The organism is Brevundimonas sp. GW821-FHT12E07, from assembly GCF_058807035.1.
The window spans coordinates 52,189-105,839 of the sequence record NZ_JBXAQH010000005.1; the positions used below are offsets into that span (position 1 = coordinate 52,189).

Genomic DNA, 53,651 nt, shown 5'->3' on the forward strand with positions numbered 1-53,651 from the left:
GCGGCTTTCGGTTGAGGCGAACAGGCCGGTGGGGCCCTCCACAGCGTCGACCACATCGGCCATGCCGATGCCGATCAGGCGATAGGGCTGGCCCAGCTCGGGCCTGAGCAGGTCGCGGCCGATGGCGAACAGGGCGCGGGCGGTCTGGATCGGCTCGGGCGCGGTGATCCGGCGGGTGATGATCTTGAAGTCGGTGCGGCGCAGTTTCAGCACCACGACCCGGCTGGCGACCCCGTCGCGGCGTGCCTTTGACGCCAGCTTCTCGCACAGGGGCCAGAGCTCGGCCTCCAGATCCTCGGCGGTGGTCAGGTCGGTGTTGAAGGTGGTCTCGGCGCTCATTCCCTTGCGGTCGTGCTCGGGGCGCACCGGACGGTTATCGCGGGCGTGGGACAGGTCGTGCAGCCTCAGACCCGCCTCGCCATAGCGTTTGACCAGATCCTTCACATCGGCGGCGGCCAGATCGCCGATGGTGTTGAAGCCGTCGCTCCTGAGGGTCTTGCCGAAGACCGGGCCGACGTGGGGCAGGGCGGTGACCGGGCGGGGCGCGAGAATGGCCTGGGCGTCGCGCTTCGACACGACCGAGAAGCCGCGTGGCTTGTCCATCTCGGACGCCATCTTGGCGAGGAAGCGGTTGGGAGCCAGGCCGATGGAGACGGTGAGCCCCGTCTCGTCTTCGATCCGCTTCATCAGCCGGATCAGCTGCAGCGCCGGCGGGCCGCCGTTCAGCCGCTCGGTGCCGGCCAGATCGATCCAGGCCTCGTCCAGCGACAGGGTCTGAACCAGGGGCGTCAGCTCGCCGACGAAGCCGAAGATGCGCTGCGATTCAAAGACGTACTTCGAGAAGTCCGGCTTGATCACCGTGGCGTCGGGACAGGTCTTGAGCGCCTTGAACATCGGCATGGCCGAATGGACGCCGTACATCCGCGCGACATAGCAGCAGGTCGAGACCACGCCCCGTACGCCGCCGCCCACGATGACCGGCTTGTCCCTGAGTTCGGGCCGGTCGCGCTTCTCTACCGAGGCGTAGAAGGCGTCGCAATCGAGGTGGGCGATGGTCAGCTGATCGAGTTCCGGATCGCAGACCATCCGCCGCGAACCGCAGTCCGGACAGCGCCCGTCGCCCGGCGCCTCGGCCCCGTTCCACAGACAGTCGCGGCAGATCGCCGTGATGGCCAAAGCTGATTTCTCCGGGGCCGGTTCCGGCTTCACGTCAACTTAAGACCCGGGCGCCCATATTGCACGGGAAGAAGGCGACCCAGCCTCCACGCCGCAGCGCGACCGGAGGCGAACCAGACCAGGTGATGATGTCCAAGAAAGTCCTCATCGTCGAGGATAACGAGCTGAACATGAAGCTGTTTCATGATCTGCTCGACTCGCAAGGGTACCAGACCCTGCAGACCCGCGAAGGGCTGCAGGCGATGGCTCTGGCGCGTCAGCACATGCCCGATCTGATTCTGATGGACATCCAGCTGCCCGAGATTTCGGGTCTCGAAGTCACCAAGTGGCTGAAGGACGACGAGGAGCTAGCCCATATCCCCGTCATCGCCGTCACCGCCTTCGCCATGAAGGGCGACGAGGAGCGGATCCGTCAGGGCGGCTGCGAGGCCTATATCTCCAAGCCGATCTCGGTGATGCACTTCCTGGAGACGGTGCGGAAGCATCTGGGCGCGCCCGTACCGGCAGCCACCCGATGACCGCGCGCATCCTGGTCGTCGATGACGTCGAGCCGAACGTCCGCCTGCTCGAAGCCAAGCTGACGCTCGAATACTATGACGTCCTGAGCTGCCACGACGGGCTGACGGCCCTAAAGCTGGCCTCGGCCGAGAAGCCCGACATCATCCTGCTGGACGTCATGATGCCCGGCATGGACGGGTTCGAGACCTGCAAGCGGCTGAAGGCCGATCCCGAGACGCGCCATATCCCGGTGGTGCTGGTCACCGCCCTGGACGGCCGCGAGGACCGTATCCGCGGGCTGGACGCCGGCGCCGACGACTTCCTGACCAAGCCGCTGGACGATCTGGTGCTGTTCGCCCGGGTCCGGTCGCTGGTCCGGCTGAAGCTGATCATGGACGAGCTGCGCGAGCGCGAGGAGAGCGGCCGCCGGCTGGGCGTCTCCACCGACGGCGCCGGACGTCTGCGCGGCTCCGGCGGTCGAGTCCTGATCGTCGACGACAACGAGCGCCAGTCGGCCCGGATCGTCGAGGAACTATCGCGCGAACACCGGCCGGTGGTCGAGACCGACGCGGGCGCCGCCCTGATCGCCTCCAAGGGCCTGATCGACCTGATGATCGTCAACACGGCCGCCGACAGCTTCGACGGCCTGCGCCTGATCGCCCAGGTGCGTTCGGCCGAGCCGACCCGCCACCTGCCCATCCTGGCCATCGTCGACGCCGCCGAGCGGCCACGTCTGGTCAAGGCGCTGGAGCTGGGCGTCAACGACATCCTGTCGCGGCCCATCGATTCCGAAGAGCTGGCGGCCCGGGCGCGGACCCAGATCCGCCGCAAGCGCTACACCGACTTCCTGCGCGAGAAGCTGGACTACAGCCTCGAGATGGCGGTCACCGACGCCCTGACCGGTCTGCACAACCGCCGCTACATGGCCGGCCAGCTGCAGGCCTTCGTCCAGCGCGCCAACCACGGCGGCGATCCGGTCGCGGTGCTGGTGCTGGACATCGACCACTTCAAATCGGTCAACGACGGCTTCGGTCATGACGCGGGGGACGAGGTCCTGACCGAGTTCGCCGTCCGGCTGGCGACCAATGTCCGCGCCGTTGACCTGCCCTGCCGTCTGGGCGGGGAAGAGTTTGTGGTGGTCATGCCCGACACCACCCTGGCCGACGCCCACCGCATCGCCGACCGCATCCGCCGCGACATCGGCCTGGCCCCGTTCCGGGTGATGGGCGGCAAGGAACACCTGACCGTGACCGTCTCGATCGGCGTCTCGGCCAGCCTCGGCTCGGACGATACCCCCGAGGCCCTGCTCAAGCGGGCCGACGAGGGCGTCTATGAGGCCAAGGCCTCGGGCCGCAACCAGGTCATCGCCAGAGCCGCCTAGGCCGCCTGACCGGCCTCAGGGCTTGCTGACCACAACCTTCAGGAAGGTGGCGGGGATCACCACCTCGCCCGGCCCGCCCTGGTTCTGGGCCGCGACCAGGGCCGTCAACTCGGCATGCAGCGCCTCGGCGCGCCCGTCCTTCGTCGCCGCCTCATAGGCGTTCATGGTCGGGCCGTAGAAATAGCGGAAGATGTCGACATAGTCCGGGACCGAGCAGGTGCGGCTGAAGACATAGGTCTGGGGCTCGCAAGAGACCCGGTCGGCGGGGACGCCCGCGGCGCCGAAGCGTTCGACGACATTGGCGGGCACGCCCCAGGTCATGGGGCTGACGAAGCCCTCAGGCGGCGGCGGGCTGTAGGCCGAGCTGATCTTGAGCACCTGGGCGACCAGGGTCGGGTCGCCGGGGATCCAGTTGCCCATGACGATCCGGCCGCCGGGCTTTGTTACCCGCACCATCTCCGAGGCCACATCGAAGGGGCGGGGCGCGAACATGGCGCCGAAGACGCTGACCACCAGATCAAAGCTCTCGTCCTTGAGATCGGTCAGGGCCGAGGCGTCGCCCTCCTGAAAGCGCAGGTTGGACAGGCCCGCCGCCGCCGCCCGGGCATTGCCCGCCGCGACCAGATTGCTGGCGATGTCGACGCCCAGGACGTCCGCGCCCAGCCGGGCCGAGGGCAGGGCGGTCGTGCCGTCGCCGCAGCCCAGATCCAGCACCTTCATGCCGGGCCCGACGTTCAATCCGTCAACGAAGGCCGCGCCGCTGTCGCGCATAGCTTCCGCCAGCTTGGTGAAATCACCCTTTTCCCACAACGCCTTGTTCGGATTCACTGACCTGCCTCCCCGTTGTATGTGCGGGCAGGGTACCAGCTTTGCGATTATCCGGCGACGGAGCGCCAGAATCAGAAACGCCCGGCTGGAGGACCAGCCGGGCGTTTCGAACTCAGGCGGTGGGCCAGATCTTACTTGATCTTGCCTTCCTTGAACTCGACGTGCTTGCGCGCGATCGGGTCGTATTTGTTGACGACCATCTTCTCGGTCATGGTGCGGGCATTCTTCTTGGTGACGTAGAAGAAGCCGGTGTCGGCGGTCGAGTTCAGGCGGATTTTGATAGAAGCCGGCTTGGCCATCGGAATTACCTCTGCGACGGCGAAAGCCGCTAAAATAAGAGGCGCGGAACATACTCAGGCGCGCCCGGAAGTCAACGTGGATTCAGACGGGGCGCCACGGTTCGATGGGTTTGACCGTCGCGCAGGCCGGAAGACCGTCCTTGTCGCGGCCCGGAAGGGTCACCGCAAGGGTCTTTCCGGCCCGGGCCTGATCCAGCAAGGGGCCCAGCTGGTGGACGTCGATCTTGGCGCGGCGGCTGATCGTCGTATGGCCACCAGCCTGCCCTCCTATGGCGATATAGACGAAGCGGCGCTCCGCCCCCTCGCGCCGGACGAAGGGGCCGGTCAGGCGATTGTCGTCGGACAGCTTGACCGGCACGTCGAAGGACAAGGGGGCGTCCGTGGCCACGACCGGGCCGACCGGGACCGATTTCTGGTCCTGCAGGCTGTAGGTCATGCCGGGGACCGGATCGGCGATGGTCAGGCGCAGGGTGATTCCGGTCATGCTCAGCTTCCGTCGCGCAGGCGGGTGAGGATGGCCTCGGCCTCATCCACCCGGTTCATGACCTCGATCGCATCGCGGGCGACGCAGCCGCGGTCCCAGGCCAGGGTCTCGTCCGGCCGGCCCGCGCGCGACCATTTCAGCCGGCCGTAGGGAAGGTCGTAGATTGTGCGCTCGCAGGTGAAGGCCCGCCCCTCATAGGGCTGGAAGATCGCGCGGATGCGGTCGAAGTCCTCGGACTTGATGGCGAAGGTCCGGACGTTGTTGTCGCGGTCGCGCCAGCGGCCCTGACCGTCGCGGGAGAAGGTCCACTCCTCCATGACATTTCCCCAGGACAGCCAGGTCAGGGTCATGGCGTCGAGCTGCGGCGCGGCGGCCTGACTCCGGACGGGCGCGACGACGAGAAGAAGGCCGGCGAGGAGGGCGATCAGGACACGCATGCGGAACTCCGTGTGGTGCGAGAGAGCCTCAGTCAGGCGGTTTGGGCAAGCCGTCGAAACGTGACGACCCCTCCGTCAGTCCCGGGTGATCAGGTGGGCGCCGCGCACGAAGCGGACGAAGGGCGGAGCGCGGCCCGGGTCGGCGCGGCGCTCGGCCGCCTCGCCCAGAACCATGCGGGTGATGGCGGGCAGTTCCAGCGTGCGGGCCTCGGCGAGCGGCATCCAGGCGATCTCGTCCAACTCGCCCGATCCGGCGGTGGGTTCGGGCGTCAGCAGGGCGGAGGCCTCTGCCATGAAGAAGCGGGCGTCGAAGCGGCGCGTACGGCCCGGCGGGGTGATGGCGCGCGCGACATAGGTCAGGACGGACAGGTCGGGCAGGGCGCCGACGGCCCGGAACTCGCGCCAGCCGCCGGCGACGGTGGCGACCGGGGCCGGGCGGGCCAGCATCATCCCCGTCTCCTCGAAGGTCTCGCGGATGGCGGCAAGGGCCAGGGCCCGGGCGCGACGGGCGGGGACCTCGGCCTCCAGCCGCGCCGCCTCGACCAGATCGCCTGTGGCGGCGGCGGTGAAGTCGCCTCGCTCCACCCGGCCGCCGGGGAAGACCCATTTGGAGGCCATGAAGACATGCCCGGGCGCGCGTCGGCCCATCAGCACCTCAGGGCCAGCCGCACTGCCGCGGAACAGGATCAGGGTCGCCGCATCCTTGGGCCGCATCCGCCCGCCGACGCGCGGCGCGTCCTTCAGATCCTGCCGGGCGTCAAAGGGTTCTGGCTCGCTCACCCGGCCGTCATAGGACCGGCGGGCGGGCGTGAACAGGGTCAGTGAACCGCCCGCCCGATGCGGACGAGGGTCCCGTTGGGATCGCTGACCGCGAACTCATAGGTCCCCCAGGGCTTCAGGTGCGGCGTACCCGGCTCGATGATCAGGTCGCGGACCCGGTCGGCGACGGCGTCGACGTCCTCGACATAGAGGTAGAGGCCCAGCGGGTTGTCCTCGACCGTCGCCGGCCAGCCGGTGACCCGGTTCAGATGCAGCCGCCAGCCGCGCCCGTCGGCCAGCAGCCGGTAATGGCCGTGGTCGCTGATCACCTCCAGCCCCAGCCGGCGATAGAAGGCGGTGCTGGCCTCCAGATCGCTGGCGGGGACGATGGCGGCGATATGGTGGGTGTCGGTCAATGGAGTCGGCTCCGGATCAGCTGGACGGCGACGATCAGCGACCAGACGGCGAAGACCGTCAAGGCGATCACGGCGGGCAGCAGGCTGAAGTCGCCATGGCCGTGCATCAGCCACCAGCCGGAGAGGAGGGCGACCCCGATTCCAACCGCGCCCGCGACCTTCGTCATCAGGCCCATTCGCAGCATCCGTACGGCCCAGAGGGCGCAGGCGAGACCGATCAGGATCATGCCGAAGAAGGCCAGCACCTGATTGAGGGCGCCGAAGGGTGATGCCTGAAGCCGGGCCAGGTCGTGGTTGGCCGCATGGGCCATGATGCGGGGCAGGGCGAAGCCGTTGACCAGGGTCGCGCCGATCAGGGCGACCATGCCGCCGTTGAAGGCCAGGGCGCCCGCCCGCACCGACAGATACTGCTCGCCCAGCCGCCGCGGCAGCACCGTGGCGCCCGCCATCAGGACCAGGATGCAGGCGATCATCCCGCCGTGAACCAGCCCGTTGCTCCAGTCGCGCATCAGATGGCCGTCGTCCGGTCCGTGTAGGGAAGTCGGGTGGTGCATCATCAGGAACAGGGCCGCCAGGGTCCCGCCCAGCATCAGCCCCCCGCCGAGGCGGTCCTCCGGTCCCGTGTTCGTGGTGTTGCTATCGTCCGTCATCCGCCCCTCCTGAAATGGTCGCGCGAGGGTGGCGAGGCCGGCAAGGGAGGGCGAGGGACGATCCGGCGTGGAGTCCGCTTCCGGACTTTCGCGGTCATTTGTCCGGAAGGGGACGGCTGAACAGCGGGCGCCGGATGCCCTATCGTGCGGCCATGACCTATGACACGCAGGAGACGGATCGACGGATACGCCGCACGCGGGCGGCGATTTCGGAGGCCTTCATCCGGCTGATGTTCTCGCGGCGCTACGATGCGATCCGGACGGCGGACGTCATCGCCGAGGCCGGGGTCGGGCGCTCGACCTTCTATGAGCATTTCCGCAACAAGGACGAGGTGCTGGTCGCGATGATCGACCCCCTGTTCATCCCCCTGGCGGACGCCGCCGTCGGGCGCGGCGACATCTACCGGCTGCAGGCCATACTGGCCCATCTGTGGGAGCAGAGGTCGCTGGGCCGGATGCTGTTCGCCTCGGGCCTGCTGGACAAGCTGCAGCGCAAGCTGGCGGCGATGATCGCGGCGAGGCTGGAAGAAACCGGCGAGGGGCCGCCCGCCCTGATCGCGGCGGGGCGGGCGGCGGGCCAGCTGGCCATGCTCAAACAGTGGATGACGGGCGAGGTCTCCTGCCCGACCGCCGATCTGGCGCAGCTGCTGGCGAAACGGACCGGCTAGGTCAGGCCGCTCCCTCGGCCGCCACGACGCGCCTTTGCGGCCGGGCGAGGATCAGGGCGAAGACCAGACCCGCGGCGGCGGCGACCGCTCCGGCGAGAGAGACCGCCGGAAGACCGAGCCCGCCCGCGATCACCGCCCCGCCCAGGGCCGCGCCGATGGCGTTGCCGAGGTTGAAGGCGCCGATATTGACCGCCGAGGCCAGGTTGGGCGCATCGGCGGCTGCGGTCATGACCCGGACCTGCAGCGGCGGGACGAGGGCGAAGCTGGCCACGCCCCACAGGAAGATCACCACCGCGCTGGGCGCCGCGAAGGGCATGACGAAGGCGAAGGCGACCAGCAGGACGGCGAGGGCGGCCAGGGTGACGATCAGGGTGCGATCCACCGACCGGTCCGCGAACCGCCCGCCCAGCCAGTTCCCGAGCGTCAGGCCCAGGCCGTAGGTCACCAGCATGGCGGTGACGAAGCCCAGCGAGGCGTGGGTCTGCTCCTTCAGGATCGGGGCGATATAGGTGAAGACGGTGAACATGGCGCTGGAGCCGATCACGGTCAAAGCCAGGGCCGAGAGGACCGATCCCTTGGTCAGGACGCGCAGTTCGTCGGCGACATTGCCGCCCTGGGGCGCCGGCAGGGCAGGCAGGGTCAGGCGCAGGGCGGCCATGACCACGGCGCCGATTGCCGCGATGCCCCAGAAGGATGCGCGCCAGCCGAGGACGTCTCCGGCCCAGGTCGCCAGCGGCACCCCGACGACATTGGCGATGGTCAGGCCCATGAACATGGCCGCGACCGCGCCCGCGCGGCGGTTGGGCGCGACGAGGCCGGCGGCCACGACGGAGCCGACGCCGAAGAAGGCGCCGTGGTTCAGGGAGGTGACGATCCGGGCGATCAGCAGCATCGTATAGTCGGTCGAGACCGCCGACAGCAGATTGCCGAGGGTGAAGATGCTGACGAGGCCGATCAGCAGGGTCCGTCTGGGAACCCGGCCGGTGGTCAGGGTCATCAGCGGCGCGCCGAGCATGACGCCCAGGGCATAGGCGCTGATCAGCAGGCCCGCCGTGGGGATGGAGACGCCGAGGTCGGTGGCGATCACGGGCAGCAGGCCCATGGGGGCGAACTCGGTCACACCGATGCCGAAGGCACCGGCGGCGAGGGCGAGGAGGGGGAGGTTCAGTTTCATGGTGGTCTCGGCTCAGACGAGCGGCGGGTTGAGGCGGGCGAAGCCGGCCTGCTGGCGATAGGGGGTGTGGGGATAGGCGGGCAGGACGTCGCTGGCGGCGTCGAGGACGGCGACCTGTTCCGGCGTCAGGGTCCAGCCGACCGCACCGAGGTTCTGGCGCAACTGCTCCTCGTTGCGGGCGCCGATGATGACCGAAGACACGGTCGGCCGCTGCAGCAGCCAGTTCAGGGCGATCTGGGGCACGGTCTTGCCGGTCTCGGCGGCGACGGCCTCGAGCGCATCGACGACGCGGTACAGGTGCTCGTCCTCGACCGGCGGGGCGAAGACGGCGGTGTCGTGCAGGCGGCTTCCGGCGGGGATGGGGGCGTCGCGGCGGATCTTGCCGGTCAGCCGGCCCCAGCCGAGCGGGCTCCAGACCAGGGCGCCGATGTTCTGATCCGCCGCCAGCGGCATCAGATCGGCCTCGTAGGCCCGGCCGATCAGGGAATAATAGACCTGATGGGCGACGAAGCGGGGCCGGGCGTCGCGGTCGGCGACCGCTTGCGCCTTCATCAGGGCCCAGCCCGGATAGTTGGAAACGCCGGTGTAACGGACCTTGCCGGAGCTCACGAGCATATCGAGCGTGGCCAGCAGTTCCTCCGCCGGGGTCGAGGCGTCGAAGGCGTGGAGTTGCAAGAGGTCGATATGGTCCGTGCCGAGCCGCTTGAGCGCGTCCTCGACCGAGCGGATCAGCCGGCTGCGGGACACGCCCCAGTCGCCGGGGCCGTCGCCGGTGGGAAGGCCGGTCTTGGTCGAGATCAGGACCTCGTCGCGGCGGCCCTTGATGGCCTCGCCCAGCACCCGCTCCGAGGCGCCGTCCGAATAGACGTCGGCGGTGTCGAACAGATTGACCCCCGCTTCCAGACAGATGTCGATCAGGCGACGGGCCTCGTCGACGTCGCTGGTCCCCCAAGCGCCGAACAGAGGGCCGGAGCCGCCGAACGTCCCCGTGCCGAAGCTGAGAACCGGGACCCGCAGGCCCGAGGCGCCGAGTTGACGATATTCCATGACTGACCGCTCCAATGTGTCCGGGTGCACAAATGGACGCAGGCCCCGCGCGGGTTTAGTGGGGTCTGAGGCCAAGGATATTTGCTTTGAACGCACAGGTGCAGGCAGGGACGGATCGGGCGCGGGAGATGGAGGTCTTCGCCGCCGTGGTCGACGCGGGCAGTCTGTCGGCGGCGGGGCGTCGGCTGGGCCTGACGCCTTCGGCGATTGGACGGACTGTCGACCGGATCGAGGCGCGGCTGGGCGTGCGGCTGATGCTGCGCACCACGCGGCAGCTGACCCTGTCGGCCGAGGGGCAGTCCTATCTGGCGGCGGCGCGGCGCATTCTGGCCGATATCGAGGACGCCGAGCAGTCGGTCGCCGATCAGGGCGCGCCGAGGGGGCGTCTGAGGGTCAGCGTCGCCCTGGCCCACGGACGGCTGGTCATCGTGCCGTTGCTGCGGGAGTTCACCGCGCTTCATCCGCATATCCTGGTCGACATCGGCCTGACGGACGGGCTCGTCGATGTGGCGGCGGGTCAGGCGGATGTGGCGATCCGCTTCGGCCTGCTGGCCGACAGCGGCCTGACGGCGAGGAAGCTGGGCGAGACCGGGCGGGTGGTGGTGGCCTCGCCCGACTATCTGGCGCGGCGGGGCGTGCCGAAGGTTCCGGAGGACCTGCTGACCCACGACTGTCTGAACTTCAACTTCCGCCGGGTCGAGCCGGTCTGGCCCTTCCGCCGCGACGGCCGGGACTTCGCCCTGACCGTGCATGGGCCGGTCGAGGCCAACAACGGCGAGACCCTGACCCAGTTGGCGCGGGACGGGGTCGGGATCACCCGGGTGGGCGCGTTCAGCGCCGTGGACGACATCCGCGAAGGGCGGCTGGTCCCCCTGCTGGAGGCCTTCAACCCCGGCGACCGCGAGCCGATCCATGCGGTCTTCGTCGGCGGCGCCAATATGCCGGCGCGGGTCCGGGTCTTCGTCGACTTCCTGACGGAGCGGCTGGCCTAGGAGGCCTTCACCCGTTCGCAGTGTCCGGCGAAGCCCGCGACGAAGGCGGCGAGGCGGCGGGCGACGGCCTCATCGATGAGTTCGCCGTTCTCGTTGAAGGCCGAGCTGGCGCGCTGGACCATCAGCCGCTCTCCGGCCCAGTGGTCGGCGCCGAGGGTGCGCAGCACGGGCAGCCAGGCGGCCTGGCTCATGATGGTGCCGAAGCCGCCGGGCGAGGCGCCGAGCACCGCCACGGGGCGACCACCGAAGATGCGGCTGATGTCCGACGACGGGCGGCTGAGCCAGTCGATGGCGTTCTTGAACACGCCGGGAATGCCGTTGTTGTACTCGGGCGTGAACAGCATCAGGCCGTCGGCGCCGACGATCAGCTCTTTCAGTGCCTCGACGGCGGCCGGGATGCCCTCGTCGCGCTCCAGATCGCCGTTGTAGAGGGGGATGCCCTCGATCGAGCCGGCGACCAGCTCGACATCCGGCGGCGTCATCCCTTGCGCCGCACGCAGCAGGGCCGTGTTGAAGGAGCCGGCGCGCAGGCTGCCGGAGACGCCGATCAGTCGCACGGTCATTTGCGTTTGCCCTTTCTCACGCCCTTCAGCCCACCGGAGGGCCTGCCTCCACGCGGGGGCTTGGGACCGCCCGGACGGCCGGAGCCGCGCTTCGGAGGTCCATTCCCGCCCGGACCGCGGTCGCGGGCGCGAACGCCGTAGCGGGGGCGCGGCGCGTTGGGATCGCGCGGCTCCGGGTCCGACAGCATCTCGAACAGCAGGCCGCCGGTGACCGGTGTGGCCTCCTTCAGTTTCACCTGCACGGCGCGGCCCAGGGTGTAGCGTTGGCCCGAGCGTTCGCCGACCAGGGCGTGGGCGCGGTCGTCGTGGGTGAAATACTCGTCGCCGAGCGAGGAGACGGGGACGAGGCCATCGGCGCCGGTCTCCTCCAGCCGCACGAACAGGCCGAAGCGGGTCACGCCGGTGATCCGGCCGTCGAAGGTGGCTCCGACCCGGTCTTCCAGGAAGGCGGCGACATAGCGGTCCATGGCGTCGCGCTCGGCGGACATGGAGCGGCGTTCGGTCTGGGTCACCTGTTCGGCGATGGCCTGCAACTCGGCGATCTCGCGGTCCGTCAGCCCGTCCGTGCCGAGCTTCAGCGCCCGGATCAGGCCCCGGTGCACGATCAGGTCGGAATAGCGGCGGATCGGCGAGGTGAAGTGGGCATAGCGGTCGAGGTGCAGGCCGAAGTGGCCCACATTGTCCGGCGAATAGACGGCCTGCATCTGGCTGCGCAGCACCACCTCATTGACGACGTCGGCGTGGGGGCCGTCGCGGGTCTGGTCCAGCAGCTTGTTGAACCGCTTGGTCGTCGCCGGCTCGCCCTTGTTCCAGGGCATGGCGATGGTGGTCAGGAAGTCGGCCAGGTTGAAGATCTTCTCCTGACTGGGCGCCTCGTGGACGCGGTAGATCAGGGGGACCTTCTTCTGCTCCAGCGTTTCCGCCGCACAGACGTTGGCCTGGATCATCATCTCCTCGATCAGCCGGTGGGCCTCCAGCGACTTGCGCGGGACGATGGCGGCGATGCCCCCGTCCTTGCCCATCAGGATGCGGCGCTCGGCGCTCTCGATCTGCAGCGGGCTGCGCTTCAGCCGGCCCTTCAGCATGGTGTGGTAGGCGTTCCACAGCGGATAGAGGATCGTCTCCATGATCGGACCCGTCGTGTCGTCCGTCCCGCCGCCGTTCTCGACCCCGTCGATGGCGGCTTGCGCCTGCTCGTAGCTGAGCTTGGCGTGGCTGCGCATCAGGCCGCGATGGAATTTGTGCCCCGTCTTCTTGCCTTCCTTGTCGAAGACCATGCGCACGGCCAGGGTCGCGCGGTTCTCGCCCTCCTTCAGGCTGCACAGGCCGTTCGAGAGCCGCTCGGGCAGCATCGGCTCGACGCGGTCGGGGAAGTAGGTGGAGTTGCCCTTGGCCCGCGCCTCGCGGTCCAGCGCCGTGCCGGGACGGACATAGGCGGCGACGTCGGCGATGGCGACCCAGACGATCCACCCGCCGGGGTTCTTCTCGTCCTCGTCGCGCTGGGCGAAAACGGCGTCGTCATGGTCGCGCGCATCGGCCGGGTCGATGGTGACGAAGGGAATGTCGCGCAGGTCGTCGCGGCCCTTGAGCGTCGGCAGGTCCTGGTTGTCGGCCTCCTTCTCGACCGCGTCGGAGAAGCCGGTCGGGACGCCGTGGGCGTGGATGGCGATCAGGGAGGCGGCGCGGGGATCATCCTCCTTGCCGATGACCTCAAGGATCTTGCCGCGTTTGGGGCCGTAGCGCTGTTCCGACTTCTCGATCGAGGCCAGGACCAGGTCGCCGTCGCGCAGGTCTTCGGACAGGGCCGGCGGGATAATCAGGGTGTCCTTGGAGCGCCGGTCGACGGGCTCGACGCGGGTCTCGCGGTTGGACTTGCGGATCACGCCCAGCACCCGGTTGGTTCCGGCGTCCAGCTTCTTGACCAGCCGGGCTTCCCAGCCGTCATTCCCGCGCTCGAACTTGACCAGCAGCCGGTCGCCCATGCCGGGGGCGGGGCCCGTCTTGCCCGACTTGTCGGGGATCAGGACCGCGCGCGGGGCGTCGGCGGCGGCCTCGACCAGCCGGACATAGAGTTCGCCGTCGATATCCTTCTCGACCACATCGACGACGCCGACGGGGGGCAGGGCGCCGGCTTCCGAGAAGCCCTTCTTGCCGCGTTTGCCGAGCTTGCCCTCGGCCTCCAGCTCCCGCAGCATTTCGCGCAGGGCGCGGCGTTCCGCGCCCTTCAGGCCGAAGGCGCGGGCCAGATCGGATTTGTCGGCTTCACCCGCCTCGCGCAGGAAGCGCAGCAGGGTTTCCTTGTCGGGAAGGCCGCCGGTCGAGGGACCGGACGGACGGCGGGGAGGTTTGACCATGAGTCGAGGTTAGCGCGGATCGCCCGCGCGCACCACGCAGGCGTTAGGAGCGGAAGGCCGCTTCCAGCATGCCCAGTTGGCTGAGGACCGGGTTGGCCTCGGCCTCGGCGGGGGCGTCCAGATACATGCGGCGGTCCAGATACAGGACCCGGTCGTGCAGCTTCTCGGCCCGGACGACATATTCGATCAGGGCGATGGGCAGTTCGGCGTGGCTGGGCTCGCTCTCCAGCGGGCGGGCGGTGAGGCGATAGCGGGGATCGCAGGCGGCCTCGGGCTCCATGTCGCCCTCGCGGACGGCGCGCTGGACCAGCAGCCAGGAGGCGACCTGCATCAGCCGGGTGGTCAGCTTCATGCTCTCGGCGGCATAGGCCAGGGCCGCGGCGCGCGACAGGAGCTTGGATTCCCGACGGCCGTCGCCGTCCAGATAGGAGGCGGTGTCCTCGACCAGCTCCATGCCTTCGCGGAAGGTGCGCTCGAACAGCTCCGAGCGGGCGAAATCATGGATCTCCGCCGCACGGCTGCGCGCGCGGGTCGGGTCGCCGGACTGTTGGTCGTCGCTGGCCATCAACTCAATCATACTCATGGAATACGTACGCGTCCGTCCCGTTCTCGCCCCTGACAGGCGTGGTGACGATACGGTGTGCAACCGCCATGCCACGAACGGCGACGCTGTAAAACCATTCCGGGACGAAACGCATCAGCTTCTGAAGTTGAACAGGGCGTCGGCGGCGTTCTTCTTGGCCTTTTTGCCGTCGATGGCGGCCTTGGCCCGGTCGATCTCGGCCTGCAGGGCCTCGATCCGCTCGTTCAGCTCCTCCACCGAATAGAGGTCCAGGTCTTCGCGGGCCAGGGCGGTCAGGGTCGCGCCGCGTCCTGAACGGGGCTCCAGATCTTCGAACGTCATCGTCGCCTCCATGGTCAGGGCCGGTACGGACGACTATCTGAGCGCCTGGATATCCACGAATGCAAGGTTTGCCCGCATGCGGACGATCGAGATCACCGGCGGCGCCGGTCCGGCCGAGGCCCTGACGCCGGTCCATCGGCCCGATCCGCAGGCCGGTCCGGGCCAGATCCGCATCCGCGTGAAGGCCGCCGGGGTGAACCGTCCCGATCTGTTGCAGCGTCTCGGCTATTACCCCGCCCCGCCCGGCGCACCGGACGTCCTGGGGCTGGAGGTCGCGGGCGAGGTGGATCAGGTGGGGGAGGGGGCTGCCCGCTGGAAAGCCGGCGATCGGGTCTGCGCCCTGCTGGGCGGGGGCGGATATGCCGAATATGCGGTGGTCGACGCCCGGCACGCCCTTCCGATCCCGGAAGGGCTGGATTTCGTTCAGGCCGCGGCCCTGCCGGAGACGGTTTTCACGGTCTTCACCAATGTCTTCGAGGGCGGGGCGTTGAAGGCCGGCGAGACCCTGCTGATCCACGGCGCGACCAGCGGTATCGGGGTGACGGCCATCCAGATGGCGAAGGCGGCGGGGGCCCGGGTCATCGCCACTTCGCGCGGGCCGGAAAAAACGGGGGCGGCCAAGGCGCTGGGCGCCGACATCAGCCTGGACGCGAAGACCGACGATCTGGCGACGGCCCTGGCCGAAGCCGGTGGGGTCGATGTGGTGCTGGACATGGTGGGGGCCGACTACGCCGCCCTGAACCTGAAGGCGTTGAAGCCCTTCGGCCGCTGGGTGGTGATCGCCACCCTCTCGGGCGCGAAGGCCGAGGTCAATCTGTCGGAACTGATGATGAAGCGCATCGTCCTGACCGGCTCGACCCTCCGGGCGCGGCCCGCCGACGAGAAGGCGCGGCTGGCGGCGGCGGTCGAGGCCACCATCTGGCCGTGGGTGGCCTCCGGGGCGGTGCGGCCGCCGGTCGAGGCGACCTTCCCGCTGGAGCAGGCCGATCAGGCCCACCTCCGGCTGGAGGCGGGCCATCACATCGGCAAGGTGGTCCTGACCCTTTGAGGCTTACCAGCCGCGAACGGGACGCAGCGACGAGATCCGGTCGTTGATCAGGGTATTGTTCAGGTTGCGGACGTCGCCGGTGAAGGTCTGGCAGGTCCCGCGGAAATAGGGGTCCGAGCAGGCTTCCCAGGTTCCGTTCATCTGCATGGAGCTGATGTTGTCGTTCAGCTGGCGACGGCCGAGGTTGGGCATCTCGCCGTTGAAGGTCGCCGAGCCGCCGCGGAAGTTGGCGTCCTCATAGACGGTGATCGAGTTGCGGCCGCCCCAGCCGCCGCCGGGCCCGCCGTTGCCGGGTCCATTGCCGCCGCCCCAGCCGCCGCCATTGTTGCCGCCGCCGTTGCCGGGACGGTCGTCACGCTCGAACCGGCCGAGCGCGCCGTTGCAGGCCAGCAGGCCGTTGCTGTTGCTGATGTCGCCACGGCACTGGCCAAACTCGATCGAGGTCGAGCGCCGGTTGTTGCGGGTGTCGGTGCACTGGGCGTAGAGGCGGCCGCTGTCGACGCGAATGCTGTTGCAGCTGCGCGTGTAGCTGCCGTCGGGTTGGCGACCGTTCCAGCCCCCGCCGTTGTTGCCGCCATTGTTCCCGCCGCCGTTGCCGCCGCCACGGTTCTCAAGGCGCGCCTGGGCGCCGTTGCAGGCCAGCAGACCCTGGTTGTTGCTGATGTCGCCGGAGCAGCGGCCGTATTCGATGGAGCTGTAGCGGGTCTCCCGACGGGTGCCGGTGCCGCATTCGGCGTACAGACGGCCGCCGTCGACGCGCGCGTCAGAACAGGTCTGGATATAGCTGCCTCCCGGCTGGCCGCCACCGCCGCCGCGTTGGGCGCTGGCCGACATCGGGGTCAGCAGGGTCAGGGCGGCCAGGGCCGCGGCGGACAGTGAAACGCTGGTCTTGATCGACATGGTGTTCCCTCCAGAACGACTACGCGGCCGGAGCCGCCTTGATCCTCACGCTCGTCTACTCAACCTGAACCGTAGCTGTACGACGATGACAGTTCTTGTCACGCAGCGTTTTCTTTTGCAGCGAAACGGCCTATATCCCGACCATCGCGCCCGGCCGAAAGGTCGGGCGCCGTTGTATCCAGAACCCGCCAGATCGGGTCGAACCTTCCGGGACTTACGCCCATGACCGACATCCTCATGCCCAAGGCCACCGCGGTCTGGATGGTGGATAACACCTCTCTGACCTTCGAGCAGATCGCCGATTTCTGCGGCCTGCACCCGCTGGAAGTGCGCGGCATCGCCGACGGCGACGTGGCCCGCGACATCCGCGGCGTCGACCCCATCACCGGCGGCCAGCTGACGCGCGAAGAGCTCGACAAGGCCCAGGAGAACCCCGACTACCGCATGCAGGCGGTCGTCAGCCGTCACGCCGAACTGCTCAAGTCCAACAAGCCGGCTCCGAAATACACCCCGGTGTCGCGCCGTCAGGACCGTCCGGACGCCATCGCCTGGTTCGTGCGCAACCACCCCGAGGTGACCGACGCCCAGATCGCCAAGCTGCTGGGCACCACCAAATCCACGATCGAGAGCGTGCGTAACCGCACCCACTGGAACAGCCCCAACATCAAGCCGGTCGACCCGGTGACCCTGGGTCTGGTCGGCCAGCTGGTGCTCGACGACCTGATCTCCAAGGCCGCGGCCAAGAAGAACAAGGACGACCTCAAGAAGGGCGGCGGCGTGCTGCAGCCGGTCGAGCCGGAAGTCGTCGAGGAGGAAGAGTTCGTTCCCGAGGCCGCGGAGCGCCGCACCGCCGAACCGACCGCCGCTTCGGTGTTCGGTACGAAGGACTGATCTTCCTCTCCGAGTGAAGAAGAAAGGCCCCGGAGAGCGTTCTCCGGGGCCTTTCCAATTCTGATTTTGGCTACTCTCCCGGACCTACCCCGCCCGGGCCTCGAGACTGGTAATCTCCTCCTTCAGTCGGAGCTTTCTTCGCTTGAGCTCCCTGACCTGCAGCGGATCCGAAGCCGGGTGGCCCACCTCCCGCTGGATCGTCTCATCCAGCTGACGGTGCCGATTTCCCAGTTCGCGGATACGAGCTTCGATGGTCATGGCTTGCGCCTCCATGTCTAAGGGACCACACAGTGAGCGCCCGGATCAGCGGTCTGGGAAATCACGGTTGAGTGACGTCGCCAAGGCCTTGAAACTGTTCCGGACCCGGTGAGTCTGACCCCCAAAATGGACCCTGATGTGAACGGAGCTGTACGGAACCCTGCGACCTCTGGACGCCCCCGGTTGGTGGTCGGCGTTTCAGGCGCTTCGGGCGTGATCCACGGCGTTCGCGTGCTGGACGCCTTGCGCGAGCTGGACGTCGAAAGCCATCTGGTGGTCACCCGCGCGGCCCTGCTGACCCTGTCGCAGGAGACGGATCTGACGCCCGACGACCTGACCGGCCGCGCCGATGTGACGCACCGGCTGAACGACGTCGGCGCCTCCATCGCCTCGGGCTCGTTCCGGACGCTGGGGATGATCGTCGCGCCCTGTTCGGTCAGGACCATGAGCGAGATCGCGACGGGGGTGACCTCCTCGCTCCTCACCCGCGCCGCCGATGTGGTGCTCAAGGAGCGTCGGCCGCTGGTGCTGATGGTGCGCGAGACCCCGCTGCATCTGGGCCACCTCAGAACCATGACGGCCCTCGCCGAGATGGGCGCGACCATCGCCCCGCCTCTGCCCGCCTTCTACGCCAAACCCGTCTCCATCGCCGAGATGGTGGACCAGTCGGTCGGTCGGGCGCTGGACCTGTTCGGCCTCGACTGGTCGCCGGTGAAGCGCTGGGACGGCCTGAAGGGCCCCGCCGAAGAATGACGCTCTGGGATTGGGCTCTGAAAGCCTATGCGGCGCCGGGCGTCGCTGACGCCTGCCTGCATCTTCAGGACGCCGCTGAACAGAATGTGCCTCTATTGCTGTGGGCCGCCTGGGTCGCCGAGACCGGCCGCCGTCCCGACGAGGACGACATCGAGGCCGCCTGCGATACCGCCCGGGCCTGGGACGGGAGCGCGGTCAGCCCGCTGCGCGCCGTCCGCCGCACCCTGAAGGCGCCGATCCCCGACATGGACGACGCCGCGCGCGAGGCCGTGCGCGAGCAGATCAAGGCGGTGGAGCTTCTGGCCGAGCGCAAGCTGCTGGAGGCGCTCGAAACTCTGGCGCCCGCGCCGTCGGGGGCGCCGCGCCGCGCCATCGAAGGCCTGGTCGAGACGGCGCGTCTCTGGGCCCGCGTCATCCCCCGTCCGGCGCTGGTCGCATTGTCAGAGCGCCTTCCGGCCTGAGCGCCGGTCGGGTATAAATGCAGCAGCCGTTCCGGGGGGAAGGGCAGGACTGATTCATGAACGACGACCAACCTTTTCTGACCGACGACGAGCTGGCGCTGCACGACGAGGTCAAGCATCTGCGGCAGGAGCATGCCGACCTGGACGCGGCCATCGAGGCCCTGGGCCATATGCCGATCCCGGACCAGCTCCGCATCGCGCGGCTGAAGCGCAAGAAGCTGCAGCTGCGCGACGAGATCGTGAAGATCGAGAGCCAGATCCTGCCGGACATCATCGCCTAGGCCTGCTGACGGCGACGGATCGCTTTTTCACAGTTTCGCCCCACGCGATCCTGTATGAGCGGCGATCCAGATTTGCTGCCCGGACTTCGCCTTGCCCTTTCCGTTTGAAATCTCCGCCACCGAAGGCCGCGCCCGCACCGGCGTTCTGAAGACCGCGCGCGGAGACATCCGCACCCCCGCCTTCATGCCGGTCGGCACCGTGGCCACGGTCAAGGCGATGACGGTCGATCAGGTCAAGGCGACCGGCGCCGACATCATCCTGGGCAACACTTATCACCTGATGCTGCGTCCCGGGCCGGAGCGGATGGAGCGTCTGGGTGGCCTCCACAAATTCATGGGCTGGGACAAACCCATCCTGACCGACTCGGGCGGCTTCCAAGTCATGTCCCTGGCCGGCATCTCCAAGGTGAAGGAGGAGGCGGTGACCTTCTCCAGCCACATCGACGGATCGAAGCACGTCCTGTCGCCGGAGCGGTCGATCGAGATCCAGGCCGACCGGATCGGCGCCGACATTTCGATGCAGCTGGACCAGTGCGTCGCCTATCCGGCCGAGAAGGACGCCGCGCGCAAGGCGATGGAGCTGTCGATCCGCTGGGGCCGGCGCTCCAAGGCCGCCTTCGGGGCGCGCGAGACGCAAGGCCTGTTCGGCATCCAGCAGGGCTCGACCTTCGAGGACCTGCGCCGCCAGTCCTCGGAACAGCTGCAGGAGATCGGCTTCGACGGCTACGCCATCGGCGGTCTGGCCGTGGGCGAAGGGCATCAGGCCATGTGCGAGGTGCTGGACTATGCGCCCGAGATGTTGCCCGCCGACCGGCCGCGCTATCTGATGGGGGTGGGCAAGCCCATCGATCTGGTCGAAGCGGTCTATCGCGGCGTCGACATGTTCGACTGCGTCCTGCCGACCCGGGCCGGGCGGCACGGTCAGGCCTGGACCTGGGACGGGCCGATCAACCTCAAGAACGCCCGCTTCGCCGAGGATCAGGACCCGCTGGATCCGACCATCGCCGGGCCGTCCTCACAGTATTCCAAAGCCTATCTGCACCATCTGGTCCGGGCCGACGAGATCCTCGGCAAGGTCCTGCTGAGCTGGCACAACATCGCCTTCTTCCAGGCCCTGACCGCCGCCATGCGCGAGGCCATCGCCCATGGCCGGTTCGAACAGTTCCGCCGCGACTTCCACGCGCGCCATACCTCGAACTGATCATGCGCATCGAGAAGTCAGGCTTCCACGCCTACAACACCTATCTGGAGGAGCCGCCCCGTCCGGAGGGCAATGAGACGGCCCTGCACCGGCACGTCATCATCATCGGCGGCGACAAATATTCCTTCTTCGCCCGCTGGTCCGGCAAGTTCGCGCACAAGGGCGAGAAGATCTCCTTCGACTGGGACTGGGATCGCACCGGCGAGTTCCGGAATATCGAGAAGACCTCCTTCGAGGCCTTCGCCAAGGACGGCTCGGTCCAGATCAGAGGCGACCGCAGCGATACCGTTCGCCGCCCGCGCTAACGCTGGCTCCCGCCCCTCGGCCGGAACCAGGCCGGTGAGGCGGGCGGGGCGCAGTTGAGCTGCATGCCCAGTCCCTTCAGGAAGGCGCGACGCAGGCGACCGGCCTCGATGGCGTCCTGAACGGTGCGCGAGCGGGCCTGTGCGCCGGTCAGCATGCGGATCCAGTTGCGATACGGGATGAAGTCGGTCGCGGCGTTCTTGATGGCGTCCAGCGCCGCCTTGGCCAGGGCGTCCTGCGTCCGCTCGTTCAGGGTCGAGCCGTTCGGCGCGGGCGGCTCGTCACGGTCGGGACCGAGCGCCTCGTCCAGCCGCATCACCTCGGCGCCGACGGTCGAGCACTGGTTCAAATTGCGCTGGTCGTAAGGGTTGGCCTGGGCCTGCAGCAGCACTGTCGGGATCTGGTCGCGGCGCACGTTGAGATCGACAAGGGGCGCGGTGACGGCGTCGCCGAAGCCGCGCTGTACCTGATTGGCGGTCGAACAGCCGCCCAGAACGAGACACAACAGGACGACAGACGGCAACGAAACACGCATGCCGCCATTCACCACGACGGGGCCGTTCCGACAACTCTCGCTTTAGGGCGCGACCTCGCCCACTGTGAAGCCTTCCGTCGCAAAGGCCGCCGATGACGTCAGCCCTGATCCTGTCCGGCCTCGGCAAGTCGTTTGACGGCGGCGAGACATGGGCCGTGAAGGACCTGTCGCTGGAGGTGGCCAAGGGCGAGTTCATGGCCCTGATCGGCGGCTCGGGCTCGGGCAAGACGACCCTGCTCAAGATGATCAACCGGTTGATCGAGCCGGATGTCGGCGAAGTCCGCATCGACGGGGCGCTCAACACGGCGACGCCCGCCCCGGAGCTGAGGCGCGGCATCGGTTACGTCTTTCAGGGCGCGGGCCTGTTCCCGCATATGACCCTGGCGGAAAACGTCGCGGTGACGCCGCGCCTGCTGGGCTGGCCTGAGGCCGAGATCGCGGCGCGGGTCGCAGAGCTGATGGATCTGGTCGAGCTGCCGGTCGGGGTCTGGGGCGATCGGCTGCCCGCCAGCCTGTCGGGCGGCCAGAGGCAGCGCATCGCCTTCGCCCGGGCGCTGGCGGCGCGGCCGTCTCTGGTGCTGATGGACGAGCCGTTCGGGGCGCTGGACGCCCTGTCGCGCGACGGGATCGCCGAGGCCTATCGCCGGCTGCACGACAGCCTCGGCCTGACCACGGTCATGGTCACCCACGACGTCAATGAGGCCCTGCTGACCGCCGACCGGCTGGGGGTGATGAAGGAAGGGCGGCTGGTCGCCGCAGGTCCCCCGGCTGAGCTGATGGGGGAGGGCGCGGACCCCTACGTCCACGAGCTGCTGGAGGCGCCGCGTCGGCAGGCGGCGCGGATCGCCTCGAAGTTCGGGGGCGCGAATGGATAGCCCCGTCGCCGCCGCCTGGGCGCGCTTGCCCGACTATCTGGGCCAGCACGTGATCCTCAGTGCGCTGGCCCTGCTGCTCGGCGCGGCGATCAGCCTGCCTCTGGCGGTGCTGGCCAGCCGCAGGCCGGCCCTCCGCTGGCCGCTGATGACCGGGTCGGGCCTGATCCAGACCATCCCCAGTCTGGCTCTTCTGGCGCTCTTCTATCCGCTGCTTCTGGGGCTGTCGGGCCTGACGAAGAGCCTGTTCGGCGTCGGCTTCTCGGCGCTGGGATTCCTGCCCGCGCTGCTGGCCCTGACCCTGTATTCGATGCTGCCGATGGTGCGGAACACGGTCGCGGGCCTGACCGGGCTGGATCCGGCGGTGCTGGAGGCGGCGCGGGGCGTGGGGATGACGAAGCGTCAGTCGCTGTTCCGGGTCGAACTGCCGCTGGCCGCGCCGGTCATACTCGCGGGCGTTCGCACCAGCGCCGTCTGGGTCATCGGAACGGCGACCCTGTCGACCCCGATCGGCCAGACCTCGCTGGGCAACTACATCTTCACCGGGCTGCAGACCGAGAACTGGGTGTTCGTCCTGTTCGGCTGTGTGGCCTCGGCCGGGCTGGCGCTGATCGTGGACCAGTTGCTTGGGCTGATCGAGAGCGGTCTGGCGAAGCGCAGCCGCAAGCGGGTCAGCACGGGCGCCGCCGTCCTGCTGGCCGGTCTGGCGCTGGCTATCGCCCCCGCCCTTATCCCCAAGCCTGCGACCTATGTGATCGGGTCCAAGACCTTCTCGGAGCAGTTCATCCTCTCGGCCCTGATGGCGGACGAGCTGAAGGCCAAGGGGCTCAACGCGTCGGAGCGCAGCGGCCTCGGCTCCACCGTCATCCTGCGCGCGCTGAGCCAGAACGACATCGACGTCTATGTCGAATACTCCGGCACGGTCTGGGGCACGGCCATGGGTCACACCGACAATCCGGGCCGCGAAGAGGTGACCCGTCAGGTCACCGAATGGCTCAAGGACAAGCACAGGATTACCGTCCTGGGCGGCCTCGGCTTCGAGAACGCCTATGCTCTCGCCATGCGCCGCGACCGGGCGGCGGCGCTCAATATCCGGACGCTGGACGATCTCGGCGCGCGGTCGGCCAATCTGGCCATCGGCGCCGACTACGAGTTCTTCTCCCGGCCGGAATGGACGGCGTTGAAGACCGGCTACGGCCTGAACTTCCGTCAGCAGAAGCAGTACCAGTCGACCTTCATGTACCGGGCGGTGGTCGACGGGGACGTCGACGTCATCTCGGCCTTCTCAAGCGACGGGCGGATCGCGGCGGATGATCTGGTCGTGCTGGCCGACCCGAAGGGCGCCATCCCGCCCTATGACGCCCTGATCCTGATCGCGCCCAAGCGGGCGAACGACGCCCGGCTGCGCGCCGCCCTCCAGCCTCTGATCGGCGCGGTGTCGGTCGAGGCGATGCGCGAAGCGAACCAGCAGGTCGACGGTGACACGAACAAGCGCTCTCCCGCCGCCGCCGCCGAATGGCTCAAGACCCGACTGAGGCCTGCCCCATGATCCGCACCGTCCTTGCCGCCCTCGCCCTGTGTTTCGTCTTCGCCGCCCCGCTGCGGGCGCAGGAGGTCTTCAACGAGACGACGGAGCGGGCCGCCATCCTCAATGTCGTCTCCGACATGCAGGCCGCGTGGAACCGGGGCGACTACCGGGGTTACATGCAGGGCTTCAAGAACCCGGACGTCGTCTTCGTCTCGGGCGGGAAGATCAAGAACGGCTGGCAGGGCGCGCTGGACGACTACATCCGCAACTACGGCCCGACACCGGAGAGCCGCGGGACCCTGACCTTCTACGACATGACAGTGGAGTTCCTGGCCCCCGACGCGGCCCAGTTGATCGGCCATTACCGGCTGGACCGGCCCGAGCGGCCGATGGAGGGGATCAACACCCGGCTGTTCCGCAAGATCGACGGCCGCTGGGTCATCGCCCTGAACCACGTCTCGGCCTATGAGGTCACGCCGCACCCAGCCCCGAGTGCGCCTTCAGGCCGGTAGGGCGACCGGTCGCACTGTCCACCGGTGTCATTGAGCGGTAGTCTGGCGACCTCGCTTCTGGAGCCCCGCCATGATCCTCGCCGGACTGTTCGCCGCCGCCCTGATCACCCTGCCGCAAACCGCCACGCCGCGCCCGATGGTCGTGGTCAAGGAGGCCGATGTGCAGGTCGAGCAGTCGCCGCCGCCGCACAACGGCGTGGGCCGCAGCACCGCCTTCCGCCTGTCGGACGCCGCGCCGGGGCGGAATTTCGAGTTCAGAAAACGCATCCTGCATCCCGGCGCGACCATCGGCCTGCACGTCCTGACCCATGACGAGATCTATTATGTCGTGAGCGGGCAGGGGGAGGTCGCCTCCGACGGCCGCACCGAGGCCATGGGGCCGGAGACCGCCGCCTATCTCTATGAGGGCGCCGACGTCGGCATCAAACAGGTCGGCGACGAGCCCCTGGTCCTGATCATCGCCTATCCGCTGGCGGCGCGGACCCAGTAGCGATCAGAGCGGCTTCAGCTCGGCCGCGAACCGCTTCCAGTTCTGGACATAGTGCTGCGCCGACATCTCCAGCGCGGCGATCTGGCCCTCGTTCAGTTCACGGACGACCTTGCCCGGCTGGCCCACGACCATGGAGCCGTCCGGAATGACCTTGCCCTCGGTGATCAGGGCGTTGGCGCCGATCAGGCAGTTCTTCCCGATCACCGCTCCATTCAGGACCACGGCCCCGATGCCGATCAGGGTGTTGTCGCCGATGGTGCAGCCGTGAAGCATGACCTTGTGGCCCACGGTCACGTTCGCCCCGATGGTCAGGGGCACGCCGGCGTCGGCATGCAGGACGCTGAGGTCCTGGATGTTGCTGTTTTCACCCACTGTCAGGGTATCCGTGTCGCCGCGCAGCACTGAACCGAACCAGACGCTGGCGCCCGGTTTCAGAATCACGTCCCCTAGCACCACAGCATTGGGCGCTATCCAGTATTCCCCTTCCGGCGGAAGCTGCGGTTTCTTGTCGCCAAGCGAATACACAGTCATCACAACACCGTCACATCTAAGGAAAAAGAGCGCTTTAAGGTCTCGTAAACCACGTTAGCATCAAAGTGTTGATGCGATTCGAGGCCGGTCTCTTCTGGTCCCGGATCCGTAACCGGATCAAGCCCGGTCCGGTCAAGCTACGGGGAACGTGAGTGACGCGTTCGGTTCGGCGGCGAGGTTTTTCGCCGGAGATTGGCCTCTCATCCGACCCCGGACGGCCTGTTGCCGTTTCCTCTCTCCTCCCCACCGTCGTTCGAGGCGATGCTTTTGAAGCATCGCCTTTTTTAATGCCCTGGAGGCAATCATGACCAAGCGTGCAGCCCTGAAGCGCCAGGCCCGTGAGGGCGTTTTCGATTCCACCTCGTTCATCGAGGATTCGAAAGTCCGCCGCCTTCCGACATCGCACAACAACAGTCATCAGGGCGCCTGGTCGCCCTATCCGTCGAACGACCGGGACCAGGGCTATCTCAAGACGCTGAAGCCCAAATCCGAGGGCCAGGCCGAGCTGCTCAACGCCATCGACACTCACAACCTGTGCGTGGCGCTCGGGCCGGCAGGCACCGGCAAGACCTATCTGGCCGTGGCCAAGGCGGTCGAGGCGCTGGAAGCCGGCAAGGTCGGCCGCATCGTGCTGAGCCGCCCCGCCGTCGAGGCCGGGGAATCGATCGGCTTCCTGCCCGGCGCCATGGAGGACAAGCTGGCCCCCTATCTGCGGCCCCTCTACGACGCCCTGTCGGACCGGCTGTCGATGAAGCGGGTCGGGGCCCTGATGGCCGAGGGGCTCATCGAGATCGCGCCGATCGGCTATATGCGCGGCCGTACCCTGAACAACGCCTTCGTCGTCGTCGATGAGGCCCAGAACTGCACCTACGTCCAGCTGAAGATGCTGCTGACCCGGCTGGGCTGGCACTCGACCATGGTGGTCACCGGCGACCCGCACCAGTCCGACCTGCTGCCCGGCGTCTCCGGCCTGGCCGACATCGCCCAGCGTCTGGAAGCCGTGCCGGAAATCTCGGTGGTGCGCCTGGCCGAACAGGACATCGTCCGCCATCCGCTGGTCGCGAGCATGATCGGCGTCCTCTGACGCCAGCCGCAGACCGAACGGTTCGGGGCGCGCTTCGCGAGAGGCGCGCCCTGTTTCGTCAGAGCCTGACCTTCAGAGGTAGGGTCCCCACATCAGGGCGAAGGCCCCGACCGAACCCAGAGCCGTCCAGGCGGCTGCGGCGAGCACCAGCCCGGCCACGATGATCCGGAACGCGCCGCTCGGACTGCGTCCGGCCGCGAAGTAAAGCTCCAGCACGGCCAGAGGGATCAGATAGCTGCCGAAGGTCAGAACGACGTCCGCCGGGCCGGACATGGTTTTGGTCATCCCGACCGGCCCCCGGTTGATCAGGACCCAGCCCATCAGTCCGACGCGCAGGAACCAGACCCCGCTGACCACCATGAAGGTCCGCATGGCCCAGCGGCGATGGCTGTCGAAGCGCCGCCGGATCGCCTCCCGCCAGGCCAGTCCGGCGAAGACCAGGATCAGCAGGCCGTTGATCCCGATGGCCACGGCGGAGACGACAGACAGATAGGCGCCTCGCGCCACCGACATCCACAGGCCGCTGAGCGCCAGGAAGCAGGCGAGGGTCAGGAAGCTGCGGCCGGTCCAGCGGTGCAGGGCGGGAAAGCGCTGTCTGAGGGCCGGGATCAGCTGCATCAGCCCGCCGAGGGTCACCACCGCCGCCAGCAGGACATGAGCAGCGAAGACCAGATTGCCGACGCCGTCGCCCTCGACATAGCCGGTGATCAGGGGCTTGTCGTTCCAGGCGGCGAAACGCCCCGACAGGGTGCGCACGCCGTAGAACAGCACGATGAAGATGATGAAGGCCGTCTGGCCGGCGGCCGCGACCACGAACCAGGCGACGCCCGCACGGCTGAGAAGTTTTGCGCCGCCGGGTGCGGTCGGCGTGGAGAGAGAGGTCGACATGGAGGCTCCGGACACGACCCCGGGACGGGGCCGCGCCGACGCTGCGGGCCGGACGTCTCCGCCGTCTCGCCGATTTGAAAATCGGCCAGAAAGAGTTGGGTCAGGGGTTTGACGCCGGGGGCGACAGGCCGACACAGTGCCGCCGGGCCGCGACGAGCGCGGTCGACGAGACCTCCGGATGGCGATGACCACCGCCTTCACGACAGCACGACCGACCGGCCCGTGGCGCGCCCCCGGGCGACTGACAGTCTATGGGATCGCCATGGCGGTGTCGTTCGCCTGCTATGCGGTCGGCCATGTCCTGAACGGTGCGGGTGGGCCGGCGGAGACGCTGCTCGACATGATCGGGTTGGGCGCCTGCGGCTGGGCGTGGCTGATCGCGCGCGCCCTGTTCGATCCGGCGAAGCGCGACGCCTGGTGGCCCCGGATCGTCGTCGGGGTTCTGGTCGTTAGCGGCGCTCTGACGGTGCTGTCCCTGCCGACGGGCGCGCGTCAGATCGCGGAGAATACCTATGCGCTGAGCGGATCGGCGGCCCTGCTGCTGACCTTCTTTGAGCCCTTCCATCGTTACCGGCGGGATCTGCCGGTGGGTGAGAAGCGGTTCCGGTTCGCCTTCGTGGTCGTCTATGCGGCTTTGGTCGCGGTTTCGATCCTCGCCCCACATGGCTCGGCAGTGACGGCGGCGGAGGCGTATCGGCTGGACCTGATCAACAGCGGCTGCGCCCTCGGCGGCCTCCTGACCGGGGCGGGGGCCATCGTCTGGCGACTGCGACATCCGTTGGCCGACCCGGTGCGGCCCGTGCGGCGGGCCCCGACGGCCGAGGATCAGGCGCTAGCGGCCCGCGTCCTGCTGCTCCTGAAGGAAGAGCAGATCCACGCCGAACCGAACCTGAAGGTCGCCGACGTCGCGGCCCGTCTGGGGCAGCCGGAATACCGGATCTCGCAGTGCGTCACCGGGGTTCTCGGCTTCGAGAACTTCAGCCGGATGATCAATCACCACCGGATCGAACAGGCGAAGACGCTGCTGCTCGACCCCGTCCGGCGACCGATTCTCGATATCGCCTTCGACTGCGGCTTCGGTTCTGTCGGGCCGTTCAACCGCGCCTTCAAGGCCGAGGTCGGTGTGACACCCCGGGCCTTCCGCGCCTCGGCGGCCAAGCAGCCCTAGACCACGTCCACCAGCTTGACGGGTTGCGCCGCCGGTGGAGCAGGGGGCTTCGGCTTGCCGCCCAGACGATCGGTCAGGGCGAAGACGAAGGGGTTCAGCGAGATCGACATCAGGGCGGCGGCCAGGATCAGGTCGTGGGTCTGCTGGCTGAGGGCACCCAGCGACACGCCGAGCGCGGCCAGGATGAAGCTGAACTCCCCGATCTGGGCGAGGCTGGCGGCGATGGTCAGGCTGGTGGCCTTGTCCAGCTTGAAGGCGAAGGTGATGGCCAGCGCCGCCAGGGCCTTGCCGACGATGACGATGCCCAGCACGCCCAGCACGGTCAGGGGCTTGGTCACCAGGATCATCGGATCGAACAGCATCCCCACCGAGACGAAGAACAGCACCGCGAAGGCGTCGCGCAGGGGCAGGGACCGCTCGGCGGCATTGTGGCCCAGCGGCGAGGAGTTGAGCACCAGCCCGGCGAGGAAGGCCCCGAGCGCGAAGGAGTGGAACATCCAGTAGGCGATGAAGGCGATGCCCAGGGCGATCGCCAGAACGCCCAGGGTGAACAGCTCGCGCGACTTGGTGTGAGCGATCCGCACCAGCAGCCAGGGCAGGACACGTGGGCCGATGAACAGCATGGCGCCGACGAAGACCGCGACCTTGCCGAGCGTCCAGCCGATCGACTTCGCGAGCTCGGCTGCGCCCAGCTCCTGTCCCGGCTGGACGATCAGCAGGGGCAGCATGACCAGGGCGATGACGATGACCAGATCCTCGACGATCAGCCAGCCGACGGCGATGCCGCCGATCTCACCCTTGACCTGACGCCGCTCCTCCAGCGCCCGCAGCAGGACGACGGTCGAGGCCACCGACAGGGCGAAGCCCATCAGGACAGCCTCCAGATCGCCCATGCCGAGCAGCCGGCCCAGCGCCCAGCCGAGCGCGGTCGCGGCCCCGATCTGAACGAGAGCGCCGGGGACGGCGACCTTCCTGACCTTCATCAGGTCGGCGGGGGAGAAGTGCAGCCCGACCCCGAACATCAGCAGGATGACGCCGATCTCGGCCAGTTGGGGCGCCAGCTCCGTATCCGCGACGAAGCCCGCCGTATGTGGCCCGACCACGATGCCCGCGACCAGATAGCCGACCAGGGGAGACAGTTTCAGCCGGTTCGCCGCCATGCCGAACACGAAGGCGAGGACAAAGCCCCCGACCAGGGTGAGGATCAGGCTGTCGGCATGCGGCATCGGCGCTCCTTGAGGGGGCTCGTGGGTCTGATTGTGGTGAAGCTTTCAGTTGGGGCCTGAAGCGGCCCCTGACAAGGTGACGCATTGTCTCGCATTGGGGACGCGGGCGCCGAACGCGCGGAATTACCCTTGCGGGGCAAGGAATTGATTGGCTCCCAGACGCGGCGCGGCCCATAAATTGTTACGGGAACCACCATTTTCCTCACGCTTTGTTACAGCCCGGGCTCGCCTTCGCAGTCGCAGCAATGTAGTCAGGCGCGCAGGAGCGGGGCTAACCCGCCGACGACACGACAGACTGGCTAACTCAGGGGCTAAGGCATGACTCAGTGGGTGTACGGTTTCGGCGGCGGGTCCGCTGACGGCGACGCGTCGATGAAGAACCTTCTCGGCGGCAAGGGCGCGAACCTGGCCGAGATGTCGTCGCTGGGCCTGCCGGTCCCGCCGGGCTTCACCATCACCACCGAGGCCTGCGTCCACTACTATTCCAACGGCCAGACCTATCCGGAGACCCTGGCGGCGGAAGTCGCCGCGGGCTTGAAGAAGGTCGAGGGCATTGTCGGCAAGACCTTCGGCGACGCCGCCAACCCTCTGCTGGTCTCGGTGCGCTCGGGCGCCCGGGCCTCGATGCCGGGGATGATGGACACCGTCCTGAACCTGGGTCTGAACGACCAGACGGTCGAAGGGCTGGCCAAGCTTTCGGGCGACCGCCGCTTCGCCTTCGACAGCTATCGCCGCTTCATCACCATGTATTCCAACGTGGTGCTCGGCCTGAGCCACGACGACTTCGAAGAGGTCCTCGACGACCACAAGGACCGTCTGGGCGTCACCGTCGACACCGACCTGTCGGCCGCCGACTGGGAGAAGGTGGTCGCAGAATACAAGACCGTGGTCGAGCGCGAGCTGGGTCAGCCCTTCCCGCAGGACCCGCAGGACCAGCTCTGGGGCGCCGTCTCGGCCGTCTTCGCCAGCTGGATGAACGACCGGGCGAAATTCTATCGCCGCATGCACGACATCCCCGAAAGCTGGGGCACGGCGGTCAATGTCCAGTCGATGGTGTTCGGCAATATGGGCGAGACCTCGGCGACGGGCGTGGCCTTCACTCGCAACCCCTCGACCGGCGACGCCCGCCTGTACGGCGAGTTCCTGATCAATGCCCAGGGCGAGGACGTGGTCGCGGGCATCCGCACGCCCCAGTCCCTGACCAGGGTCGGCCGCGAGGAGATGGGCGAGACCGCCCCCTCGATGGAAGAGGCCATGCCGGTGGTCTTCGCCGAGTTCGTCGACGTCGTCGGGCGGCTGGAAAGCCACTACCGCGACATGCAGGACATCGAGTTCACGGTCGAACAGGGCCGTCTTTGGATGCTGCAGACCCGCAACGGCAAGCGCACCGCCAAGTCGGCGCTGAAGGTCGCGGTCGACCTGGCTGCCGAAGGCGTGATCTCGGAAGAAGAAGCCGTCAGCCGCGTCGAGCCCGCTGCGCTGGATCAGCTGCTGCACCCGACGCTGGACCCCAAGGCCGAGCGTAAGGTGGTCGCCGCAGGCCTGCCCGCCTCGCCCGGCGCAGCGACCGGCAAGATCGTGTTCGACGCCGACGCGGCGGAGAAGGCCAGCCAGATGGGCGACGCCGTCATCCTGGTGCGTGAAGAGACCAGCCCTGAGGACATCCACGGCATGCACGCGGCGCGCGGCATCGTCACGGCGCGCGGCGGCATGACCAGCCACGCGGCCGTCGTGGCGCGCGGCATGGGCCGTCCCTGCGTCTCCGGCGCCGGCGAAATCCATATCGACGAGGCGGCCCAGACCTTCATGGCGCGCGGCCGCGTCTTCAAGGCCGGCGAGGTGATCACCATCGACGGGTCGAAGGGCGAGGTGCTGGACGGCGCCGTGGCCATGATCGAGCCCGAACTGACCGGCGACTTCCAGACCCTGATGAGCTGGGCCGACAAGGTCCGTCGCCTCAAGGTCCGCGCCAATGCCGAGACCCCGCTGGACGCCCGCACCGCGCGCGGCTTCGGCGCCGAGGGCATCGGCCTGTGCCGCACCGAGCATATGTTCTTCGACGAGGAGCGGATCGCCGCCGTGCGCGAGATGATCCTGTCCGACGACGAGGCCGGCCGTCGCGTGGCCTTGGCCAAGATCGCCCCGTTCCAGAAGTCGGACTTCGTCGAGCTGTTCACCATCATGGCCGGCCTGCCGGTCACCATCCGCCTGCTTGACCCGCCGCTGCACGAGTTCATCCCGCACACGGACGAGGACATCGACGCCCTGGCCGAGACCTCGGGCATCGACGCCGCCAAGCTGAAGAAGCGGGCGCGTGAGCTGCATGAGACCAACCCGATGCTGGGCCACCGGGGCGCGCGTCTCGGCGTCGCCTATCCGGAAATCTACGAGATGCAGGTCCGGGCCATTCTGGAAGCCGCGCTCGAGGTCAAGAAGACCGCGGCCGAGGCCCCGATCCCGGAGATCATGCACCCGCTGGTCGCCCTGGGTCTGGAGATGAAGTTCCTGCGCGAACTGACCGACCGCACCGCCAGGGCCGTCTTCGCTGACGCCGGCGATACGGTCGACTATCTGGTCGGGACCATGATCGAGCTGCCGCGTGCGGCCCTGCGCGCCGCCGACCTGGCCGAGCACGCCGAGTTCTTCTCCTTCGGCACCAACGACCTGACCCAGACGACCTTCGGCATCAGCCGGGACGACTCGGGCCGGTTCCTGCAGGCCTATATGGACAAGGGCATCTTCGAGACCGATCCCTTCGTCCGTCTGGACCAGGACGGCGTCGGCGATTTGATCCGCATCGCGGCCGAGCGCGGCAAGACGGTGCGTCCGGACATCAAGATGGGGATCTGCGGCGAGCACGGCGGCGATCCGTCGTCGATCGCCTTCTGCGAGACCGTGGGCCTGACCTATGTCAGCTGCTCGCCCTACCGCGTGCCGATCGCCCGTCTGGCGGCCGCCCAGGCCGCCCTTTCGGCGCGTTCGGGCACGGAGCGCGAAAAGGACCGCTGATCCTTTCGGGGGGGCTCAGCGGTCAGGTGAAGTCGCAGGTCACCCCGACGTTGATGCGCTGGACGGCAACCTTGTCCTCGCCCAGCAGCCCCATCAGTTCGCCCGAGGCGAAGGTCCAGCCGATGGTGCTGTCCTCGATCACGGCGCCGGGATAGGCGGCCTGGAGCTCGGCCAGGGTCGAGCCGACATGGATTCCCTTGTCGGTCGAGATCGCGGCCGTCTGCGTCTGCCAGCCGGCCAGCCTGTCCTCCTGGAACAGCAGCTGCAGGCCGTTCGGCCAGTCCGCGTGGTCCATCGGCCCCGCGCCGCATTCCGCGAATGGCCCGATCGATTTCGGCGCGCCGCCAGCCTCGGTCGCGGCGGCGAGCACCAGGGCCCTGGGCGCTCCGACGGGGAAGATGGTCTTGCCGATGGTGATAGAGGCCCCGGAAACGATGATCGGGATTGGCTCGGTGGTCGGGGCGGCGGGTGCGGCCGGGGCGGGAACTGGTTCGGCGACCTTCTGCTCTGCTCGCGAGCAGGCCTGTAGCGACAGCGCCGCCGCGACGGCGGAAAGGATCAGAACGGTCTTCACGGCAGGTCTCCCCCGAAACGCCAGGGCGGTCACGCTAACCCCGAAGGCGGTTCGAGGCCATAGCGGCGTTCTTTCGGGCGCCAGGCGGCTGGCCGTTGTGAATGTCCACCGGTGTCGCTAGCTGGAAGACGAAGCCGGAGCCCCGCCATGATTGCATCGAAACTGTCCGTCGCCGTGATTGGCCCCGGTGCGATCGGCGGAACCATCGCCGCCTGGATTTCACGCAGCCCCCTGGTCGGCGACCTGACCCTGTGCGCCCGGTCGCCGCTGGACCGGCTGGTGGTCGAGGCGCCCGACGGCGCGATCATCGAGGCCGATCCGCGCGTGGTCACCGATCCCGGACAGATCACGGCGCCCGTCGACTGGGTTCTGGTGGCGACCAAGGCCTATGACCTCGCGTCCGCCGCCGCCTGGCTGAAGCCGCTGTTGGGCCCGCAGACCCGCGTCGCGGTGCTCCAGAACGGGGTTGAGCATGTCGAGCGGTTCACGCCCTTCCTGCCCGCCGACCGGATCGTGCCGGTGATCGTCGACGTCCCGGCCGAGCGGACGGCGCCGGGACGCATCCAGCATCGCCGCAACGGCACGGTCACCGTTCCCGCGGGGGAGGCGGGCGAGGCCTTTGTCGGCCTGTTCGCCCGGAGCGTGATCGAGGCCTCGACCACCGACGACTTCCTGACCGCCGCCTGGACCAAGCTGTCACTGAACTGCGCCGGGGCGATCAACGCCCTGACCGGTGAGCCGGGCGGGGTGGTGCGGGCCGAGGGCATTGCGGACCTGACCCGCGAGCTGGTGTGGGAATGCGTGCGCGTCGGCCGGGCCGTCGGCGCCGATCTGGGCGATCATATCCCCGACTGGGTGGTGGAGCGGGCGATGACCTCGCCGGCGGACTCGGTGAATTCCATCCTCGGCGACCGGCTGTCGGGACGGCCGATGGAGTGGGACGCCCGCAACGGGGTCATCGTCCGCCTGGGCCGGCAGTACGGCATCGAGACCCCGGCCAACGCCATGGCCTCGACCCTGCTGTCGGCTGTGTACTGGTCCGCCGAGGCCTGAGGTCGGCATGGCTTCGTCGGGGGCCTTTGCGACAATTGGATAACATCCTTCCCCGAACAAGGTGTGTGGCAGTCGTCGCACACTTTCCGGATTGTAATGGTTTGGCCTTGGAACGGCCAAGCCGCATGACCATTTAACAACTCGCTGGATGGGGCTGATGACCTCGCAAGTCATCACATCTAGGAGTTAATAAGAAAAAATGCGTAACATTCTTCTCGCTACCGCTGCTCTCTCGCTGTTTGCTGTTCCCGCTATGGCGCAGACTGTGACCTCGCCGACCTATTACGGCACCTTGGGTTACACTCAACTGGACACCGACAACGCCGATCTCGGCGCGGTGACCGGTCGCGTGGGCGCCAAGCTGCACCCGAACTTCGGCGTGGAAGCCGAAACCTCGTTCGGCGTGGGCCATGACGACGTCAACGTCGCCGGCGTCAACGGCAAGGTCGAGCACCGCTACGACGTCGCCGGCTATGCCGTCGCCAGCCTGCCGGTGACCTCCAACATCGACCTGTTCGCCCGCGCCGGTTACGGCGTGACCGAGGTCAAGGGTTCGGCCGCCGGCGTCGCCGCCAGCGACCACCTGACCAGCTGGAACTACGGCGCCGGCGCGACCTACAACCTGGACGCCCGCAACGGCATCCGCGCCGACTACACCTATCGTGACTTCCAGCACGACCAGGGCGGCGCCGACACCTATGCGCTGAGCTACGTCCGCAAGTTCTGATCGGACACGTCGGAAACGACAAAGGGGCGGCCTTCACAGGCCGCCCCTTTTGCATATCTGGTTGTGGGCTTCGTCAGGCTGGTTCGGCGATCAGGGCCCACCGCATCGAGCCTTCGCCGAAGGGGCGGGTGAACCACTGGGAGTAGCGTTCGAAGGCCTCGACCACGGCGTTGCGCAGATCGGGCGCGACAGGCTCGCCGCGGTTGCGCTTCATGGCGGCGACACAGTCGATGACGACGTTCTGATGGGCGGAGCCGCCCAGACTCTTGAGCACCAGCGCCACATCGCGGGCGAGGGATTCCAGGAACGACAGCTTGTCGTTCGGCGATGCAGATTTCTTCTGGCTCTGGCTCATCGGTCAGGTCACCCCACGTGCACACAGTCTCGATTCAATTCTTCCTCGCAAACTCGCCCCCTGCGTGCAAGCGGGGCCGGGGGCTTTGCGGTAGAATGTTTGTGAAGCGGCCTGCCTTTCGAGCGCCGCCTTTCTTCGAATTTAGCTGACAAACCCCTCGGTCGGGCGTCCTCTGATCCCCTCGAAGAGGGGGCTCAGACATGACGACATTCGATCCTGACGCGGCGACCGCCGCCTGGCTGGCGACGCTTTCGCCCGCCGATACCGCCAGGGCCGTGGCTTATACGCAAGGCGGGCACTGGTTGATCCTGTGGAGCTTCGTGGTTTCTATCGTGGTCGCCTGGATCATCATCCGCACCAATCTGCTGGGGCGGATCCGCGAGGGGATCGAGAAGCGCAAGGCCCGGCCGGTGCTGGCCTCCTTCCTCGTCGGCTTCGTCTACCTGGTCTTCAGCTGGCTGCTCAACCTGCCCTGGTCGATCTACACGAGCTGGTATCGTGAGGGTCAGTACGGGCTGACCGAACAGCCTTTCATGGGCTGGTTCGTCGAGGGCCTGATCAGCGCGGCCATCTCGACGGTGGTGATGTCGCTCGTTCTGGTCGGGCTCTACGCCCTGATCCGCAGGGCGCGGAAGCTCTGGTGGGCCTGGGGCGCGGCCCTGATGGCGGTGGTCATCGTCATCGGTCTGGTGGTGTCGCCGATCCTGATCGAGCCCCTGTTCAACACCTATACCCCCGCTCCCAACGGCCCGGTGCGCGACGCCGTCGTGGCTCTGGCCAAGGAGACCGGCACCCCGTCGGACAAGATCTACATCTACAACGGCTCGAAACAGTCGGACCGCTACACCGCCAACGTCTCGGGCCTGTTCGGCTCGGCCCGGGTGGCGATGAGCGACGTCATGTTCGCCAAGGGCGCCGACCTCGCCGAGGTGAAGGGCGTCGTGGGCCACGAGATGGGCCACTATGTGCGCGGCCACATCCTGTGGATCGTGGGCGTCATGATCGTGCTGGTGGCGCTGGCCTTCTGGCTGACCGATCGCCTCTATCCGGTGGCGCGCAAGCTGCTGGGAGCGAAGAAGGTCGGCGACATCCGTGACCCGGCGGGCCTGCCGGTGGTGATGGCGGTCCTGGCCTTCCTCGGCTTCGTCGGCACCCCGCTGATGAACACCCTGACCCGGGTCACCGAGGCCGACGCCGACCACTTCTCAATGGTCCACGCCAACGAGCCGGACGGCCTGTCCAAGGCCCTGATCAAGACCGCCGAATACCGCGCGCCGTCGCCGGGCAAGCTGGAGGAGATCCTGTTCTACGACCACCCCAGCGTCGGCAACCGCATCCACGCCGCGATGGAATGGAAGGCCGCGCATCCGGCGGGCCCGCCCGCGTCTAGCGCGCCTGCTTCGGGACGGTGAGGCCGGGGCGTTCATTGTCCCAGATCATGTGCAGGATGGACCAGAGTCCGTCCTGCCCGCGGGCCAGCTGGATCGAGTTGACGCCGCGTCGTTCGGGCTCGACGTCCGTCGGCGCGGTGCGGGCCTCATAGACGCTCCAGACCTGGGCCATGTTGCCGAACACGTCGACGTGGCGCTCGATCTCGACCTCGAAGAAGCCGTTGGCGTCGAAGAAGGGGGTGACGTTGGCCTGATACTCCTCGCGGCCCATCACGATCATGGTCGGACGGCCCTCGGCGTCCAGACCCGTGCGGGCCTGACGGCTGTCCGGGTGGAAGATCTCGCGCTGGGTCGCCCAGTCGCGCGGACCGGCCGGACCCGAGATGCAGGCGTACATGGCGTCGACGACGGCGCCGATGTCGCTGCGGTCCACCATCAGGCGCGCTTGCGCACGAAGACGGTGCCCGCCGAATAGCCCGCGCCGAAGCTGCAGATCAGGCCGGTGTCGCCGGGCTCGAAGCCGTCGTGGCGCAGGTGGAAGGCGATGATCGACCCGGCCGAGGAGGTGTTGGCGTATTCGTCCAGGACGATGACGTTCTCTTCCGGCGTCGGGTCGCGGCCCAGCACCTTGCGGCCGATGAACTCATTCATGTTGATGTTGGCCTGGTGCAGCCACAGGCGCTTCAGCTCGTGCGGGTTCAGGCCCAGCTCGCCGGCGTGGTCGACGATCATGTCCGACACCATCGGCACCACATCCTTGAACACCTTGCGGCCCTGCTGGATGAACAGCTTGTCCGGCTTGCCGATGCCCTCGGGCGCGGCGTTGTTCAGGAAGCCGAAATTGTTCCGGATGTTGTTCGAGAAGACGGTCTTCAGCCGCGTGCCGAGGATGTCCCAGCCGCCCGGGCCCGCCTGATCCTTCGCCTCGACGATCACGGCGGTGCAGACGTCACCGAAGATGAAGTGGCTGTCGCGATCCTTGAAGTTCAGGTGGGCCGAGCAGACCTCGGGATTGACCATCAGCACCGCCTTGACCGAGCCCGAGCCGATGAAGTCGGCGGCGGTCTTGATGCCGAATGTCGCCGAGGAGCAGGCGACGTTCATGTCGAAGCCGAAGCCCTCGATGCCCAGGGCCTGCTGGATCTCGACGGCCAGGGCCGGATAGGGGCGCGGCATGTTGGACGCGGCGCACAGCACGGCGCCGATCTCCGACACCGGCTTGCCCCAGGCCTCGATCGCCTGTTTCGCGGCGGCGACGGCCATCTCGGCCATGATCGACAGCTCGTCGTTGGAGCGTTCGGGGATGTTCGGCGCCATCCGCTTCGGGTCGATGATGCCGGCCTTGTCGAGCACGAAGCGCGACTTGATGCCCGAGGCCTTCTCGATGAACGGCACCGAGGAGTGGGTCAGGGCCGCGACGTCGCCCTCGGCGATTTCCATCGCATGGTCGGCGTTCCACTGGTCGGCCCAGGCGTTGTAGGCCTCGACCAGTTCTTCGTTGGAGATGGACTGTTCGGGCGTGAACAGGCCGGTGGCGGCGATGACGGATGGGATCATGTCTACTCTACCCTGACGCTCGGCGGGCGGCGCTCCTCGCACGAGGGGGCGGTCCGTTCTTTTTCTGGACCCGTCTAATAGGCCGGTGGAGGCGTCCGGTCGAGAGAGGCTCTGATGCCTCTCCACCACCGATTTATCCGCCCGCGCGGCGGGGCGGGCAGGGGCGTGTCGCGCGCCGCGATCAGGGCCTCGACCAGGTCCTCGGCCTCGCATGGCCAGCCCGTGGGCGTGACGTAGAGCGGATAGTCGATCAGGGTCGCGTGCAGCAGGGCCTCCAGCGAGACCTTGCGTCCCCGCCGCTCGAACGGCCCCGTCCGGTCGTCGGTCAGGCCCCAGCCCGCATAGAAGGGCCGACCGTATGTGGTCACCGCCTTGCCGCGCATCAGGGCCTCGAACCCCGACAGGGACGTCAGGGTGACCAGCCGGTCGCAGGCGTTCAGGCAGTCGATGATGTCCAGATCGTCGGCGACCGCGTCCACGGCGTCCATCGCGCCTGCGTCCAGCAGCCCCGGCCGGTTTCCGGCGGTGACGTCGGGGTGGTTGCGATAGATCAGGAAGCCGTCCGGGAAGTCCCGCCGCGCCGCCTCGACCAGACCCGAGTTGGTGCGGATGTCGGTGCAGCCCAGCCGGATCGAGCGGTCGTTCTCGACCTGGCCGACGACCAGCAGCCGTTCGCGATCCTTCGGCCAGCCCGCGGGCGGCTCGCCCTTCAGATTGTACTTCGACAGTCCCGCCTCGACGATCCTGTCGCGAAGGCGTGCGGCGCGGCTCAGGGCCGTCGCGTCATGCTCACTGGTCGCGATCAGCGTCTCCAGACGGCTCGGCCCGGTGGCGTCGTAATAGACGCCGAGGTCGTCCAGCACGACCGACAGGGCGCCGAAGAAGTCCGAGCCCAGGCCGCGCGAGCGGATGAAGCCGTCTTCCATCCGCACTGTCGGGGCCGTGGTCGCGGCGGCGGCCTCAAGGATCGGCGGGCTCTCCTTGCCGGCCCACCAGATCAGCTTGCCGTTCCGCTGCTCAGCCGCCTTGGCGGCGTTGCGGGCGAACCAGTGATAGCGGACCTCGCCGCGCGGGGAGTTGAGCAGTTTGCGGATCGGCGGACGCTTGGCCGGAGCGAAGCCGGCGGCGGCCCAGAAGCCTTCCAGCCTCTGCGCCCTGTCGCGCAGACGGATCAGTCGATCCAGCGCCTGCTCGGCCTCGCAGCGCTTGCCGGTGATCGGATCGACGTAGCGGGTGTAGCGGATCAGAGCGGCGGCGCTGACCTGTTCGATCGTGCGCGGTTCACCCCGTCGGCCCGTATCGACGGCGTCCGTTGTCAGGCCCCAGCCCGAATAGAAGGGCGCGCCGAAGCAACGCACCGGCAGGCCGCGCAACAGGGCCTCGAACCCCAGAGCAGAGGTCACCACATAGACCGCGTCCACCTGGGCCAGCAGGTCGGCGGGCCGGACATCGGTGTCGATCAGGGTGACGCCGTTGAGGTCGGCTGTGGCGATACAGCCCTGTTTGCGCCCCGCCGCCACTGCCGGATGGCGTTTGACGATCAACTGGGCGTCGGGCTCCTCGCGGCGCGCGGCGGCGATCATGTCGCTGAACGACTGGGGCGAGGCCAGGCCGTAGCCGATCGAGGCGTCGCCCAGGGTCTGGTCCACGATCAGAATGCGGCGGCCGGGCTTGAGCAGGTTCTGATCCAGCGCCCCGCCCATATTGGTCTTGGACACGCCCGAGACGACGATCCGGTCGATCAGGCCGCGCGCCCGGGCGGTCAGGTCGGCGTCGCACCAGTCGGGCGCCGTCCTGATCAGTTCCTCCAGCCGCGAGGGCCGGGTCGCATCGTAATAGACGCCGAGGTCGTCGACGATCAGGCTCAGAGAGGTCGCCCCGCTCTCGCCCAGTCTCACCGAGCGCAGGAAGCCGTCCTCCAGCGCCACGTAGGGGATGTTCCGCTTCTCCGCGAGCCGCCGTCCCGCCGCCGCCGTCGGCTTCATGCCCCAGCCGAGCACGGCCTTCACCTCAGGCCCGGGCAGGGAACCGAGGGCGTAGTCGGGCAGGAACTCCGACAGGAACGGGACCTTGAGCACGCCGGGGGCGCAGACCCAGGCGGGGGTTTTCGTCGGCGATGAGAGGGGCGAAGCAGTCACTGATCGTCTCTAGGGGCGCTCGCCGTTCGCGCCTAGCCCCCGCTCGCCAACCTGTGCCGTTCCAGCAGCCGCTCGGCGGAGGCGAGGTGCAGCCGCTCGACCATGGCGCCGCCCACGCGGATCGCGCCCTTGCCGTCCGAGGCCGGGTCGGCGAAGGCGGCGACGACGGCCTCGGCCTGGGCGACCTCGGACGGCAAGGGGGCGAAGGCGGCGTTGGCGGCGGCGATCTGGGACGGATGGATCAGGCTCTTGCCGTCGAAGCCGTAGAGCCGGCCCTGGGCGCATTCGGCGGTCAGGCCGTCGGCGTCGTCGATGCGGTTGAAGACCCCGTCCAGCGCGGCCAGCCCGTGCATCCGCGCCGCCGCCACCGTCGCCGCCAGCCAGGGCTTGAGTGGCTCGCGGTCAGCAGCGGGACCCGTGCCCAGCGTCGCCGCAAGATCGTTCACGCCCAGCATTAGCCCCGTCAGCGCTCCGCCCGCTCCGGCGATGCCCTCCAGTCGCATCAGGGCCGCCGGGGTCTCGATCATCGCGATCAGGGCGACGGAGGAGGGCAGGGCGGCGTTCAGCGCTCCCACGGCCTCGGCGCTCTCGACCTTGGGCGCGACGATCAGCTCGACGTTCGTCTCCCCCAGCGCCTTCAGGTCCTCGGCGCCCCATTCGGTGTCCAGCCCATTGATCCGTACGCCCAGACGCGGCCCGAAGCCGCCCGAGCGGACGGCCTCGACGGCGGCGGCGCGGGCCTCGGCCTTCATCTCCGGCGCGACGGCGTCCTCGAGGTCCAGCACGGCGACGTCGCAATCCAGCGTCCGCGCCTTCTCGATCGCCCGGGCGTTCGACGCCGGCAGATAGAGGACGCTTCTCCAGAGATGGGTCGTCATTGGCTTCCTCCCGCGCAGGAACCTAGGCGGCGAAGACGGCCTTGAGCAAACGCTCGAGCGCCTCGGCGTCGACCGCGTCGAAGGCGGCCTTTTCGGTGGCGTCCACGTCGAAGACGGCGATCAGGGCGCCCGAGGCATCGAACACCGGGACCACGATCTCGCTCTCGGAACGGCTGTCGCAGGCGATATGGCCCGGGAAGGCGTGGACGTCGGGGACCAACTGGGTCTGGCCGGTTTCGGCCGCCGCCCCGCAGACGCCGCGCCCGAAGGCGATCCTCAGACAGCCCAGGGTGCCCTGATAGGGGCCGACGACCAGTTCGCGCGGCTTGTCTGCGTCCACGACATAGAAGCCGGTCCAGAAATAGGCGTCGAAGGCGTCGGCCAGCATGGAGGCGACCGTCGCCATTCGCGCCGTCCGATTCGTCTCCCCGTCCAGAACCGCCAGGATCTCGGCCTCGACCTCGGCATAGGCCTGGGCCTTGTCGGCGGGGCGATCGGATCGGGCGACATAGGACATCGGGGGCTCGCAGGCGTCGAAAGGAGGCGTGAAGGGCGCATATAGGCCTCTTCGCGGCGCTTCGCGACCTGTGCGCCTCTTGACGCACTCGCCTGCGAGGCGAGCCCGGCAAGTGGCTGAAATCAGGGGACAAGTCGCGTCGTGACGCAATTTGGTCGTTATGCGGCAACGCTTTGTTGCAAAAGCGCGTTAACCATACTGCAAAGTCACTAGACCCGAACGCCGGTTTGCGGAATGGTTAACGCCGCTATGCGGTTAAGGTCGCGTGGCGAATGGGGATTCGGGTCAGTAATCGGGGTTGGGGATGAGCGAGGGGGACGACAATCATCGGGCCGGCCACCGAGTTGGCCACAGCTCCGAACGGGGCTCGCGCAACATGCGTGGGCCGCTGACGGCTGTCGCCGCCATCGTCGCCCTGGCCGTGGTGGCCGGAACGGTCGCCAGCTGCGGCGATCATGGCCCGACCTTCTGGCGTCAGGGCGGCGGCGCCAACGCCAACGCCTGTCCGCGCCCGGCCTCCCTGACCGGATCCGAGTTCAACGCCCAGGAAGCGGGCCTGCGCGCCCTGCGCCGCGCGGCCTTCCGTGGCGACTTCTTCGCCCAGCTCGAGCTGGGTCAGCGCTACGCCGCCGTGCGCGCCACCGACAAGAATATCGAGGATCCGATCGAAAGTTCGGTCTGGACCGGCATGGCGCTGGCCAACGACCAGGGCTATTCGCCGATCAACCGCGCCGAGCGCCGGGGCATGTTCGGCCGCCTGCGCTCCCTGTCGCGCTATGACGACTGCCGCGCCTGGGAACGGCACGAGGCCTACAACCGTCTCGACGCCCAGCTGTCGCGCATGTCGCGCGACGAGCAGGAAGAGGTCCGCGACCGGATGATCTACATCCTGTCGACCCAGGACGCCCAGGGCTTCCGCACCCTGGCCCGGCTGCACGATTCCCTGTTCGGCCCCTTCGGCGAGCCCGAGGACAATCCCGAGGGCCGCGAGGCCTATGGCCGCAAGGACGGCGCCAGCCGTGACGAGCAATGGCGCGGGACCCGCTATTCGGCGGTCAATCTGTTCCAGCGCAACGACGTCGACGCCTATCTTTACAACTACCTCGCGGTCCAGACCGGCGACGTCGGCGCCTATGTCCTGCTCAAGGACTTCGAGCGCTCGTCGCCCAGCCGCGCGGCCTCCGGCGCCTTCGTCGAGGCCAAGGCCCGCCAGTGGGTGCCGCCCTACGAATTCTATCCCAACGACGCCCCAGCCTCAGGCGTGCCCTTCTCGGACGAAAGCCGTCCGCGCGGCGACGCCTATGACTACGCCCTGTCGCGGATGCAGACCGAGATGCCCTTCGTCCACGTCGGACGGGCGCTCAAATATCTCGGCGTGGTCACGGTCGTGCCGACCGAGCCGAACCGCCTGACCAAGCACGAGATCGAATCCTTCGAGGCCATGCTGGGCCACCCGATGGATTCCTTCCTGTCGCCGCTGGAGAAGGTGCGCGCCATCCAGCTGGCGGCCATGAACGGATCGTCCGAGGCCCAGCTGGTGCTGGCGGTCATGTATTCCGAGGGCATCGGCGTGCCCGCCGACTACGCCCGCGCCTTCCACTGGTATTCCCTGGCCGACAAACAGGGGAACCCCGAGGCCAAGTTCGCCATGTCCACCTTCTTCGCCCTCGGCGTCGCCGGTGTGGCGGATCAGGACAAGGCCGAGGCCGTCGCCTACCGCATCGATTCCGCGCTGGCGGGCTTCGGCCCCTCGGCGTCGCGCCTGCAAGCCGTCCTGGCCCAGGTCTCCCGCTCACCGCGCCGCTAGGAGGCGACTTTCCGATGAAGACGCCGCCGGCTTCCGCCCTCCGCCTCCTGACCCTTGCCGCCGCCGCGACGGCGGTGGTCTTCACCGCCCTCGACGCCGCCCCGGCCGCCGCCCAGACGGCCGCCCGGGTCGAGGCCCAGACCCGTCCGAACTTCGGTCTGCTGCTCAGCCCCTCGGCCGGGACGCGCAACCGCAACCACCGCCGCTACGACTACCGCACCTACCGGCCTGACTATCGCCCCGACTGGCGTCCCGGTCCGGGCGCCGGCTGGGGGCCCGGCTACGGCCCGGGCACGGGACCGAACGAGGTCGTGGTCCAGTGCGGCGGCAATCCCGGCAGCGGCGCCCTCGAGAACGCCGTGCGGCGCGTCCCGGCGGGCGGCACCCTGACCATCCGCTCCAACGGCGGCGCCTGCGTCGGCTGGCTGAACATCGACAAGCCCATGACCGTGCGCGGCTCGGGGACCTATGCCGGCCAGATCACGCTTCAGGCGCCCGAAGGCCTGCCCTGCATCACCGTGGCGCCCGGCGTGCGCGCCGTGATCACCGATCTGGCCATGGCCGCCCCCTCCGCCGGCGACGCCCCCTGTGTGGCGGGCGACGAGGCGACGGTGGTGCTGGACCGCGTCTCCCTGCGCTACGTCGGCAATGAATCGCCCTTCCTGATCCGGGGCGGGCAACTGGACATCCGCAACAGCTCGATCGACGCCAAGACGATGTCGCCGGCCATCCTGGTCGAGGACGGCACCCTGACCGCCGTCAGCGTCAACGTCCTCAACGCCCAGTCGGGCATCGAGGTCGCCCCGGGCTCGGGCGGCCCGTCGCTGATCAGCTCCGTCTATCTGACCGGCGAGCACAATCCGTCGAACTTCGGCCCACGCTCCATCGGGGTGAACGTCCGCTCGCGCCGCGAGATCGGCGAGCTGAACATCGTGAACAGCCGGATCTGCGGCTACAACGAAGGCGTCGCGGTCGACGGCACCCGCGTCAGCGTCCAGGGCTCCAAGATCTGCCTCGCCGACAAGGGTCTGGTCGTCTACGGCGGCGAGGCCAAGCTGGACGATTCCCGCGTGCGCGCCCGCTACGTCGGGGTCTATGCCGACGCCGGCCGGGCCGTGGTGACCGCCAGCATCTTCTCGGGCGTGGACCAACCCTTCTATGCGGGACCGCGCGGCGACATCGACGCCAACACGAACCGGGTCTGGTCGCGGGGCGACATCTGCGCCCCCGACTTCCGGGACGAATATCGCGGCCGCTACAGCCCCGACTGGAACGGCCGTCGCCGCGACGATCGCTTCACCTGCATGACGCGGCCCTATCCGCAACAATGGTGGGCCGAGGAAGAGGGGGCGCTGGGCCTGCCCTACGTCAATGACGCCTATACCCTGCCGGGTCTGGCGCGGTTCAACGCCGGCTGTGGCTGGTACACCCGCGACGGCGGTTTCATCGACGAGCCGCGCTACTTCGGCGAGGTCCGCTGGGGCCGCCGCAACCCGCCGCTGCCCTATGCCGCCGATCCCCGCTACGACCGCGGCTGGATCCGCCAGCAGGAGCGGCTGCGCGAGGACTCCTGCCGCTTCGCCGCCTCGCCGGGCCCCGGCCCGCGCGGACTGGACGGCCCAGGACCGGGATATTGAGGCCGGGCGACTAGCCGCCCAGCTCAAGACGCGCCCGGCCCAGCCGCAGGACCGCCTCGTCCAGCACGGCGTCGGCCTTGGCGAAGCACAGGCGCACGATACCCGTCGGCCGATCCTCGCCGGTCATGAAGGCCGACACCGGAATGGCCGCGACCCCGAACTCCGTCACCAGCCGTCGGCAGAAGGTTTGATCGTCCAGACCGACGCCTGACGCCGTCAAGTCCACGCACAGGAAATAGGTCCCCTCGCTGGCGGTGGCGACATAGCCCTGTGCCGTCAGCCCCGAGGCCAGCCGGTCGCGCGACCGCTGCATGTCAGAACGCATGGCGAAGAACCGGTCCTCCGGCCAGGCCAGGCCTTGGGCGACCGCCGTCTGCAGATTGGGGGCGGTGGCGAAGGTCAGGAACTGGTGCGCCTTGGCGACCGGATCGACGACCTCGGGCGCGCCGCAGACGAAGCCGATCTTCCAGCCAGTCAGGCCGAACATCTTGCCCGCCGAGCCGATCTTCAGCGTGCGCTCCGCCATGCCCGGCTCGGCCAGCAGGGACCGGTGGACGCGGTCGTCGAAGATCACATGCTCCCAGACCTCATCGCTGATGGCGATCAGATCGTGCTGGACGCAGAAGCGGGCGACGGTCGCCACCTCCTCCGCGTCGAAGGCCCGGCCGGCGGGGTTCAGCGGGTTGTTGAACATCAGGGCCCGGGTCTTCGGCCCCGCGACCCCGGCCAACAGGTCCTCGGTGATGCGCCAGTGCGGCGGGCTCAACCGGACCCGCACCGCGATGCCGCCGGCCCGCTCGATCAGGGGGACGTAGGCGTCATAGACCGGCTCGAAGACCACCACCTCGTCGCCGGGCCGGATCAAGGCCAGGACCGAGGCGGCGATGGCCTCGGTCGCGCCCGAGGTGATCAGCACGCCTTCGGTCGTCAGGGGAACGCTCTGCAGCCGCCCATAGTGCTCGACCACAGCGGCGCGCAGTTCGGGCAGGCCGCGTGAGGGGGCGTACTGGTTCGAGCCGTGGATCACCGCCTCGGCCGCCGCCCGCCTCAGATCCTCCGGTCCTGGGGCATCCGGAAAGCCCTGGCCCAGATTGATCGCCCCGTGCGTCCTTGCCAGACCCGACATGGTCTCAAAGACGGTCACGGGCATGTTCTGAAAGACGGGGTGGAAGCGCATGGCCCGAGCCAAGCCCGGGAACGCTCCGGCTTCAAGGCCGGAAGACACCCGCTCCGGTTCTTATAACTTTGGTATGGGTTTTGATTAACCCTGTTCCGCCAAGGCCCAGCTTGTGAGCAGGTGAGGGTCGGGAGGACTAAAAAATGCTGATTCTGGTGTCCGTTATCGCCCCCGTTGTCGTCGCCTGCTTCGTCCTGCCGACGATTCGCGACACCCTGGTCATCCACGACCGCCTTTATGGCCGCCAGCGGATGCGCAAGGACGATCGCGATCAACATTGATCGACTGGTAGGCCTGGAGGGACTCGAACCCCCAACCAGACCGTTATGAGCGGTCGGCTCTAACCATTGAGCTACAGGCCCCCAAGGTCGAACGGTGGGCCTAGCAGGGGTTGGCCCGGCTGCAAAGTCGCCTCCAGTCTGTCGGCGATTTCATCCCGATGAACGAAGCCTGACCGTAATCCTGACGTCGTCGTTCAGGAGGAAGGGTCCAAAGGAACGCTCATGGCGGTCACGCATTTCGCGGGCCGTTGCAGGATCGTTCCCAGGAGACCCCAGATGACCCTCAAACTCCGTACCCTGGCCGTCGGCGGCGCCCTGATGGCCGCGACCGCCCTGACGGCTCCGGCCGCCTTTGCTCAATCGGCCGGCAATGCCCCGGTCTCGAGCACCATTCAGATGATCCAGACCCAGCCGTCGCTGAACCTGTCGGCGACGGGCGAGGTCAAGGTGGCGCCGGATATGGCGACCATCACCTTCGGGGTGGTGACCGAGGCCGCGACGGCCCAGGAGGCCATGGCGCTGAACGCCACGCGCATGACCCAGGTCGCCGCCGCCCTGCGCCGGGCCGGGATCGCCGAGCGCGACATCCAGACCTCGGGCCTGAACCTTCAGGCGCAGTACGATTACGTCCAGAACGAGCCGCCGAAGCTGCGGGGCTATCAGGCCACCAACCGGGTCACGGTCAACATCAACGACCTGACCAAGGTGGGCACGACCGCCGACGCCGTGGTCGCCGCCGGGGTCAACCAGATCGACGGCATCTCCTTCGGCCTGAAGGATCCGAAGACGGCCGAGGATCAGGCGCGCCGTCTGGCGGTTCAGGCCCTGCAGGCCAAGGCGCGGCTCTATGCCGAGGCGCTCGGCGTCCAGCTGGGCGGCATCCGCTCGCTGAACGAGGGCGGCGGCTATTCGCCCCAGCCGCCGATGCCGGTCTTCGCCATGGCGCGGATGTCGGCCGCCGGCGCCGACTCGACCCCGGTCTCGGCTGGCGAGCTGTCGGTGAAGATCGACATCACGGGCGTCTACGACATCCGTTAAGTCGGGGCGCTGATCGGACTTCGTTGATCGGGTGAGGGCCGGGGCGTTGACGCGCCCCGGCCCTTGGCCTGTTCTGGGCCTCCTGAACCGGAGGCCACCATGATCCGCACCGCCCTTCTGACCGCGCTCTGCCTCGCGGCCGTCGCCGGCCCTGTTCTGGCGCAGGATGCTTCAGGAGAGGCGAGGGCGCGGCGGATCCTGGAGCGGACGCCGCTGATCGATGGGCACAACGACCTGGCCGAGGCCCTGCGCGGCAAGTTCAACAACGACCCCTCGGCCGTCGATCTGACGCAGAACCAGCTTGGTGCGGGCCTGCACACCGACATCCCGCGCCTGAGGGCCGGAGGGGTCGGGGCCCAGTTCTGGTCGGTCTATGTGACCGCCGACCAGCCGCCGGTCGAGGCGGCCAAACAGACCTTCGAACAGATCGACACGGTCCGCCGGATCGTGGCCCTGCACCCCGACGTCTTCGAGCTGGCGACCACCGCCGACGACATCGAGCGCATCCACCGGGCGGGAAAGATCGCCAGCCTGATCGGGATGGAAGGCGGCTACGACATCGACGACTCGCTGGGTCTGCTGCGGGTCTTCTATGAGAGCGGGGCCCGGTACATGACCCTGACCCACTCGAAGACCACGACCTGGGCCGACAGCGCGACCGACGCGCCGAAATGGGGCGGGCTCAATCCGTTCGGCGAGGCCGTGGTGCGCGAGATGAACCGGCTGGGGATGATGGTCGACCTGTCCCATGTGTCGGAGGAGACCATGCAGGATGCCATCCGGGTGTCGGCGGCGCCGGTGATCTTCTCCCACTCCTCGACGCGGGCGGTGACGGGCCATGCGCGCAATGTCCCCGACAGCGTCCTGAGGCTGATGCCGGCCAACGGCGGGATCGTCATGGTCACCTTCGTGCCGGGCTTCGTTTCGGAGGCGGTGCGAAGCTGGAACGCCGACAAGGCGGCCGAGGCGGCGCGGCTCAAGACCCTGTGGCCCGGCGATCCGGACCGGGCGGCCAAGGACCTGGCCGACTGGACCACGGCCCACCCGGTCCCCCACGCCGCCGTCGCCGACGTCGTGGCCCATATCCAGCATGTGCGGGAGGTGGCGGGCCTCGACCATGTGGGTCTGGGCGGCGACTTCGACGGCGTCGACAGCCTGCCCGACGGCATCACGGGCGTGGACGCCTATCCGGCCATCCTCGCCGCCCTGATGGCCGCCGGCTGGACCGAGGCCGACATCCGCAAACTGGCCGGCGAGAACATGCTGCGGGTCATGCGAGCGGTCGAGGCCGTGGCGCGGGCCAAGGCGGGCGAGGCGCCGGGGATGGCGACCAATACGGCGGGGTGAAGCGGCAGGGCGCCATGAAAACGGGGCGCCAAACCGTGCCAGACCGTGCCACGAGGTGGCGGTGTCAGTCCGCGAAAAACACCGCCACACCGCCAAACACCGTCACCGATATCGGGCGATTTCAGAGGCTTAGGTTTTCCGGCGTCTGGCGGACCGCCAGATTATGCGAAATTCGGACACCGAACCTGAGGGCGGATCGGGACAGGGCGCGATGTCAAAGACCGCCGTGGAGGTGGGAGGGGAGGGGTGAGCGTGCAAGGTGCGGTGAGGAATAAATTCCTGTATTTCGGCCCTTGATGTTTCTGCTGGATATCTCCGGCCGGGGCACTGGACGAACGCGCCTAGGTAGCGGACGGTGCCCTTAAGAACCGGGGGGAGTGATCGCGTAAGCGCGGTCTAATCATCGATGCCATTTTATATTCGCAAGAGCGTAAGCGCTGGCCCATTTCGGCTGAATTTTTCCAAGGGCGGAGTTGGCGCCTCAGTTGGCGTGAAAGGCTTTCGCGTCGGTACTGGCCCACGCGGACACTACGTGCACGCCGGCGTTGGAGGTCTCTACTATCGCTCCTCGGTGGGCCGGGCTGGCGAACGTAGAGCAACTGGTTCGATGCCGCAGCGAAGATCGCAGGATGCTGACCTGGAGAACGTCACGGCCGATGGCATCGTTATGCGCGAGGTGGATTCCGGTGATGTGCTGCTGATGCGCGATGCCACCGCCAAGGATCTCCTCGACGATATCAACGAGAAAGCCAGTAAGACGCCTTTGGCCCCACTCTTTGGCTGGGGTGGCGGCATACTTGGTGTGGGACTTCTGTTCGCAAATCCAACGATCGGAATCGTCGTCCTGGGCAGCGCCTTTATCGCTTGGCTGTTTGTCCGGTGGATCGAGAGCTATCAGCGCAAATCCGTTCTTTTCTATGAACTGGAAGCAGAGGCTGAGCGGTCATACACGCAGTTGACAGAGGCATTCGATGCTCTCGCTGCATGTGGCGGCAAATGGCATGTGGCGGCCGGTGGTGCTGTTCAGGACCTCACGCAATGGAAGCGCAACGCGGGCGCAAGTCATGTCGTAAGAAGGGCCCCGACAACACTAGCTTACGCCTTGCCCGGAGTCGTTTCGTCGAACCTCACGCCGCCCTCCGCAAAGGTCGGTGCCCAAACGCTCTACTTTCTTCCCGACGTTGTCTTGATAGAGCACGGGAAATCGTTCGGAGCTATTGGGTACGGTGGCCTAGAGCTGAACTGGCAAGATTCGAACTTCATCGAAGATGGTACGGTCCCTGCCGATGCTCTCGTTATCGGTCACACTTGGAAGCATCCCAACAAGAGCGGTGGGCCTGACCGTCGTTTCCGCGATAACTATCAAATCCCGATCTGTCGCTATGAGGCCTTTCATCTCCGTAGTTCGTCAGGTCTGAACGAGCTTCTCGAGTTTTCCAAAACGGGCGTGGTTGCGCCGTTCATAGACGCCGCTCGAAGAGTGTCCGTGACGGTGACCGCTCCCCGCTCCAGCAAAACGCTGGAGAGAATTTCGATTTAGCTTCGGACTCAAAAGCTGAGTTGCCGGACGACTGCCGGTAATTGATCAAGACTGGGATGAGGGCGCGCGCATGATGGCACTAGGCGGTGGTAAGCGGGCCGGACTCGCAGACCAGATCCAGTACGAGACGTCTTGCCTTGTGATCGAGCAGCGCGAAGCCATTCGACAAATATGGGCAGATCATGCCGTCAAGGGGCTACTATTCAGTGGAGCGACTGCCAAACGTGCCGTTCGTTCCGCAGAGGCACTCGGGGATAAATTAGTCTCCGATGGGATCGAGAAGCTGGAATTAGCCTGCCGCGGCGCTTGGGTGAGTCGTGGGCAACTCAAAGCCATTACGAGGGCTGAGGTTAGCGCGGGTATCGGGCGGCTTGCCGAAGTTACGCTGGACGCAGTGAAAAACCTCAAGATCGAGGGCGCTGCGTTGAGGGAATGCGAGAGGCTGCTCGAAGAAGCTAGGGGTCGGCTGTTGCGAAAGGTCGATGATCATTTCACGGGCTGGACCAGCGGAGCGAAGACTTGGGTGGAACGGCATCCGTTGCTCAAATGGGCCGGGGTCTCCATGGCAGGGGGCGCGGGCACAGTCCTCCTCACTGTTCTGGGGGCATGGATCGTCAAGAAGATGGGGTTGAGCTAGGAGTCCGAGCCTCTTGCTCCGGCCGAGCCCTAGGACGCCTATTTCCGCCACCCGCGCTGACGAAACCTGACCCCCGCTTGCCTATCACGGCGACGCCTCCATCTGATCTTCCGTCTGTCGGAGGGTGACCCGTGCCTGGTTTTGAGGAGTTTATGGCGACCGCCGTATGGCGGCTCGAGCGCCTTTATTACAGGACGCAGCTTCGCCTGATCCGGCTCGGGCGGCGGCTGCGCTATGGCGCGATGCCCCGTGGCGGGTGGGGCGAGGGGTGGCGGGTGCTGGTGTTTCGCCTTGGGAACCGGGGCGAGCGGACTCAGGAACTGCATGTGCTGGCGCCGGTCAGTGGCGAGGCGTTCGACTGGGAGCGGTTGAAGCGTCTGGTCAGGGGGGAGATCCGGCCGGTCTTCGCGCATGAGGTCGGAGTCCTGACCGGAGAGATGCGCTGGAAGGGCAACCATCTGGGGGTGACGACCGAGGAATTCGGGACGCAGAGGATGCCGATGGACCCGCTGATCCCCGGCATGTACCGCGGCGGCGTGGATGTGTGTCTGGTCCTGCTCGACGTCCGGGCGGCGGAAGGCGTCGAGGACGGAGCCTAGGCCGGGCGCGTCTGCCTGAGGCCTTCCCACAGGCCGATGCCCGCGCTGACCGACAGATTGAGCGAGCGGGTCTCAGGCCGAATCGGGATGAAGACGCGGGCGTCGGCGGCGGCGTGGACATGGTCGGGGGCGCCGACGGTCTCGCGACCGAACAGCAACACGTCGTCGGGTTCGAAAACGAAGTTCGACAGACTGGTCGCGCCCTTCGTCGTGAACAGGACCAGCCGGCCCGGGGCGCGGTCGCGCTGGAAGGCTTCCCAGTCGGAATGCCGTGTCATATGGCCCAGAGGGCCGTAATCGAGGGCCGCGCGCTTCATGGCGCGGTCGTCAAACTGGAAGCCGACGGGCTCGATCACATGCAGTTGGACGCCGAAACAGGCGCCCAGGCGGATGCAGGCGCCGACATTCTGCGGGATGTCTGGTTGAAAAAGGGCGAGACGCATTCTAAGCCCCTAATACGCGTGGCCTGGGGGCTTGTCGCGGTCCAATTTGCGACTGTTTCGCAAGAAGCATCAGCGACTTGCGGGGATCGACCGTAGGGAAGGGCCGGGCAAAGCCGCGTGACCACGTGAATGACATTCTGCCGACGGAACGGCTTCCCTTTCGGGCGACCGGTATGACGGCCAATAAGAGGGTGAAACGTGGCCGAACCGGTCGTTACAGAGGGCGTCGAGTCTGACGCCACCCGCCGTGACTTCATCCATATCGCAGCCGGGGCCATGGCCGTCGGCGCGGGGGCGATGGTGGCCTGGCCGCTGATCAACCAGATGAACCCGGCGGCGGACACGCTGGCGCTTTCGACCATCGAGTTCGACGTGTCCAAGGTCCAGGAAGGCCAGCAGGTCGTCATCACCTGGCAGGGCAAGCCCGTGTTCGTGCGCTATCGCACGGCCAAGGAAATCGCCGAGGCCGCCAATCCGACCGGCCCGATGAAGGACCCGGAAGCCGACAGCCTGCGGGTCAAGCCCGGCCATTCGAAATATCTGGTGGTCATCGGCTCGTGCACCCACCTGGGCTGTATCCCGACCTTCGGTTCGGGCGAGTACGGCGGCTGGTTCTGCCCGTGCCACGGCTCGGTCTATGACACCTCGGGCCGCATTCGTAAGGGACCGGCGCCGAAGAACCTGGTGGTTCCGGACTACGCCTTCCTGACTGACACCCGCATCAAGATCGGTTGAGGCCAGACCAGACCATGAGCGATCACGAATCCACCTACGTCCCCAAGACCGGCATCGAGAAGTGGCTTGACGCCCGCCTGCCGATCGTCCGTTTCGGCGCCGACTATCTGTCGCTGCCCACCCCGAAGAACCTGAACTACTGGTACACCTTCGGCGGCATCCTGACGGTCTGCCTGATGATCCAGATCATCACCGGCATCGTCCTGGCCATGCACTACACCCCGAACACCGCTCTGGCCTTCGCCTCGGTCGAGCGCATCATGCGCGACGTGAACGGCGGCTGGCTGATCCGCTTCATCCACGCCAACGGCGCGTCGATGTTCTTCATGGCGGTCTATATCCACATGCTGCGCGGTCTCTATTACGGATCGTACAAGGCGCCGCGCGAGATGATCTGGATCCTGGGCTGCGTGATCTTCTTCCTGATGATCGCCACGGCCTTCCTGGGCTACGTCCTGCCGTGGGGCCAGATGTCCTACTGGGGCGCCGAGGTCATCACCAACCTGATCGGGGCGATCCCGCTGATCGGCGAGCCGATCCTGATCTGGCTGCGCGGCGGTCCGGGCATCGATAACGCCACGCTGAACCGCTTCTTCTCGCTGCACTATCTGCTGCCATTCGTGATCTTCGGCGTGGTGGTGCTGCACCTGT

Annotated in this window: 60 protein-coding genes, 1 tRNA gene and 1 pseudogene (2 of these 62 only partly in view); 32 read left to right on the forward strand and 30 right to left on the reverse strand. The window is 67.7% G+C overall.

Annotated features, from left to right (window positions below; translation table 11 throughout):
• Window positions 1-1,176 carry the 5' portion of a DNA polymerase IV gene (locus AC1ROD_RS17395; RefSeq protein WP_492949511.1) on the reverse strand. 87 nt of this gene lie to the left of the window's left edge, so the window shows 1,176 of its 1,263 coding nt (coding positions 1-1,176); it begins with the start codon at window positions 1,174-1,176; its stop codon lies off the left edge, out of view.
• A 128-nt stretch (window positions 1,177-1,304) separates the two neighbouring features.
• On the opposite strand from AC1ROD_RS17395, the gene AC1ROD_RS17400 reads away from it, so the two are divergent.
• Window positions 1,305-1,694 (forward strand): response regulator, encoded by a 390-nt coding sequence (locus AC1ROD_RS17400; protein WP_492949512.1) that lies wholly within the window; start codon window positions 1,305-1,307, stop codon window positions 1,692-1,694.
• Window positions 1,691-3,055: a PleD family two-component system response regulator gene (locus tag AC1ROD_RS17405; RefSeq protein WP_492949513.1), complete on the forward strand. Its 1,365-nt coding sequence runs from the start codon at window positions 1,691-1,693 to the stop codon at window positions 3,053-3,055. The genes AC1ROD_RS17400 and AC1ROD_RS17405 overlap by 4 nt, the downstream gene beginning before the upstream one ends.
• 15 nt (window positions 3,056-3,070) lie before the next feature.
• Here AC1ROD_RS17405 and AC1ROD_RS17410 read toward each other — a convergent pair whose 3' ends face one another.
• From AC1ROD_RS17410 to AC1ROD_RS17440, 7 genes are all read right to left on the reverse strand, one after another.
• Window positions 3,071-3,883 (reverse strand): class I SAM-dependent methyltransferase, encoded by an 813-nt coding sequence (locus AC1ROD_RS17410; protein ID WP_492949514.1) that lies wholly within the window; start codon window positions 3,881-3,883, stop codon window positions 3,071-3,073.
• Between the two features lie 131 nt (window positions 3,884-4,014).
• Window positions 4,015-4,182 (reverse strand): 50S ribosomal protein L33, encoded by a 168-nt coding sequence (gene rpmG / locus AC1ROD_RS17415; protein WP_492949515.1) that lies wholly within the window; start codon window positions 4,180-4,182, stop codon window positions 4,015-4,017.
• 82 nt (window positions 4,183-4,264) lie between these two features.
• Entirely contained in the window at window positions 4,265-4,666 is a 402-nt protein-coding gene (locus AC1ROD_RS17420) for a DUF5990 family protein (protein ID WP_492949516.1), read from the reverse strand.
• 2 nt (window positions 4,667-4,668) lie between these two features.
• Window positions 4,669-5,103 carry a hypothetical protein gene (locus AC1ROD_RS17425; protein WP_492949517.1) on the reverse strand — a complete coding sequence of 145 codons (435 nt, stop codon included), beginning with the start codon at window positions 5,101-5,103 and terminating at the stop codon, window positions 4,669-4,671.
• A 75-nt stretch (window positions 5,104-5,178) separates the two neighbouring features.
• Complete coding sequence (locus AC1ROD_RS17430) at window positions 5,179-5,883, reverse strand: NUDIX hydrolase (RefSeq protein WP_492949518.1); 705 nt, start codon at window positions 5,881-5,883, stop codon at window positions 5,179-5,181.
• A gap of 38 nt (window positions 5,884-5,921) precedes the next feature.
• Window positions 5,922-6,278 (reverse strand): VOC family protein, encoded by a 357-nt coding sequence (locus AC1ROD_RS17435; protein ID WP_492949519.1) that lies wholly within the window; start codon window positions 6,276-6,278, stop codon window positions 5,922-5,924.
• Window positions 6,275-6,928, reverse strand: a complete 654-nt coding sequence (locus AC1ROD_RS17440) for a hypothetical protein (RefSeq protein ID WP_492949520.1) — start codon at window positions 6,926-6,928, stop codon at window positions 6,275-6,277. The genes AC1ROD_RS17435 and AC1ROD_RS17440 overlap by 4 nt, the downstream gene beginning before the upstream one ends.
• 134 nt (window positions 6,929-7,062) lie before the next feature.
• Here AC1ROD_RS17440 and AC1ROD_RS17445 point away from each other — a divergent pair, with 134 nt between their 5' ends.
• Entirely contained in the window at window positions 7,063-7,596 is a 534-nt protein-coding gene (locus AC1ROD_RS17445; protein WP_492949521.1) for a TetR/AcrR family transcriptional regulator, read from the forward strand.
• Between the two features lies 1 nt (window position 7,597).
• On the opposite strand, the gene AC1ROD_RS17450 is transcribed toward AC1ROD_RS17445, so the two are convergent.
• Window positions 7,598-8,770, reverse strand: a complete 1,173-nt coding sequence (locus AC1ROD_RS17450; RefSeq protein WP_492949522.1) for an MFS transporter — start codon at window positions 8,768-8,770, stop codon at window positions 7,598-7,600.
• A 12-nt stretch (window positions 8,771-8,782) separates the two neighbouring features.
• On the reverse strand, window positions 8,783-9,817 hold the full coding sequence (locus AC1ROD_RS17455; RefSeq protein ID WP_492949523.1) for an aldo/keto reductase: 1,035 nt from the start codon (window positions 9,815-9,817) through the stop codon (window positions 8,783-8,785).
• Between the two features lie 86 nt (window positions 9,818-9,903).
• On the opposite strand from AC1ROD_RS17455, the gene AC1ROD_RS17460 reads away from it, so the two are divergent.
• Window positions 9,904-10,809 (forward strand): LysR family transcriptional regulator, encoded by a 906-nt coding sequence (locus tag AC1ROD_RS17460; RefSeq protein WP_492949524.1) that lies wholly within the window; start codon window positions 9,904-9,906, stop codon window positions 10,807-10,809.
• Here the strand turns inward: AC1ROD_RS17460 and AC1ROD_RS17465 are convergent.
• The 4 genes from AC1ROD_RS17465 to AC1ROD_RS17480 all read right to left on the reverse strand — a co-directional run bounded on the left by AC1ROD_RS17465 (window position 10,806) and on the right by AC1ROD_RS17480 (window position 14,630).
• Window positions 10,806-11,372, reverse strand: coding sequence for an NADPH-dependent FMN reductase (locus tag AC1ROD_RS17465; protein ID WP_492949525.1), 567 nt, complete (start codon window positions 11,370-11,372; stop codon window positions 10,806-10,808). The genes AC1ROD_RS17460 and AC1ROD_RS17465 overlap by 4 nt on opposite strands.
• Window positions 11,369-13,726: a ribonuclease R gene (gene rnr, locus AC1ROD_RS17470; RefSeq protein ID WP_492949526.1), complete on the reverse strand. Its 2,358-nt coding sequence runs from the start codon at window positions 13,724-13,726 to the stop codon at window positions 11,369-11,371. The genes AC1ROD_RS17465 and rnr overlap by 4 nt, the downstream gene beginning before the upstream one ends.
• A 43-nt stretch (window positions 13,727-13,769) precedes the next feature.
• Window positions 13,770-14,291, reverse strand: a complete 522-nt coding sequence (gene rcdA, locus AC1ROD_RS17475) for a protease adaptor protein RcdA (protein ID WP_492949527.1) — start codon at window positions 14,289-14,291, stop codon at window positions 13,770-13,772.
• Window positions 14,292-14,423: 132 nt separating this feature from the next.
• Window positions 14,424-14,630: a DUF1192 family protein gene (locus AC1ROD_RS17480; protein WP_492949528.1), complete on the reverse strand. Its 207-nt coding sequence runs from the start codon at window positions 14,628-14,630 to the stop codon at window positions 14,424-14,426.
• Window positions 14,631-14,706: 76 nt separating this feature from the next.
• Here AC1ROD_RS17480 and AC1ROD_RS17485 point away from each other — a divergent pair, with 76 nt between their 5' ends.
• Window positions 14,707-15,678: an NAD(P)H-quinone oxidoreductase gene (locus AC1ROD_RS17485; RefSeq protein ID WP_492949529.1), complete on the forward strand. Its 972-nt coding sequence runs from the start codon at window positions 14,707-14,709 to the stop codon at window positions 15,676-15,678.
• Window positions 15,679-15,681: 3 nt separating this feature from the next.
• Here AC1ROD_RS17485 and AC1ROD_RS17490 read toward each other — a convergent pair whose 3' ends face one another.
• The gene (locus AC1ROD_RS17490) at window positions 15,682-16,578 is read right to left on the reverse strand and encodes a beta/gamma crystallin-related protein (RefSeq protein WP_492949530.1); all 897 of its coding nucleotides are present in this window, start codon (window positions 16,576-16,578) and stop codon (window positions 15,682-15,684) included.
• 222 nt (window positions 16,579-16,800) lie between these two features.
• Here AC1ROD_RS17490 and AC1ROD_RS17495 point away from each other — a divergent pair, with 222 nt between their 5' ends.
• Window positions 16,801-17,469: a DUF1013 domain-containing protein gene (locus AC1ROD_RS17495; protein ID WP_492949531.1), complete on the forward strand. Its 669-nt coding sequence runs from the start codon at window positions 16,801-16,803 to the stop codon at window positions 17,467-17,469.
• 84 nt (window positions 17,470-17,553) lie between these two features.
• On the opposite strand, the gene AC1ROD_RS17500 is transcribed toward AC1ROD_RS17495, so the two are convergent.
• On the reverse strand, window positions 17,554-17,727 hold the full coding sequence (locus tag AC1ROD_RS17500) for a YdcH family protein (protein ID WP_492949532.1): 174 nt from the start codon (window positions 17,725-17,727) through the stop codon (window positions 17,554-17,556).
• Window positions 17,728-17,853: 126 nt separating this feature from the next.
• On the opposite strand from AC1ROD_RS17500, the gene AC1ROD_RS17505 reads away from it, so the two are divergent.
• The 5 genes from AC1ROD_RS17505 (at window position 17,854) to AC1ROD_RS17525 (ending at window position 20,728) form a co-directional block, all read left to right on the forward strand.
• The gene (locus AC1ROD_RS17505; protein WP_492949533.1) at window positions 17,854-18,480 is read left to right on the forward strand and encodes a UbiX family flavin prenyltransferase; all 627 of its coding nucleotides are present in this window, start codon (window positions 17,854-17,856) and stop codon (window positions 18,478-18,480) included.
• A complete protein-coding gene (locus tag AC1ROD_RS17510; protein ID WP_492949534.1) occupies window positions 18,477-18,941 on the forward strand; it encodes a TIGR02444 family protein in 465 nt (154 codons plus the stop codon). The genes AC1ROD_RS17505 and AC1ROD_RS17510 overlap by 4 nt, the downstream gene beginning before the upstream one ends.
• Before the next feature lie 56 nt (window positions 18,942-18,997).
• Window positions 18,998-19,222: a YdcH family protein gene (locus AC1ROD_RS17515; protein ID WP_207870958.1), complete on the forward strand. Its 225-nt coding sequence runs from the start codon at window positions 18,998-19,000 to the stop codon at window positions 19,220-19,222.
• A 91-nt stretch (window positions 19,223-19,313) separates the two neighbouring features.
• On the forward strand, window positions 19,314-20,423 hold the full coding sequence (gene tgt / locus AC1ROD_RS17520) for a tRNA guanosine(34) transglycosylase Tgt (protein ID WP_492949535.1): 1,110 nt from the start codon (window positions 19,314-19,316) through the stop codon (window positions 20,421-20,423).
• A 2-nt stretch (window positions 20,424-20,425) separates the two neighbouring features.
• A complete protein-coding gene (locus tag AC1ROD_RS17525) occupies window positions 20,426-20,728 on the forward strand; it encodes a hypothetical protein (RefSeq protein WP_492949536.1) in 303 nt (100 codons plus the stop codon).
• Here AC1ROD_RS17525 and AC1ROD_RS17530 read toward each other — a convergent pair.
• A complete protein-coding gene (locus tag AC1ROD_RS17530; protein ID WP_492949537.1) occupies window positions 20,725-21,261 on the reverse strand; it encodes a hypothetical protein in 537 nt (178 codons plus the stop codon). The genes AC1ROD_RS17525 and AC1ROD_RS17530 overlap by 4 nt on opposite strands.
• 92 nt (window positions 21,262-21,353) lie before the next feature.
• On the opposite strand from AC1ROD_RS17530, the gene AC1ROD_RS17535 reads away from it, so the two are divergent.
• The 4 genes from AC1ROD_RS17535 (at window position 21,354) to AC1ROD_RS17550 (ending at window position 24,663) form a co-directional block, all read left to right on the forward strand.
• Entirely contained in the window at window positions 21,354-22,136 is a 783-nt protein-coding gene (locus AC1ROD_RS17535; protein ID WP_492949538.1) for an ATP-binding cassette domain-containing protein, read from the forward strand.
• On the forward strand, window positions 22,129-23,682 hold the full coding sequence (locus AC1ROD_RS17540; protein WP_492949539.1) for an ABC transporter permease/substrate-binding protein: 1,554 nt from the start codon (window positions 22,129-22,131) through the stop codon (window positions 23,680-23,682). The genes AC1ROD_RS17535 and AC1ROD_RS17540 overlap by 8 nt, the downstream gene beginning before the upstream one ends.
• Window positions 23,679-24,173 (forward strand): YybH family protein, encoded by a 495-nt coding sequence (locus AC1ROD_RS17545; protein WP_492949540.1) that lies wholly within the window; start codon window positions 23,679-23,681, stop codon window positions 24,171-24,173. The genes AC1ROD_RS17540 and AC1ROD_RS17545 overlap by 4 nt, the downstream gene beginning before the upstream one ends.
• A 70-nt stretch (window positions 24,174-24,243) precedes the next feature.
• Complete coding sequence (locus AC1ROD_RS17550) at window positions 24,244-24,663, forward strand: cupin domain-containing protein (RefSeq protein ID WP_492949541.1); 420 nt, start codon at window positions 24,244-24,246, stop codon at window positions 24,661-24,663.
• A gap of 3 nt (window positions 24,664-24,666) precedes the next feature.
• On the opposite strand, the gene AC1ROD_RS17555 is transcribed toward AC1ROD_RS17550, so the two are convergent.
• Window positions 24,667-25,194, reverse strand: coding sequence for a gamma carbonic anhydrase family protein (locus AC1ROD_RS17555; RefSeq protein WP_492949542.1), 528 nt, complete (start codon window positions 25,192-25,194; stop codon window positions 24,667-24,669).
• Between the two features lie 292 nt (window positions 25,195-25,486).
• On the opposite strand from AC1ROD_RS17555, the gene AC1ROD_RS17560 reads away from it, so the two are divergent.
• The gene (locus tag AC1ROD_RS17560) at window positions 25,487-26,278 is read left to right on the forward strand and encodes a PhoH family protein (protein ID WP_492949679.1); all 792 of its coding nucleotides are present in this window, start codon (window positions 25,487-25,489) and stop codon (window positions 26,276-26,278) included.
• A 72-nt stretch (window positions 26,279-26,350) separates the two neighbouring features.
• Here AC1ROD_RS17560 and AC1ROD_RS17565 read toward each other — a convergent pair whose 3' ends face one another.
• The gene (locus AC1ROD_RS17565) at window positions 26,351-27,166 is read right to left on the reverse strand and encodes a DUF2306 domain-containing protein (RefSeq protein WP_492949543.1); all 816 of its coding nucleotides are present in this window, start codon (window positions 27,164-27,166) and stop codon (window positions 26,351-26,353) included.
• A 178-nt stretch (window positions 27,167-27,344) separates the two neighbouring features.
• Between AC1ROD_RS17565 and AC1ROD_RS17570 the strand changes: the two genes are divergently transcribed.
• Window positions 27,345-28,334 (forward strand): helix-turn-helix domain-containing protein, encoded by a 990-nt coding sequence (locus AC1ROD_RS17570; protein WP_492949544.1) that lies wholly within the window; start codon window positions 27,345-27,347, stop codon window positions 28,332-28,334.
• Here AC1ROD_RS17570 and AC1ROD_RS17575 read toward each other — a convergent pair.
• A complete protein-coding gene (locus AC1ROD_RS17575) occupies window positions 28,331-29,560 on the reverse strand; it encodes a cation:proton antiporter domain-containing protein (RefSeq protein WP_492949545.1) in 1,230 nt (409 codons plus the stop codon). The two genes, AC1ROD_RS17570 and AC1ROD_RS17575, sit on opposite strands and share 4 nt — an antisense overlap.
• A 318-nt stretch (window positions 29,561-29,878) precedes the next feature.
• On the opposite strand from AC1ROD_RS17575, the gene ppdK reads away from it, so the two are divergent.
• On the forward strand, window positions 29,879-32,569 hold the full coding sequence (gene ppdK / locus AC1ROD_RS17580; protein WP_492949546.1) for a pyruvate, phosphate dikinase: 2,691 nt from the start codon (window positions 29,879-29,881) through the stop codon (window positions 32,567-32,569).
• Window positions 32,570-32,591: 22 nt separating this feature from the next.
• Here the strand turns inward: ppdK and AC1ROD_RS17585 are convergent, their stop codons facing one another.
• A complete protein-coding gene (locus AC1ROD_RS17585) occupies window positions 32,592-33,143 on the reverse strand; it encodes a hypothetical protein (RefSeq protein ID WP_492949547.1) in 552 nt (183 codons plus the stop codon).
• A 147-nt stretch (window positions 33,144-33,290) separates the two neighbouring features.
• Between AC1ROD_RS17585 and AC1ROD_RS17590 the strand changes: the two genes are divergently transcribed.
• Together AC1ROD_RS17590 and AC1ROD_RS17595 are read left to right on the forward strand one after the other, a co-directional pair.
• A complete protein-coding gene (locus AC1ROD_RS17590) occupies window positions 33,291-34,196 on the forward strand; it encodes a 2-dehydropantoate 2-reductase (RefSeq protein WP_492949548.1) in 906 nt (301 codons plus the stop codon).
• 199 nt (window positions 34,197-34,395) lie between these two features.
• Complete coding sequence (locus AC1ROD_RS17595) at window positions 34,396-34,923, forward strand: porin family protein (RefSeq protein WP_492949549.1); 528 nt, start codon at window positions 34,396-34,398, stop codon at window positions 34,921-34,923.
• 73 nt (window positions 34,924-34,996) lie between these two features.
• Here the strand turns inward: AC1ROD_RS17595 and AC1ROD_RS17600 are convergent, their stop codons facing one another.
• Window positions 34,997-35,278, reverse strand: coding sequence for a hypothetical protein (locus AC1ROD_RS17600; protein ID WP_492949550.1), 282 nt, complete (start codon window positions 35,276-35,278; stop codon window positions 34,997-34,999).
• A 200-nt stretch (window positions 35,279-35,478) separates the two neighbouring features.
• On the opposite strand from AC1ROD_RS17600, the gene AC1ROD_RS17605 reads away from it, so the two are divergent.
• Window positions 35,479-36,690: a M48 family metallopeptidase gene (locus AC1ROD_RS17605; RefSeq protein WP_492949551.1), complete on the forward strand. Its 1,212-nt coding sequence runs from the start codon at window positions 35,479-35,481 to the stop codon at window positions 36,688-36,690.
• Here AC1ROD_RS17605 and AC1ROD_RS17610 read toward each other — a convergent pair.
• The 5 genes from AC1ROD_RS17610 to AC1ROD_RS17630 all read right to left on the reverse strand — a co-directional run bounded on the left by AC1ROD_RS17610 (window position 36,665) and on the right by AC1ROD_RS17630 (window position 41,759).
• Window positions 36,665-37,105: a Cif family virulence factor gene (locus AC1ROD_RS17610; protein WP_492949552.1), complete on the reverse strand. Its 441-nt coding sequence runs from the start codon at window positions 37,103-37,105 to the stop codon at window positions 36,665-36,667. The genes AC1ROD_RS17605 and AC1ROD_RS17610 overlap by 26 nt on opposite strands.
• The gene (locus AC1ROD_RS17615; RefSeq protein ID WP_492949553.1) at window positions 37,105-38,226 is read right to left on the reverse strand and encodes a beta-ketoacyl-ACP synthase III; all 1,122 of its coding nucleotides are present in this window, start codon (window positions 38,224-38,226) and stop codon (window positions 37,105-37,107) included. Before AC1ROD_RS17615 ends, AC1ROD_RS17610 begins: the two co-directional genes overlap by 1 nt.
• 74 nt (window positions 38,227-38,300) lie before the next feature.
• A complete protein-coding gene (locus AC1ROD_RS17620) occupies window positions 38,301-40,364 on the reverse strand; it encodes a capsule polysaccharide biogenesis protein (protein ID WP_492949554.1) in 2,064 nt (687 codons plus the stop codon).
• 32 nt (window positions 40,365-40,396) lie between these two features.
• Window positions 40,397-41,242 carry an HpcH/HpaI aldolase/citrate lyase family protein gene (locus AC1ROD_RS17625; RefSeq protein ID WP_492949555.1) on the reverse strand — a complete coding sequence of 282 codons (846 nt, stop codon included), beginning with the start codon at window positions 41,240-41,242 and terminating at the stop codon, window positions 40,397-40,399.
• Window positions 41,243-41,264: 22 nt separating this feature from the next.
• The gene (locus tag AC1ROD_RS17630) at window positions 41,265-41,759 is read right to left on the reverse strand and encodes a GAF domain-containing protein (RefSeq protein ID WP_492949556.1); all 495 of its coding nucleotides are present in this window, start codon (window positions 41,757-41,759) and stop codon (window positions 41,265-41,267) included.
• A gap of 376 nt (window positions 41,760-42,135) precedes the next feature.
• On the opposite strand from AC1ROD_RS17630, the gene AC1ROD_RS17635 reads away from it, so the two are divergent.
• The gene (locus tag AC1ROD_RS17635; RefSeq protein WP_492949557.1) at window positions 42,136-43,566 is read left to right on the forward strand and encodes a tetratricopeptide repeat protein; all 1,431 of its coding nucleotides are present in this window, start codon (window positions 42,136-42,138) and stop codon (window positions 43,564-43,566) included.
• Between the two features lie 14 nt (window positions 43,567-43,580).
• The gene (locus tag AC1ROD_RS17640; protein ID WP_492949558.1) at window positions 43,581-45,203 is read left to right on the forward strand and encodes a hypothetical protein; all 1,623 of its coding nucleotides are present in this window, start codon (window positions 43,581-43,583) and stop codon (window positions 45,201-45,203) included.
• 10 nt (window positions 45,204-45,213) lie between these two features.
• Here the strand turns inward: AC1ROD_RS17640 and AC1ROD_RS17645 are convergent, their stop codons facing one another.
• Window positions 45,214-46,380, reverse strand: coding sequence for an aminotransferase (locus AC1ROD_RS17645; protein ID WP_492949559.1), 1,167 nt, complete (start codon window positions 46,378-46,380; stop codon window positions 45,214-45,216).
• A 143-nt stretch (window positions 46,381-46,523) separates the two neighbouring features.
• Between AC1ROD_RS17645 and AC1ROD_RS17650 the strand changes: the two genes are divergently transcribed.
• The gene (locus AC1ROD_RS17650; protein ID WP_492949560.1) at window positions 46,524-46,661 is read left to right on the forward strand and encodes a hypothetical protein; all 138 of its coding nucleotides are present in this window, start codon (window positions 46,524-46,526) and stop codon (window positions 46,659-46,661) included.
• A 5-nt stretch (window positions 46,662-46,666) separates the two neighbouring features.
• Here AC1ROD_RS17650 and AC1ROD_RS17655 read toward each other — a convergent pair.
• A tRNA-Ile gene (locus AC1ROD_RS17655) sits at window positions 46,667-46,742 on the reverse strand.
• 195 nt (window positions 46,743-46,937) lie between these two features.
• On the opposite strand from AC1ROD_RS17655, the gene AC1ROD_RS17660 reads away from it, so the two are divergent.
• From AC1ROD_RS17660 to AC1ROD_RS17685, 6 genes and pseudogenes are all read left to right on the forward strand, one after another.
• Window positions 46,938-47,699, forward strand: a complete 762-nt coding sequence (locus AC1ROD_RS17660; RefSeq protein WP_492949561.1) for an SIMPL domain-containing protein — start codon at window positions 46,938-46,940, stop codon at window positions 47,697-47,699.
• Between the two features lie 99 nt (window positions 47,700-47,798).
• Window positions 47,799-49,046 (forward strand): dipeptidase, encoded by a 1,248-nt coding sequence (locus AC1ROD_RS17665; RefSeq protein WP_492949562.1) that lies wholly within the window; start codon window positions 47,799-47,801, stop codon window positions 49,044-49,046.
• Between the two features lie 406 nt (window positions 49,047-49,452).
• Window positions 49,453-49,599 (forward strand): annotated as a pseudogene (locus AC1ROD_RS17670) (DUF4236 domain-containing protein); the annotation flags it as partial.
• A 54-nt stretch (window positions 49,600-49,653) separates the two neighbouring features.
• Window positions 49,654-50,586: a hypothetical protein gene (locus AC1ROD_RS17675; protein ID WP_492949683.1), complete on the forward strand. Its 933-nt coding sequence runs from the start codon at window positions 49,654-49,656 to the stop codon at window positions 50,584-50,586.
• A gap of 70 nt (window positions 50,587-50,656) precedes the next feature.
• Window positions 50,657-51,223, forward strand: coding sequence for a hypothetical protein (locus tag AC1ROD_RS17680; RefSeq protein WP_492949563.1), 567 nt, complete (start codon window positions 50,657-50,659; stop codon window positions 51,221-51,223).
• A gap of 152 nt (window positions 51,224-51,375) precedes the next feature.
• Window positions 51,376-51,822 (forward strand): hypothetical protein, encoded by a 447-nt coding sequence (locus AC1ROD_RS17685; protein WP_492949564.1) that lies wholly within the window; start codon window positions 51,376-51,378, stop codon window positions 51,820-51,822.
• On the opposite strand, the gene AC1ROD_RS17690 is transcribed toward AC1ROD_RS17685, so the two are convergent.
• Window positions 51,819-52,265: a tRNA (cytidine(34)-2'-O)-methyltransferase gene (locus AC1ROD_RS17690; RefSeq protein ID WP_492949565.1), complete on the reverse strand. Its 447-nt coding sequence runs from the start codon at window positions 52,263-52,265 to the stop codon at window positions 51,819-51,821. The two genes, AC1ROD_RS17685 and AC1ROD_RS17690, sit on opposite strands and share 4 nt — an antisense overlap.
• Window positions 52,266-52,463: 198 nt before the next feature.
• Here AC1ROD_RS17690 and petA point away from each other — a divergent pair, with 198 nt between their 5' ends.
• Together petA and AC1ROD_RS17700 are read left to right on the forward strand one after the other, a co-directional pair.
• Entirely contained in the window at window positions 52,464-53,000 is a 537-nt protein-coding gene (gene petA, locus AC1ROD_RS17695; protein WP_492949566.1) for a ubiquinol-cytochrome c reductase iron-sulfur subunit, read from the forward strand.
• A 14-nt stretch (window positions 53,001-53,014) separates the two neighbouring features.
• On the forward strand, window positions 53,015-53,651 hold the beginning of the coding sequence (locus AC1ROD_RS17700) for a cytochrome b (protein ID WP_492949567.1). It continues 692 nt past the right edge of the window; the window shows 637 of its 1,329 coding nt (coding positions 1-637); it begins with the start codon at window positions 53,015-53,017; the stop codon falls past the right edge of the window.

Coding starts and splice junctions, on each gene's coding strand:
- AC1ROD_RS17400 (WP_492949512.1), top strand. CDS start 1,305: ATGTCCAAGAAAGTCCTCATCGTCGAGGATAACGAGCTGAACATGAAG.
- AC1ROD_RS17405 (WP_492949513.1), top strand. CDS start 1,691: ATGACCGCGCGCATCCTGGTCGTCGATGACGTCGAGCCGAACGTCCGC.
- rpmG (WP_492949515.1), bottom strand. CDS start 4,182: ATGGCCAAGCCGGCTTCTATCAAAATCCGCCTGAACTCGACCGCCGAC.
- AC1ROD_RS17420 (WP_492949516.1), bottom strand. CDS start 4,666: ATGACCGGAATCACCCTGCGCCTGACCATCGCCGATCCGGTCCCCGGC.
- AC1ROD_RS17425 (WP_492949517.1), bottom strand. CDS start 5,103: ATGCGTGTCCTGATCGCCCTCCTCGCCGGCCTTCTTCTCGTCGTCGCG.
- AC1ROD_RS17440 (WP_492949520.1), bottom strand. CDS start 6,928: ATGACGGACGATAGCAACACCACGAACACGGGACCGGAGGACCGCCTC.
- AC1ROD_RS17445 (WP_492949521.1), top strand. CDS start 7,063: ATGCCCTATCGTGCGGCCATGACCTATGACACGCAGGAGACGGATCGA.
- AC1ROD_RS17450 (WP_492949522.1), bottom strand. CDS start 8,770: ATGAAACTGAACCTCCCCCTCCTCGCCCTCGCCGCCGGTGCCTTCGGC.
- AC1ROD_RS17455 (WP_492949523.1), bottom strand. CDS start 9,817: ATGGAATATCGTCAACTCGGCGCCTCGGGCCTGCGGGTCCCGGTTCTC.
- AC1ROD_RS17465 (WP_492949525.1), bottom strand. CDS start 11,372: ATGACCGTGCGACTGATCGGCGTCTCCGGCAGCCTGCGCGCCGGCTCC.
- rnr (WP_492949526.1), bottom strand. CDS start 13,726: ATGGTCAAACCTCCCCGCCGTCCGTCCGGTCCCTCGACCGGCGGCCTT.
- rcdA (WP_492949527.1), bottom strand. CDS start 14,291: ATGGCCAGCGACGACCAACAGTCCGGCGACCCGACCCGCGCGCGCAGC.
- AC1ROD_RS17480 (WP_492949528.1), bottom strand. CDS start 14,630: ATGACGTTCGAAGATCTGGAGCCCCGTTCAGGACGCGGCGCGACCCTG.
- AC1ROD_RS17485 (WP_492949529.1), top strand. CDS start 14,707: ATGCGGACGATCGAGATCACCGGCGGCGCCGGTCCGGCCGAGGCCCTG.
- AC1ROD_RS17490 (WP_492949530.1), bottom strand. CDS start 16,578: ATGTCGATCAAGACCAGCGTTTCACTGTCCGCCGCGGCCCTGGCCGCC.
- AC1ROD_RS17495 (WP_492949531.1), top strand. CDS start 16,801: ATGACCGACATCCTCATGCCCAAGGCCACCGCGGTCTGGATGGTGGAT.
- AC1ROD_RS17500 (WP_492949532.1), bottom strand. CDS start 17,727: ATGACCATCGAAGCTCGTATCCGCGAACTGGGAAATCGGCACCGTCAG.
- AC1ROD_RS17505 (WP_492949533.1), top strand. CDS start 17,854: ATGGACCCTGATGTGAACGGAGCTGTACGGAACCCTGCGACCTCTGGA.
- AC1ROD_RS17510 (WP_492949534.1), top strand. CDS start 18,477: ATGACGCTCTGGGATTGGGCTCTGAAAGCCTATGCGGCGCCGGGCGTC.
- AC1ROD_RS17515 (WP_207870958.1), top strand. CDS start 18,998: ATGAACGACGACCAACCTTTTCTGACCGACGACGAGCTGGCGCTGCAC.
- AC1ROD_RS17525 (WP_492949536.1), top strand. CDS start 20,426: ATGCGCATCGAGAAGTCAGGCTTCCACGCCTACAACACCTATCTGGAG.
- AC1ROD_RS17530 (WP_492949537.1), bottom strand. CDS start 21,261: ATGCGTGTTTCGTTGCCGTCTGTCGTCCTGTTGTGTCTCGTTCTGGGC.
- AC1ROD_RS17535 (WP_492949538.1), top strand. CDS start 21,354: ATGACGTCAGCCCTGATCCTGTCCGGCCTCGGCAAGTCGTTTGACGGC.
- AC1ROD_RS17540 (WP_492949539.1), top strand. CDS start 22,129: ATGGATAGCCCCGTCGCCGCCGCCTGGGCGCGCTTGCCCGACTATCTG.
- AC1ROD_RS17545 (WP_492949540.1), top strand. CDS start 23,679: ATGATCCGCACCGTCCTTGCCGCCCTCGCCCTGTGTTTCGTCTTCGCC.
- AC1ROD_RS17550 (WP_492949541.1), top strand. CDS start 24,244: ATGATCCTCGCCGGACTGTTCGCCGCCGCCCTGATCACCCTGCCGCAA.
- AC1ROD_RS17555 (WP_492949542.1), bottom strand. CDS start 25,194: ATGACTGTGTATTCGCTTGGCGACAAGAAACCGCAGCTTCCGCCGGAA.
- AC1ROD_RS17565 (WP_492949543.1), bottom strand. CDS start 27,166: ATGTCGACCTCTCTCTCCACGCCGACCGCACCCGGCGGCGCAAAACTT.
- AC1ROD_RS17570 (WP_492949544.1), top strand. CDS start 27,345: ATGGCGATGACCACCGCCTTCACGACAGCACGACCGACCGGCCCGTGG.
- AC1ROD_RS17575 (WP_492949545.1), bottom strand. CDS start 29,560: ATGCCGCATGCCGACAGCCTGATCCTCACCCTGGTCGGGGGCTTTGTC.
- ppdK (WP_492949546.1), top strand. CDS start 29,879: ATGACTCAGTGGGTGTACGGTTTCGGCGGCGGGTCCGCTGACGGCGAC.
- AC1ROD_RS17590 (WP_492949548.1), top strand. CDS start 33,291: ATGATTGCATCGAAACTGTCCGTCGCCGTGATTGGCCCCGGTGCGATC.
- AC1ROD_RS17595 (WP_492949549.1), top strand. CDS start 34,396: ATGCGTAACATTCTTCTCGCTACCGCTGCTCTCTCGCTGTTTGCTGTT.
- AC1ROD_RS17600 (WP_492949550.1), bottom strand. CDS start 35,278: ATGAGCCAGAGCCAGAAGAAATCTGCATCGCCGAACGACAAGCTGTCG.
- AC1ROD_RS17605 (WP_492949551.1), top strand. CDS start 35,479: ATGACGACATTCGATCCTGACGCGGCGACCGCCGCCTGGCTGGCGACG.
- AC1ROD_RS17610 (WP_492949552.1), bottom strand. CDS start 37,105: ATGGTGGACCGCAGCGACATCGGCGCCGTCGTCGACGCCATGTACGCC.
- AC1ROD_RS17615 (WP_492949553.1), bottom strand. CDS start 38,226: ATGATCCCATCCGTCATCGCCGCCACCGGCCTGTTCACGCCCGAACAG.
- AC1ROD_RS17625 (WP_492949555.1), bottom strand. CDS start 41,242: ATGACGACCCATCTCTGGAGAAGCGTCCTCTATCTGCCGGCGTCGAAC.
- AC1ROD_RS17630 (WP_492949556.1), bottom strand. CDS start 41,759: ATGTCCTATGTCGCCCGATCCGATCGCCCCGCCGACAAGGCCCAGGCC.
- AC1ROD_RS17635 (WP_492949557.1), top strand. CDS start 42,136: ATGCGTGGGCCGCTGACGGCTGTCGCCGCCATCGTCGCCCTGGCCGTG.
- AC1ROD_RS17640 (WP_492949558.1), top strand. CDS start 43,581: ATGAAGACGCCGCCGGCTTCCGCCCTCCGCCTCCTGACCCTTGCCGCC.
- AC1ROD_RS17645 (WP_492949559.1), bottom strand. CDS start 46,380: ATGCGCTTCCACCCCGTCTTTCAGAACATGCCCGTGACCGTCTTTGAG.
- AC1ROD_RS17650 (WP_492949560.1), top strand. CDS start 46,524: ATGCTGATTCTGGTGTCCGTTATCGCCCCCGTTGTCGTCGCCTGCTTC.
- AC1ROD_RS17660 (WP_492949561.1), top strand. CDS start 46,938: ATGACCCTCAAACTCCGTACCCTGGCCGTCGGCGGCGCCCTGATGGCC.
- AC1ROD_RS17665 (WP_492949562.1), top strand. CDS start 47,799: ATGATCCGCACCGCCCTTCTGACCGCGCTCTGCCTCGCGGCCGTCGCC.
- AC1ROD_RS17675 (WP_492949683.1), top strand. CDS start 49,654: ATGCCGCAGCGAAGATCGCAGGATGCTGACCTGGAGAACGTCACGGCC.
- AC1ROD_RS17680 (WP_492949563.1), top strand. CDS start 50,657: ATGATGGCACTAGGCGGTGGTAAGCGGGCCGGACTCGCAGACCAGATC.
- AC1ROD_RS17685 (WP_492949564.1), top strand. CDS start 51,376: ATGGCGACCGCCGTATGGCGGCTCGAGCGCCTTTATTACAGGACGCAG.
- AC1ROD_RS17690 (WP_492949565.1), bottom strand. CDS start 52,265: ATGCGTCTCGCCCTTTTTCAACCAGACATCCCGCAGAATGTCGGCGCC.